The 55,450-nt window shown below is 60.3% G+C and carries 45 protein-coding genes and 2 tRNA genes (1 of these 47 running past the window's edge); 18 read left to right on the top strand and 29 right to left on the bottom strand.

Annotated elements, in window-relative coordinates; translation table 11 throughout:
• Window positions 1-275 precede the first annotated feature (275 nt).
• The 3 genes from QO231_RS12225 to QO231_RS12215 all read right to left on the bottom strand — a co-directional run bounded on the left by QO231_RS12225 (window position 276) and on the right by QO231_RS12215 (window position 7,245).
• Complete coding sequence (locus tag QO231_RS12225; protein WP_316776513.1) at window positions 276-5,420, bottom strand: RecQ family ATP-dependent DNA helicase; 5,145 nt, start codon at window positions 5,418-5,420, stop codon at window positions 276-278.
• 121 nt (window positions 5,421-5,541) lie between these two features.
• Complete coding sequence (locus tag QO231_RS12220) at window positions 5,542-6,465, bottom strand: HNH endonuclease (protein ID WP_316776510.1); 924 nt, start codon at window positions 6,463-6,465, stop codon at window positions 5,542-5,544.
• A 690-nt stretch (window positions 6,466-7,155) separates the two neighbouring features.
• Window positions 7,156-7,245 (bottom strand) — tRNA-Ser (locus QO231_RS12215).
• Window positions 7,246-7,682: 437 nt separating this feature from the next.
• Between QO231_RS12215 and QO231_RS12210 the strand changes: the two genes are divergently transcribed.
• Complete coding sequence (locus QO231_RS12210; RefSeq protein WP_316776507.1) at window positions 7,683-8,192, top strand: flavin reductase family protein; 510 nt, start codon at window positions 7,683-7,685, stop codon at window positions 8,190-8,192.
• Here the strand turns inward: QO231_RS12210 and QO231_RS12205 are convergent.
• The 4 genes from QO231_RS12205 to QO231_RS12190 are packed head-to-tail and all read right to left on the bottom strand — an operon-like array spanning window position 8,189 to window position 10,631.
• The gene (locus tag QO231_RS12205; RefSeq protein ID WP_316776505.1) at window positions 8,189-8,668 is read right to left on the bottom strand and encodes a DUF6505 family protein; all 480 of its coding nucleotides are present in this window, start codon (window positions 8,666-8,668) and stop codon (window positions 8,189-8,191) included. The two genes, QO231_RS12210 and QO231_RS12205, sit on opposite strands and share 4 nt — an antisense overlap.
• On the bottom strand, window positions 8,665-9,375 hold the full coding sequence (locus QO231_RS12200) for a biotin/lipoate--protein ligase family protein (protein ID WP_316776502.1): 711 nt from the start codon (window positions 9,373-9,375) through the stop codon (window positions 8,665-8,667). Before QO231_RS12200 ends, QO231_RS12205 begins: the two co-directional genes overlap by 4 nt.
• Window positions 9,372-10,433, bottom strand: a complete 1,062-nt coding sequence (gene apbC, locus QO231_RS12195) for an iron-sulfur cluster carrier protein ApbC (RefSeq protein ID WP_316776498.1) — start codon at window positions 10,431-10,433, stop codon at window positions 9,372-9,374. Before apbC ends, QO231_RS12200 begins: the two co-directional genes overlap by 4 nt.
• A gap of 3 nt (window positions 10,434-10,436) precedes the next feature.
• Window positions 10,437-10,631 carry a DUF6494 family protein gene (locus tag QO231_RS12190; RefSeq protein ID WP_316776495.1) on the bottom strand — a complete coding sequence of 65 codons (195 nt, stop codon included), beginning with the start codon at window positions 10,629-10,631 and terminating at the stop codon, window positions 10,437-10,439.
• Between the two features lie 65 nt (window positions 10,632-10,696).
• Here QO231_RS12190 and QO231_RS12185 point away from each other — a divergent pair, with 65 nt between their 5' ends.
• Window positions 10,697-11,425 (top strand): cytochrome c, encoded by a 729-nt coding sequence (locus QO231_RS12185; RefSeq protein ID WP_316776493.1) that lies wholly within the window; start codon window positions 10,697-10,699, stop codon window positions 11,423-11,425.
• Here the strand turns inward: QO231_RS12185 and QO231_RS12180 are convergent.
• Window positions 11,419-13,374, bottom strand: coding sequence for a 4Fe-4S binding protein (locus QO231_RS12180; RefSeq protein WP_316776489.1), 1,956 nt, complete (start codon window positions 13,372-13,374; stop codon window positions 11,419-11,421). The genes QO231_RS12185 and QO231_RS12180 overlap by 7 nt on opposite strands.
• A 272-nt stretch (window positions 13,375-13,646) precedes the next feature.
• Here QO231_RS12180 and QO231_RS12175 point away from each other — a divergent pair, with 272 nt between their 5' ends.
• The 10 genes from QO231_RS12175 (at window position 13,647) to QO231_RS12130 (ending at window position 23,102) form a co-directional block, all read left to right on the top strand.
• Window positions 13,647-14,204: a DUF3305 domain-containing protein gene (locus tag QO231_RS12175; RefSeq protein ID WP_316776486.1), complete on the top strand. Its 558-nt coding sequence runs from the start codon at window positions 13,647-13,649 to the stop codon at window positions 14,202-14,204.
• Window positions 14,201-14,782 (top strand): DUF3306 domain-containing protein, encoded by a 582-nt coding sequence (locus QO231_RS12170; protein WP_316776483.1) that lies wholly within the window; start codon window positions 14,201-14,203, stop codon window positions 14,780-14,782. The genes QO231_RS12175 and QO231_RS12170 overlap by 4 nt, the downstream gene beginning before the upstream one ends.
• Entirely contained in the window at window positions 14,783-15,394 is a 612-nt protein-coding gene (locus QO231_RS12165) for a TorD/DmsD family molecular chaperone (RefSeq protein ID WP_316776481.1), read from the top strand.
• A 59-nt stretch (window positions 15,395-15,453) separates the two neighbouring features.
• Window positions 15,454-15,645, top strand: a complete 192-nt coding sequence (locus QO231_RS12160) for a ubiquinol-cytochrome c reductase iron-sulfur subunit N-terminal domain-containing protein (protein ID WP_316776479.1) — start codon at window positions 15,454-15,456, stop codon at window positions 15,643-15,645.
• 137 nt (window positions 15,646-15,782) lie between these two features.
• Entirely contained in the window at window positions 15,783-18,827 is a 3,045-nt protein-coding gene (locus QO231_RS12155) for a formate dehydrogenase subunit alpha (protein WP_316776476.1), read from the top strand.
• Window positions 18,828-18,839: 12 nt separating this feature from the next.
• The gene (fdh3B, locus tag QO231_RS12150) at window positions 18,840-19,433 is read left to right on the top strand and encodes a formate dehydrogenase FDH3 subunit beta (RefSeq protein WP_316776474.1); all 594 of its coding nucleotides are present in this window, start codon (window positions 18,840-18,842) and stop codon (window positions 19,431-19,433) included.
• 84 nt (window positions 19,434-19,517) lie between these two features.
• The gene (locus tag QO231_RS12145; RefSeq protein WP_316776472.1) at window positions 19,518-20,771 is read left to right on the top strand and encodes a formate dehydrogenase subunit gamma; all 1,254 of its coding nucleotides are present in this window, start codon (window positions 19,518-19,520) and stop codon (window positions 20,769-20,771) included.
• Window positions 20,772-20,773: 2 nt separating this feature from the next.
• The gene (locus QO231_RS12140) at window positions 20,774-22,105 is read left to right on the top strand and encodes a c-type cytochrome (RefSeq protein ID WP_316776469.1); all 1,332 of its coding nucleotides are present in this window, start codon (window positions 20,774-20,776) and stop codon (window positions 22,103-22,105) included.
• Window positions 22,102-22,233 (top strand): hypothetical protein, encoded by a 132-nt coding sequence (locus QO231_RS12135; RefSeq protein WP_316776466.1) that lies wholly within the window; start codon window positions 22,102-22,104, stop codon window positions 22,231-22,233. The genes QO231_RS12140 and QO231_RS12135 overlap by 4 nt, the downstream gene beginning before the upstream one ends.
• On the top strand, window positions 22,230-23,102 hold the full coding sequence (locus QO231_RS12130; protein WP_316776464.1) for a helix-turn-helix transcriptional regulator: 873 nt from the start codon (window positions 22,230-22,232) through the stop codon (window positions 23,100-23,102). Before QO231_RS12135 ends, QO231_RS12130 begins: the two co-directional genes overlap by 4 nt.
• A gap of 111 nt (window positions 23,103-23,213) precedes the next feature.
• Here QO231_RS12130 and QO231_RS12125 read toward each other — a convergent pair whose 3' ends face one another.
• Entirely contained in the window at window positions 23,214-23,804 is a 591-nt protein-coding gene (locus tag QO231_RS12125) for a VOC family protein (protein WP_316776461.1), read from the bottom strand.
• Between the two features lie 146 nt (window positions 23,805-23,950).
• On the opposite strand from QO231_RS12125, the gene QO231_RS12120 reads away from it, so the two are divergent.
• Window positions 23,951-24,298, top strand: a complete 348-nt coding sequence (locus tag QO231_RS12120) for an excinuclease ABC subunit A (RefSeq protein WP_316776459.1) — start codon at window positions 23,951-23,953, stop codon at window positions 24,296-24,298.
• A gap of 12 nt (window positions 24,299-24,310) precedes the next feature.
• On the opposite strand, the gene uvrA is transcribed toward QO231_RS12120, so the two are convergent.
• Window positions 24,311-27,193, bottom strand: coding sequence for an excinuclease ABC subunit UvrA (gene uvrA / locus QO231_RS12115; protein ID WP_316776458.1), 2,883 nt, complete (start codon window positions 27,191-27,193; stop codon window positions 24,311-24,313).
• Between the two features lie 173 nt (window positions 27,194-27,366).
• On the opposite strand from uvrA, the gene QO231_RS12110 reads away from it, so the two are divergent.
• The 4 genes from QO231_RS12110 (at window position 27,367) to QO231_RS12095 (ending at window position 33,880) form a co-directional block, all read left to right on the top strand.
• Window positions 27,367-28,017, top strand: coding sequence for a TIGR02453 family protein (locus QO231_RS12110; protein WP_316776455.1), 651 nt, complete (start codon window positions 27,367-27,369; stop codon window positions 28,015-28,017).
• A gap of 96 nt (window positions 28,018-28,113) precedes the next feature.
• The gene (locus QO231_RS12105; protein ID WP_316776453.1) at window positions 28,114-29,289 is read left to right on the top strand and encodes a calcium-binding protein; all 1,176 of its coding nucleotides are present in this window, start codon (window positions 28,114-28,116) and stop codon (window positions 29,287-29,289) included.
• Between the two features lie 218 nt (window positions 29,290-29,507).
• Window positions 29,508-31,931, top strand: coding sequence for a hypothetical protein (locus QO231_RS12100; protein ID WP_316776452.1), 2,424 nt, complete (start codon window positions 29,508-29,510; stop codon window positions 31,929-31,931).
• A complete protein-coding gene (locus QO231_RS12095; protein ID WP_316776450.1) occupies window positions 31,928-33,880 on the top strand; it encodes an alkaline phosphatase D family protein in 1,953 nt (650 codons plus the stop codon). The genes QO231_RS12100 and QO231_RS12095 overlap by 4 nt, the downstream gene beginning before the upstream one ends.
• Window positions 33,881-33,959: 79 nt before the next feature.
• Here QO231_RS12095 and QO231_RS12090 read toward each other — a convergent pair whose 3' ends face one another.
• The 13 genes from QO231_RS12090 to pobA form a co-directional block, all read right to left on the bottom strand.
• Window positions 33,960-35,759 (bottom strand): NAD(P)/FAD-dependent oxidoreductase, encoded by a 1,800-nt coding sequence (locus tag QO231_RS12090; RefSeq protein ID WP_316776447.1) that lies wholly within the window; start codon window positions 35,757-35,759, stop codon window positions 33,960-33,962.
• Between the two features lie 143 nt (window positions 35,760-35,902).
• Entirely contained in the window at window positions 35,903-37,663 is a 1,761-nt protein-coding gene (locus QO231_RS12085) for a sigma-54-dependent Fis family transcriptional regulator (protein ID WP_316776445.1), read from the bottom strand.
• A gap of 221 nt (window positions 37,664-37,884) precedes the next feature.
• Window positions 37,885-38,196 (bottom strand): cytochrome o ubiquinol oxidase subunit IV, encoded by a 312-nt coding sequence (cyoD, locus tag QO231_RS12080; protein WP_316776443.1) that lies wholly within the window; start codon window positions 38,194-38,196, stop codon window positions 37,885-37,887.
• On the bottom strand, window positions 38,193-38,822 hold the full coding sequence (locus QO231_RS12075; protein WP_316776440.1) for a cytochrome c oxidase subunit 3: 630 nt from the start codon (window positions 38,820-38,822) through the stop codon (window positions 38,193-38,195). Before QO231_RS12075 ends, cyoD begins: the two co-directional genes overlap by 4 nt.
• Window positions 38,819-40,918, bottom strand: a complete 2,100-nt coding sequence (locus QO231_RS12070) for a cbb3-type cytochrome c oxidase subunit I (RefSeq protein WP_316776438.1) — start codon at window positions 40,916-40,918, stop codon at window positions 38,819-38,821. The genes QO231_RS12075 and QO231_RS12070 overlap by 4 nt, the downstream gene beginning before the upstream one ends.
• On the bottom strand, window positions 40,915-41,898 hold the full coding sequence (locus QO231_RS12065; protein WP_316776435.1) for a cytochrome ubiquinol oxidase subunit II: 984 nt from the start codon (window positions 41,896-41,898) through the stop codon (window positions 40,915-40,917). Before QO231_RS12065 ends, QO231_RS12070 begins: the two co-directional genes overlap by 4 nt.
• Window positions 41,895-42,512 (bottom strand): hypothetical protein, encoded by a 618-nt coding sequence (locus QO231_RS12060; protein WP_316776434.1) that lies wholly within the window; start codon window positions 42,510-42,512, stop codon window positions 41,895-41,897. The genes QO231_RS12065 and QO231_RS12060 overlap by 4 nt, the downstream gene beginning before the upstream one ends.
• Entirely contained in the window at window positions 42,509-42,835 is a 327-nt protein-coding gene (locus tag QO231_RS12055; protein ID WP_316776431.1) for a YidH family protein, read from the bottom strand. Before QO231_RS12055 ends, QO231_RS12060 begins: the two co-directional genes overlap by 4 nt.
• 7 nt (window positions 42,836-42,842) lie before the next feature.
• Window positions 42,843-45,446: a bifunctional lysylphosphatidylglycerol flippase/synthetase MprF gene (gene mprF / locus QO231_RS12050; RefSeq protein ID WP_316776428.1), complete on the bottom strand. Its 2,604-nt coding sequence runs from the start codon at window positions 45,444-45,446 to the stop codon at window positions 42,843-42,845.
• A 327-nt stretch (window positions 45,447-45,773) separates the two neighbouring features.
• Window positions 45,774-46,388: a protocatechuate 3,4-dioxygenase subunit alpha gene (gene pcaG, locus QO231_RS12045; protein WP_316776426.1), complete on the bottom strand. Its 615-nt coding sequence runs from the start codon at window positions 46,386-46,388 to the stop codon at window positions 45,774-45,776.
• Window positions 46,389-46,390: 2 nt separating this feature from the next.
• On the bottom strand, window positions 46,391-47,128 hold the full coding sequence (gene pcaH / locus QO231_RS12040; RefSeq protein WP_316776423.1) for a protocatechuate 3,4-dioxygenase subunit beta: 738 nt from the start codon (window positions 47,126-47,128) through the stop codon (window positions 46,391-46,393).
• Window positions 47,125-47,505: a 4-carboxymuconolactone decarboxylase gene (pcaC, locus tag QO231_RS12035; RefSeq protein ID WP_316776421.1), complete on the bottom strand. Its 381-nt coding sequence runs from the start codon at window positions 47,503-47,505 to the stop codon at window positions 47,125-47,127. The genes pcaH and pcaC overlap by 4 nt, the downstream gene beginning before the upstream one ends.
• A 117-nt stretch (window positions 47,506-47,622) precedes the next feature.
• Window positions 47,623-48,792 (bottom strand): 4-hydroxybenzoate 3-monooxygenase, encoded by a 1,170-nt coding sequence (pobA, locus tag QO231_RS12030; RefSeq protein ID WP_316776419.1) that lies wholly within the window; start codon window positions 48,790-48,792, stop codon window positions 47,623-47,625.
• Between the two features lie 83 nt (window positions 48,793-48,875).
• Here pobA and pcaQ point away from each other — a divergent pair, with 83 nt between their 5' ends.
• Entirely contained in the window at window positions 48,876-49,856 is a 981-nt protein-coding gene (gene pcaQ, locus QO231_RS12025; protein WP_316776416.1) for a pca operon transcription factor PcaQ, read from the top strand.
• Here pcaQ and QO231_RS12020 read toward each other — a convergent pair.
• The 6 genes from QO231_RS12020 to QO231_RS11995 all read right to left on the bottom strand — a co-directional run.
• Complete coding sequence (locus tag QO231_RS12020) at window positions 49,795-50,862, bottom strand: 3-carboxy-cis,cis-muconate cycloisomerase (RefSeq protein ID WP_316776413.1); 1,068 nt, start codon at window positions 50,860-50,862, stop codon at window positions 49,795-49,797. The genes pcaQ and QO231_RS12020 overlap by 62 nt on opposite strands.
• A gap of 272 nt (window positions 50,863-51,134) precedes the next feature.
• On the bottom strand, window positions 51,135-52,163 hold the full coding sequence (locus QO231_RS12015; protein WP_316776412.1) for an ACP S-malonyltransferase: 1,029 nt from the start codon (window positions 52,161-52,163) through the stop codon (window positions 51,135-51,137).
• Window positions 52,160-54,349: a dehydrogenase E1 component subunit alpha/beta gene (locus tag QO231_RS12010; protein WP_316776409.1), complete on the bottom strand. Its 2,190-nt coding sequence runs from the start codon at window positions 54,347-54,349 to the stop codon at window positions 52,160-52,162. Before QO231_RS12010 ends, QO231_RS12015 begins: the two co-directional genes overlap by 4 nt.
• A gap of 3 nt (window positions 54,350-54,352) precedes the next feature.
• A complete protein-coding gene (locus QO231_RS12005; RefSeq protein ID WP_316776408.1) occupies window positions 54,353-54,724 on the bottom strand; it encodes a hypothetical protein in 372 nt (123 codons plus the stop codon).
• 99 nt (window positions 54,725-54,823) lie between these two features.
• A tRNA-Pro gene (locus QO231_RS12000) sits at window positions 54,824-54,900 on the bottom strand.
• A gap of 371 nt (window positions 54,901-55,271) precedes the next feature.
• On the bottom strand, window positions 55,272-55,450 hold the 3' end of the coding sequence (locus tag QO231_RS11995) for an FCD domain-containing protein (RefSeq protein ID WP_316776404.1). The gene runs 547 nt beyond the window's last position; 179 of the gene's 726 nt are visible here — the last part of the coding sequence; the start codon falls outside the window, past its right edge; the stop codon is at window positions 55,272-55,274.

Genomic DNA, 55,450 nt, shown 5'->3' with positions numbered 1-55,450 from the left:
CCGCCAGATCAGCCCCATGCCAAGCCCACAGCCCAAATCCCCATAGCAACAAACGGCCCACCAAGACCAACCCCGCGATTTCCCGCCTGAGCGCTTCTCCGACGCCAGGCAACGCCACGCGCTACCCAAACGTCGCTCATGGCGTCCGAGAAACCTGCATCTGAGCCGCCATGCGGTGCTGCGGCATGACTGTAAGCCTCGGATGCCAACCCGGCGACGCGCCCGGCCCTAAGCTGTCCTGTATGGCGAGTGTAGCGAACGACCGCTTGACCGCTCTACTTGCCGCTTTCTTCCTTTCTGAACAGTCTTTCAGTCTCCCTGACCTCTTCGAAGACCAGTTCGGGCACAACGACTTCCCAATTGGCGCGTTTCAGCAAGTGATGAAAACGCTCATCGGCATCCTCTTTACGCCATTGTATGAAGGCTGCGATCTCGCCGGAGACAAATTTCGTTCCAATCGGTGGCGCGAATGCGTGTGACATCCTCCCGAGGGCCCGCCCTCGAACATCCTCGATTTGCCAGAGATCCCTGACCCTAGAGAGCCTGACTGGCGCGCCGACCTTTGCTTCGGCGATCGCGTTATGAACAGCGTGCCGATCACCTTGGCGTCCAGCGAATGACAGATCGACCATCTTCATCTCGGGCGATTGAAAGAACCGGCGTGGGCCGGGGACTGTCGCCAAGTCGGGCACCACGTGCCGCGTGACCACGGAAGGCGACAGGTTGGGAAGGTATTCGTGATTGTCGTTGCTCATGACGATCAAGTTGCGCCGCGCACGTGTCATGGCGACATAGAACAATCGCCTCGGCGCGTCCTGATCTTCCTTGCGTGAGGGCCGTTCCCAGCCGCCATCCATGATCACGACATCGTCAAATTCGAGGCCCTTGGCCCGATGCGCTGTCAACAATTTGAGTCCGCGCTGCTCTCCCCAAGAATCCTTAGACCATTCGGCAAACCATTCGATCACGTCAGGGATCGGAAGCGCTTTGCGGTCAGTGTCACGCGCAAGTTGCCCAAGTCCTTCGCCAATTCGGTCGGTCCAACGGCTTGAAGGTATCGCGTTAAGGGTTTCGATCATCTCGCCTAAGCCGACCATGGTCCCGTCTTTCTCGCGCAGGCCACCGATGAACCTTTGCATTTCGCGGGTGCGCCAGACACTCGGCAGGTTCTCGTTCGCCATTTCGACGGGAATTCCCTGCGCCTCGGCAAAGTCGCGGACCGGCAAAAGCTTGCGCCAATCCCGAGAAATGATGGCAGCCCCTTTCCAACTCCAGTCAGGGACCAGCTTTGACAGGCGGATCATCTCGTTGACCGCCGCAAGGGCCTGCGCGTCATTTCCAGCGGGACAGCCAAGGATTTGGACCCGTCCCCGCGCTACCGGGTCAAGTTCTTCCATGACACCCCCGGCCGGGTCTCTTTGCCGCGATTGGTCGACGTTGATCCCATGCCCCGTTTTCATGCGTTCACGGGAGCCTTCGATTACGGCGTTCGCGGCGCTGACAATGTGCTTCGACGAGCGATAATTGTCGGTTAGAAAGACCGGCTTGGCTGAATAATCCTCTTCGAATTGCCGAATGTGACGCACCGATGCGCCCGCAAACGCATAGATATTTTGGTCGTCATCGCCGACAGCGAACAGGCTGATTCGTTGATCGGGATCGTCAATGCTGCGACCGGCCACCGCAGCGATCAGGGCGTATTCCTCTGGCCCTACGTCCTGATATTCGTCCACGAGTATCCAGCGAAACCCCTGGATCAATGTCTCTCGCAAGGCTTCGGCCTCGACTTTGTCCAGCCCGTCGCCGCGCAAGAGACGTGCCGCATCCGTCAGAAGCGTCTTGAAGTCGGGCTCATCGGCCTTTGACCATCCTACGAAACTCGCGCCAACCAACCGCATGGCCAAGGCATGGATTGTCAAAACTGTCACGAAGCGCGCATCTTCGCCGATCAGACGACGCAAGCGTTCCCTGATCTCGGCGGCGGCGTGACGATTGTAGGCGAGCACAAGAATACCGTTTGGATCTTCGCGCTTGATCCGAACCAGATAGGCCACACGATGGACCAAAACGCGTGTCTTGCCCGAGCCCGGCCCCGCAAGAACAAGCACATTGGTTCGTTCGCGATCATCACGCACAATCTGCGCCTGTATCGCATTGCCCAGATTGTCGACGATTTCGGCATAGGATTGCGGCGTCGCCTGCCGTCTGAACTCCGACATACGCCCGGGCATCCAAGCTTTCATAAAGTCGGATTGCTCCATCTTGAAATAGTCATAGGAAAGCCGCTGGGACTGGCCGATATCGTCAATGCCCTTGGTCGCATAGGCCGCCATCACATGGGTCTGGACGGTCTGTTCGCTGTAATGATCTTCGAGCGGGGCGAAATGCTGGGTGGTGAAGCCGCCACCCTTGGGATTGATGTGCAGCGTCATGGCCGAGCGGAACACCGACAATCCCTTGCCCAAAGTCACCACCTGCTGTTCGTGCAACCACAAAAGCGCCCGGTCCATCAGTTTTGAAGGATCATTGACTGACGCCTTAAGCAGCGCGTCGCTGTTGATCGCACCAAGAAGGTCGCCAAGCGTGGTCTCGACGGGGATATCTTTCCCCTTTAAGCCCGCCTGAACCTTGTCGACCAGATGCGACATCAACTGCTCTGCGGCCTGCCTGCGAAGCTGAGCGGTCTGCTCGATGACCGTCCACGATCGCTGCATCCGGACCACAAGACTGCCTTTGGACACTTTGCGCAGGCCGATATTGCCTTTGCCTCCGTCCATGTCGCGGCCATCTTGTGCAATCCCGCGGAGCAACCCCTCGACAATATCCGGCCGCACCGAGGCGTGCCCCAGTTCTCGCAGGGCCTGCGCCACCGAGGCCAGATGGCAGGGCCAAGCCTCGCCAATCCCCACATCGGGTGCCCATTCTCGCAGGGTCGAAATCAAGTCTGCTTCCAACCGGGACGCTGCTTCAAACCGTTTCGGCGAGGCATTCTCAATGCGCACATGCACGAAGATGGTGATGTTTGTATCATCCCTAGCAATCCCTAAGGCTTCGAGATCTGCCAAGGCCTTGCGCAGCACCGACACCGTCAGGCCACTGACCCCGCAAAGCTCGTCGGTCGTAATTCCCTCTTCTTGCGGCGCGTTGATAATATGCTGCACGATGGCGGCCAGGTCCTTGCGCCGGCGTTCGGTAATGTCAGCGGATGCAAGGGTCTCGCGGACCTCCCTCATGCTCTTTATCCGCAAGGACGCTGGAAAAACCTGCACCCGGTTTTCCTCGCGGTTCAGAAGGTGCGACTCCTCCAGCCAGGCAACGGCCGTCTTGACTCGCGTGTCGTCGGTATTGCTGTCGCGCTGGAAATCGCGGTCTTTCTCCTCATGCACGATCTCACCGGAGGTGACGACGATTTCGCCGTCCTTTCCGGTCCGGTCGTTGAGCCGCCGAAGCGCCTTTAAGATCGCGCAGATTTCATGCTGCGCAAGCCGAGACCGCGCGCTGAGGTTGAACTGGCGATCGACGTCTTCTGTATTGAACAGAAGAACGCAGTTTGCAGGGTCGCGATCCCGTCCGGCGCGCCCCGCCTCTTGCAGGTAGTTTTCCAGCGATCCCGGCACATCCCCGTGGATCACCAGACGGACGTCTGGCTTGTCGACACCCATTCCAAAGGCATTGGTCGCCGCGATGACGCGCAGATTTCCCACGCGAAAATCCTCCTGGATCTCACGTTTGTCATCGGCGCTAAGGCCAGCGTGATACCGCTCTGCGGCGATGCCCTGTTGTTTCAGGAACTCCGCCACACGTTCGGTTGCGCTTCGGGTCGCACAATAGACGACCGCCCCGGACACGCCCTCGCGTGGGAGGTGGGACTCGATCGTGTCAAGGATATCCGCCATCTTGGTTGCCCGCTGCGTTGGCAACACCTGAAAGCTCAGGTTCGACCGCGATGCACCGCCGTCTATCAGCGTTAGCTCAGCGCCCAACCGGTCTTTAAAATGACTGCGGATGTCCTGCACAACATCCGGCTTTGCCGTTGCGGTCAAGCAAAGTACCGGAGCCGGTTCGTCCCCCGAGCTTTCCTTGATAAACCGCGATACGTAGCGATAGTCTGGCCGAAAATCGTGGCCCCATTTGGACACGCAGTGCGCCTCGTCCAGAACCCATAACCCCACCTCGCGCTGCGCCAGAACGGACCGGACCGTCGTGCTGCGCAATTGTTCCGGTGAAATTAGCAGGATCGCTGCATCCCCAAGCCGCACCTTATCAAGCGCGTCCTGACGTTCGGGTAATGATAACAGTCCGTTGACTGTGACAGCCGACGAAATTCCGGACCGCACCAAGCCCTGAACCTGATCCGCCATCAGCGCGACAAGCGGCGAAATAACGACCGTCAAAGCCCCGGTCTTGTCATACCGCGACAGGGCGGGGATCTGGTAGCAGATGGACTTGCCGGTGCCCGTCGGCAGGATGCCCAGCAGGTGGTCGCCGTCCATAGCCGTCGCCACGATTTTCTCTTGCAGGGGACGACCGTCTTTGTCGACCGGTTCCGGGCGGAAACTTGGGAAGCCGAACCAACGTTCCAGCGCACGGGCAGGATTGTTGTGCTCTGCGCAATAGGCACACTGCGGATCCCGACAGTTCGTATCCCTCAGGTCTTTTACGAGCCGTGCTGCGTCACGAAACTGCAAGCGCACCCAGGGCGGCATGACAGAATCCCCACCAGCGACCGAAATCCAGGCAAGGGCGTATGCCATCGGCCAGCCCAGCCCAGCGTCCGGGAGCCGTTCGAGTACAGCGTCCACCTGCGCGCCGCAGGCCGCCTCCTTAAGCAGCGCCCGAATAGCTCCATGCGCTTCCGTTTCAGTCGGGATGGACGCCCCGCGCACATCGCTGAACAGCCGATCAAACCCGTCACTACCCGGTCCTCGGCAGCACAGCCAGTGATAGGCCATCATCGTCTCCGGAGACGACGTATTCAGCGATACGAAGGCGTCGATCTGGTTGCGAAGGACCTCAAACACAAGACGCGCGTCGAGCTCAGGATCGTTGACGTGACCACTTTGAAGCCGCCCATCGTGGTAGTGTTTTACCAGATGGTGATACGGATTTCGCGGAAAAGCCAAAGGGTTGAGCCACAGTGTGTCGATCGGTCCGTCCGCAAGCTTTGCAAAGCGCGGCGACACCGCCTTCAGATGTGGCAAGTCGTGGCGCAAGATATTGTGCCCAATGACATGTGCGAAGCCAGCGCAGAACAGGTCCAGTTTTTCAAGCGCGGCCCTCGTGTCACCTTTCCGATGAGTAATCCCTTCTCCCCCACCTTCCGGCACGGCTGCAAAGGCGAATATCCGGGCTTCCTTGGGATCGACCTCCAGATCAATCGACAGGCAGCGCGACAGGATTTTGGATTGGTCCCGCGGCATTTGAATACCGCTTTTTTCCGGCGGATCAGCCTTTGGCTTTTCAGGCTGCTGTGGTCGTCTACGGCCAAAGGCTTTCGATATGCCGCGGGAAATTATGTTTTTCATACTGGCATTTTAGTCCTTATTCCCAAGGAGCGGGACCTTCGGCAACCAATTGACCAAAAATGTTCTCCCGATGCCATGCCAGATTTGCAGGGTGCGGCCAGTTTCTCTTGTCTTCGGGCATCCAAATCTTCCCATCCGGACGTAACAGCCGATCGGTTACATCTGCCGGAACCTTGTTGCGCGACACGAGGATCGTCTTATTGTCATCCGCGACCGAGATTAGCCCACGATCGAACATCCAATGCAGTGTTCCTGACAGCGCCAGCCCGTTCCTCACGGAGTCGCTGCCGTTATGTTCGACAGGGCGGATATGGGCAGCTTGCACCTCTGGGCGCCCGCCGCCATTTCTGAGCTTCAGCCCGGACATGGCGCAGCGGTAGTCGTAAGCCTCACGCACCTTCCGGCGGAACGCAACATCTCGGTATGGCCGCCGCGTAAGGCGTTCCAGAACCGGACGTTCGAAGATCGTCGCCTCCTCGGCAATCTCCGAACCCTTCGGATCATATCGAGTGGCCTCTTGCCTCTCGAGGTCTTCAGGAAGCCCCAGCCGGACGATCCGAACGAAATCCTCATCTGGGAGACGCCGTACCGCGAGCTGCACGGCCCCACCCTTCTTCGGGGTTCCATCTGGCTCTGTGAGCGCCTTTTCCAATGGGCTGCCGTTGATTAACCGCGGAACCTCAGTATCGAGCGGCAGGAAGCTGCCCGGTTCGATCATGGCGAGATAGCGCCCCTCGACTCCGGGCTTTGGAATCACCCTCTCGATCTTCGCAACCGCGAAATACCCACGCGGGCCAGCCTTCACCGGCTCATAGTAAACAACCCAGTCCCCAACGGCCTCTTTGACAGCCTTGAGGTAGGCACGCGGAAAGTCATAAACGACGTCAGGTTCGTCGTCGTAAATAGAGTCCGCCTTGTGGAGCAGCACCAGCTTTGTCATGCTCTCAGAGAATACGGCCCTGAGCAGAACGCAAGCGATCAATCGAAGTAAACCCCACAAACCGATCTACAGAGCATCCGCTAAACCATTGAAATAGCGTGACGTAGAATGCAATGGGCATGCAAAAAATCCAATGAAATCAGGAGCCGAATGCGGATTGGATACCCGTCCACGCATTTTTTGGCATCAGCCGCGAAAATGGGAAACTGTTGGCGAAATTTGCTAACTGCCGCACGCTACCGGTCTCCCGCTCGCACGGGCCGCAGGCCCACCGCATGCAACCATGCCGTTGGCGCTGTGACGGCGTCGCTAAATGACCCAGAGCGGCCGTTTAGCTGATGCGCAGCGATCGGCAGCATTCCGCCGTTCGTGTCGAATACTGCATCGCAGAAAGTCTGTTGGACCAAGCTCCTTTGGACGCCTGATCTAGTTCGATCCCAGGTCCATCTGACCGGACGAGACTGGCATCGAAGTGAATTCTCAACTTCGTAAAAATATATTAAATATCAATCTGTTACAATCTAATCACCAAATCGTTGCAGTCAACAGGTCCAGAGAATATCGGCCCGAGAGAACGTTTTTGGGCCTCTTGGTAAATAGGCCAGTGTTCAGCCCACCTCGCATAACCCTCTAAAACAACGAGAAAATCTGGCTCGGTCAGGATATGGAGAACAGTTGCGTAGGGGCAAGTGGCGGAGAGACAGGGATTCGAACCCTGGAGACGGTCTCCCGCCTACACACTTTCCAGGCGTGCGCCTTCGACCACTCGGCCACCTCTCCGTGGGGGCGATATGTGCCGGATCGCGCGATGCAATGCAAGCTGGAAAACACCAGTTGAACCAACCCGGAAAATCCGGAAGCACTTTCCTACAATTCCGGGATATTGGCCTGGTGTCGCCGCCCCGTTCGGGCGGGACTCGTCAAGTGGGTTGCACGATTGTTCCCATGAAGACGGCGCGGCTCTGTCAGCCGACGTTCAGTTTTTATTGCGCCGTGCAGAACAGAGGTGCTCCGGTCAATGTTTCGCCAGGATTGCCGTGCACCGGGGATCGCGAAGGGTTGTCGGGAGACTCCTCGTTTGACAGATCGATTTCACCAGCGCCTCCTGTCCAGTGCCGATGCGGGCGTTAACCGCGACGACAGAAGCAGGCGCGAGGCATGGACAAAACCCGGCGGGCATGGCACCCCACTTGTCAAATCAACAGGAGCACGCGTTCATGTCCGACATCACCATCATTCCCGGCCCTGACACCAGCCGCGCCTATCGAATGGCGCTTGGGTGTTTCGGCACAGGTGTGACGGTGGTCACCACCGCGACCGACGAAGGGCCCCTTGCGATGACCGCAAATTCGTTTGCCTCGGTTTCGCTTGATCCCGCGATGGTGCTTTGGTGTGCCGCGAAACATTCAAAGCGTTATCAGGCCTTTGTTTCGGCGCAGGACTACTCAATCCACATTCTTGCCGAGGATCAGATGGACCTGGCTCTGCATTTCTCGCGCATCGGAACCGATTTTTCCCCGACCAGCTGGCAACCGGATAGCGCCGGCGTTCCGATTCTGCGCGGCTGCATCGCTCGGTTTGATTGCCGTCAAACAGCGCTTCATGACGCTGGCGATCACACGATCATTGTCGGGCTGGTCCAGCGCGTCATGCGTCGCCCCGGTACCGGGCTCTTGCACAAGTCCGGCCAGTATGGCGGGTTCTCCGGCTTTGACCAACAGGGTTAGTCGTCGAGCGAGCCGTGAATGGCGAACTGATCAATCCCCGCCGCTTGCGCCTCGATCGTGCGATAGGCTTCGCGCACGCCTGCCTCGGTCAGTTCTCGCGCGACCGTGATCAGCGTGTTGGCATCGTGGTCTTCGCACAGGTCGGCCATATGGGCGATTTCGTTTTGCGCCACGCCACTCGCCTCAGCAATCGAAGGTGCGCCGTAGAGATCCACGAAATGCTGCGCCAGCGCCGCTGTCAGCGCTGCGACTTCGTTCGGTTCGACCTGCGTGACTGCAACGAAAGTGACCCGGCCAAAGGTCTCCAGCCCCAGCCAGCCATTGGCAAAGGCCTGCCGCGCCTTGCCGATCAGATCGGCCTCTGTCCAGTTGGAGAATTCGAACCCGCCTGAAATGCACCATTCCCCGGTCCGCGCCGGGTTGTGAAACACGTTGCGGTCGCTTTCGTCGAAATGAATCGCCCGCGCCAGCTTCATTCGCTCTCTCCCAACAGGTTGCTCATTGGCACCAGGTGTGTCGTTTCGCCGTTCCGGATCAGCATCCCGAACCGCTCGTCCGCGCCCAGGAACGTGCCGCAAATACCGGCACGCGTCACCGTCTCGCCGATGCCTTGCAACAGCCCCGACCAAGCAGCATGCACCGGCGCATTGCCCTCGTCGCTCCAGCGGTTGATCCAGACCAGACAATGCCGCGCCCAACTCTCCAGAAGGTGCGCGGGATCGACCTCGGCACAGCCTTCCTCATAGAGCGCCGTCACATCCGGATTGGTCCCCGGATCGCATTCCGTTTGCAGGATCGGCACCTCCAACCCCACGACCAGCCAGTCGGGCACCTGATCCGTGACTGCGTCAGCCGCGGCCACACGCAGACGACCACAATGTGCGCCATTGACACGAATACCACCGCTCCAATCCAGATGCACCGCCACTTCGGGTGGCGCAAGCGCCCCGACGGCGTTCTGGAACCCGACGCCACACAGAGGCAGCATCGCTATCGCCTTCTCTGTCGCGACCTCGGGCGCAAAAATGATCGCTGCGCGCAACCGGTCGGCCTGCACCTTGTGCACGACCGTGCCGCCTTCACATCCACGTACGGCCATGGCGCAGGCCGTTTCAAACGGATCGTTCTCGCCAATTGCCGCCACGCCAGCCATCAAAGGTGGAAAACGCGGGGTATCGCTCATGCAAGCCCCTTGGCGATCAGATTACGGGCCACATGACGAAACGCGTCGGCCTGCGGACTATCAGGTTTGCTCACGACAATCGGCGCGCCGCCATCGGCCGCAAGCCGGATATCCAGATGCAACGGAATCTCTGACAGCAACGGCACTCCCAGCTTTTCGGCCTCGGCGACGACGCCACCATGCCCGAACACATGCTCTTCATGCCCGCAGTTTGAGCAGATATGCGTGCTCATGTTTTCGATCATGCCAAGGATCGGCGTCTTCAACTGATTGAACATATCGATGCCCTTGCGTGCATCGAGCAGCGCCACATCCTGTGGTGTGCTGACGATGATTGCGCCATCAACGGCGAATTTCTGGCTCAAGGTCAGTTGCACATCCCCCGTCCCCGGCGGCAGATCCACGATCAGCACATCCAGAGCGCCCCATTGCACCTGCATCATCATCTGCTGCAACGCCCCCATCAGCATCGGGCCGCGCCACACCACAGCCTGATCGTCGTTGGTCATCAGTCCCAGCGACATCATCGTGACGCCGTGGTTGCGCAATGGCAGGATCGTCTTGCCATCCGGACTCGCCGGCCGCCCGGACACACCCAACATGCGCGGCTGGCTTGGTCCGTAGACGTCCGCATCAAGCAAGCCAACACGCCGGCCCTCGGCTGCGAGCGCGCAGGCGAGATTGGCAGCGACCGTCGATTTCCCAACGCCACCCTTGCCTGATGCAATCGCGATGATCCGATCTACACCCGGCACTTTCTGCGGCCCCTTCGGTTCCGCCGGCTTGGAGGTCTTCAGGTCCGGCGGCGCTTTCTGGCTGTGCGCGGTCATCATGGCCGAGACGTTCCCCACGCCCTCCAGCGCCTTGACCCGCGCCTCTGCCTCGGCACGAACCGGCTCCATTGCCTTGGCATGCGTCGGGTCGACTTCCAGCACGAACCGCACTGCGCCGTCCTCGACGTTCAGTGCCCTCACGATCCCGGCGGCCACGATGTCCTGCCCGCTTGCGGGATCGGTGATCTGTTTCAGTTCGGCCAGAACCGACTCGCGCGTTGCCATCTCTTACTCGGCCCCTTTGATGGTGCCGCTCACCACGTGTTCCACGTCTAGTCCGTCAATGGTCAGAACCACCTTGGCCTCATAGCTCTTGCCCTTGGTGTCCCCTGCTTCGCGCAGACCGTCCTCGATCGCCTGCTGGCTGGTTACGCCAACCTGTTTCAGGAATTTGCGCATCGACATGTTGAAATCGTCGCTCATGGTCTGTGTCTCCCATCGTTTGCCGCAATTGACGCCACGCCTTGTGCCCCCGTAAGGTCGACAAGATGCGTGCGCTGCTTCTTTGCCTCACTCTGCTGCTGAGTTCCAGCCCGGCTGTCGCTCAGGATGGCCTTGGCCTCGCGGCGCCGGAGCCGGTGGTCGACAGCGGCTTGCTGAAACATATCCTTCCACGCTTTTCGCTCAAGACGTCCATTCGTGTCACCCCCGATACTTCCGGTCCGATGACGCTCGCCGCCGCTCCGCCCGGCGTGCCGGTGTTTCATGATGACAGTGTCACCTATCATCTGCGCATTGCAGACGACCCGCGCCAGCAGCGGTTTCGTGACTGGCTGCTGTCCGAGGTCGGCAAGGCCACGATCGACAGCTTTCAGCGTGACGGGGTGCATCCTTTCTCGGCACGATTTTCGGTTGTGGAAACGGCCGATGCCCCGGTTGTGTCTGGCAACGCGAAACGCGGTGCGGAATTGTCGCTTGTGCATTGCGGTCGCTGCCATGTGGTTGGCCCCGAAAACCGGATGAATGGCCTTGGCTCCACACCGTCCTTCGCGGCCCTGCGCAGCCTGCCCGACTGGATCGAGCGATTCGAGCAGTTCTTCGTGCGCAACCCTCACGGCGCCTTTACCCAGATCATCGGCGTAACGCCTCCTTTTGAACCGGAACGCCCGCCACCCATCGTGCCGGTGGAACTGACGGTCGACGATATCGATGCAATCATTTCCCATGTTGCCCAGACCCGTGCCGCAGACCTCGGCGCGCCGCTGGCGCTTCAGTGATCCCGCCGCTTTGACAGGTAATCGTCGGTGGTGCGCACTCTTGGCTTGGCGTCACCCGCAAACGGATTGTCCTTGCTCTGAAACTGCGCATTCACCCGGCAATCGTCGCACATCTGTATCACCCGCGCCTGCTCGAAACTGGCGAACATCGGGTGATTGCCGGCCAGTTTCTCCATGATCCGCTCGACGGTGGATTTCACTCCGTAAAGCGCACCGCATTCGATGCAGGCGAAGGGTTCTTCCTCGTTCAGCACCCGCTGCGAAAGCGCACCCTCGCTGGTATCCATTTGCGGGGTCAGGGTGATCGCGTTTTCCGGACAGATCGTGCGGCAAATCCCGCATTGCAGGCACGCATCCTCCTGAAAGCGCAACTGCGGCATATCCGGGTTGTCGATCAAGGCACCCGAGGGGCACAGGGACACGCAGGACAGGCACAAGGTACAGGCATCCGTATCAACGAGAACCGCGCCATATGGTGCCCCGTCCGGCAACGGCAACGGCGCATCGACGTCCGGATTCAACGCCTGCACCGACAGCCGCGCGATCTGGCGGCGATTGCCAAGTGGCAAGATTGGCGATGCAGGGCTCGGCTTCGGTTCGGCCGCGTAAAGCGCGTCGCTCAACAGGTCAGGGTCCGCCTCGTCCAGCAATGCCACCCGCCCTGCGCCGGTCATGGCCTCGGCCAACGCCTGCTCTCGCACCAAGGCGGCCCGCTCGGTAGCGGGGCCAGTCAGCACGCTGACCGTGGCAAACCCCTGCGCCAGTGTCGCCAGCATTTCTGCATGGCCAAAACCGGATACAAGGCCGAGTTCCATCGGGATCACATCGGCGGGCAACCCACGGCCAAACCGCGCGGCCAGCCGGATCATCTCGGCCCCATGCGCATCATGCACCAACAGGCGCGGCGCGTCTCCTCCCGCCGCGCGATAGCTATCGGCCAGCGTGCGGATTCGCGACAGGATATGCCCGACAGGAGGATCCTCGTAGGTGATCGCCGTCGATGGGCACAACGCCGCACAGGCGCCGCAGCCCGCGCAGATCATGGGGTCAACTGCCACCTGATCGCCATCCGGCGTGATTGCCCCTGTCGGACAGATATCCAGACAGTTGGAGCAGCCAACCTGCCCCGCGCGGGAATGCGCGCAGAGGGACTCATCCAGACTGATATACAGCGGTTTTTCAAAGGTCCCGATCAATTGAACCGCTTCGAATGCCACGCTTCGCACGGCAAGTGGATCACGGGGATCCGCGCGCAGATACCCTTCGCGTTTTTCTGGCGCAGGCACCATCGGCGCAGCCCCGGTTGCATCGATCACCAGATCGCAGGTTGACCGCGCGCCATCCTGCGGAGCACCCCACCCGAACGCCCCACGACCTCCCGGCGCGATCTGCTGCAGCGCATCGATCAAGATCGCAAACCCGCCAAGCGCACCGCTCACGCGTTTCAGCCTGCCGCGCACCGCATCAAACCTGCGGGCGACAGGCGGGTCGGTCTCATCGGTAATCAGCACCGTGATTGCCAACACACCGGCCAGTTGTTCCGCCAGCGGCAGCGCAACATCACCCGGCCCCGTGATGAAACAAATGCCTTCCGAGACAACGTCGACACTGCGAACTGCTGCGGCAGGCAACAGCGCCTCGGCCACCAGCGCCGCCATTTTCGGCGCGGCATCCGCACCCTGCTCTGACCAGCCCGCCCTGTCGCGCAAATCGACGAATCCAGGCGAGTCGACTCCAATTTCCTCGGCGAGTTCCTGGAAGCGAACATGTTCCTGTTGGCAGGCGACGATCGCGTCCCCCTCTTCCATCAACCTGGCCGCGGACATGATCTGGGTCGTGCAAAGCGCCGTGTGGACCCGTGAACACGTCACATCACAAGTATCCGATATTGCATCCGGATCAACGGGCTGCGTGCCCATGCAATCACACAGGATCAGCGACTTGGCCATGGCAACCCTCCCCGGTTCTGCACCGCTGCGCATTGGCAACCGCGCATCAAGAACCTAGGCCGAGCAGATCACCAAGGTAAAGCAATTACATCTGGCCCAACAGAAATCGCGCGGACCGTCATGCATTGGAACGTCAGGGTTTTCGCCCGCTTCTTTGCACCCGGCACCGCCCACCTACGACTTTGGTCTTAATTCCGCACAGGATCCCACCCAAAAAACTTGGCGAAAACTCAATTCTACCCCATAGTCGCAAGATGCGCGTGGGAGGAAACGTGGCAAAAACTGCCGGACAAAAGATCGAGATGCCCCTTGGGGTCGTGGTTCGCAAGACGCCGGGCGTGACCCGTTGGGCGAAATGGAACTGGTCGGCGGTTGCCGTTCTTCCCGGCGCTGCGCCCGCACACTGGGTTGAGTTGCGCCGCGAAGGGGATGCGGTGGAGTACCATGCGGCCACCCTGCCGCTGACGCTCTGGGCCACCGATACCGAAGCGTACCTCGCCAACCTCTCCGACAGTTCGCCGTCCGTATACGCGGTGATGCGCGACGAAGGCCCGGTGGATGCGCCGCTCTCCATGCTCCTGCTGACCGCATCGCCCTACGAAGGTCAGGACTATGCGGACAACGGCGACGATATCGTCGAAAAGGTGCCCATGCCCCAAGGGCTTGTCGCCTGGGTGCGGGATTTCGCACTGGCCCATCATGAACACGAAGCTTTCGTGAAACGCCGCCGCAACCGCGAGAGGATCGATCTGCAGGAAGATGGCAAGGGTGATGCACGCATTCGGCAGGCCTCCGACGTCTACAGGACGCCCAATCGGGGGGTGCTATGACCGGTGATCGCGATTTCTGGTCCCGGCGCCGGGCAGCGGTCGAAGCCGAAGCAGGTGCCGACACAGAGGCCGAATTCGAATCGAAGCGCGCCGCTCTGGAGGCGCGTGAGGACGTCGAGATACTGCAAGAGTTGAACCTTCCCGATCCCGACACGCTCAGCGCCGACGACAACATCAGCGCGTTCATGGACCATCTCGTGCCGGACCGTCTGCGGCGTCGGGCACTGCGCCGGTTCTGGCGGCTCAACCCGGTTTTGGCAAATGTGGACGGGCTGGTCGACTACGGTGAAGACTTCACCGACAGTGCGACGGTGATAGAGAACCTGCAATCCGCCTACCAGGTCGGCAAAGGCATGCTGAGTCACATCGAGACGATGGCTGCCGAAGCCGCTCGCGAAGAGCCCGAAGCCATCCCTGAACCCATTGAAGAAATCGACATCGCGGCAGAGGCTGCACACGCAGCCGACACAGGCGAAGAGGCGGTCCCCACCGGGGACCCCGAAGAGACTGTCGCCCAGCCCGCACCGCACCGCATGCGTTTTGACTTTCCCCAAGAGACCGCGAGCGAGAGAGCCTGAATGAACATTGCATCCGAAACCGCAACCAACGTTACTGCCGAAGACCGGTTGCGCGCGGATTTCTACAATTTCCTCGGTCTCCTGCTGGCAGGGCCGCCCGATCAGATCGTGCTCGATCAGGTGGCCGCTCTCAGCGGGGATAGCACCGATCTGGGTCAGGCAATCGGTGGCATGGCGCGCGTTGCCAGGGTCACCAGGCCTGCGGCTGCGGAACGCGAGTTCAACGCCCTCTTCATCGGTCTCGGGCGCGGTGAACTGCTGCCCTATGCCAGCTACTATCTCACCGGTTTCCTCAACGAAAAGCCACTGGCGCAATTGCGCGGTGACATGGCGGCGCGTGGCATCACTCGCGCTCCCAACGTCTATGAACCCGAAGACAACATCGCCAGCCTGATGGAAATGATGGCGGGGATGATCGTCGGTCGTTTCGGCGCGCCGGCAACGCTGGAGGACCAGAAGACCTTCTGGATGCGCCATATTGGCCCCTGGGCCGGGCATTTCTTTTCGGATCTGGAGGCCGCCGAGCATTCGGTTCTCTATGCCTCGGTCGGCACCGCCGGTCGGGTATTCATGGAGATCGAGCGCGATGGCTTCAGAATGACTGCGGGATAGCCCCGCCCTTCACCGTCCCGGCACCGGGGCAAACCGCACAACGCAAAGGAGACACTCAGATGAGCAATCCCAAGGAAGACGGCACCAGTCGCCGCGATTTCCTGAAACTGGCCGGAACCGCAGCGCCCGCTGCCGTTGCCGCCGCCGCCCTGGGCGGGTCCGAGGCCGAGGCAGCCGCGCTGCCGGTCGACGAGACCCGCATTCAGGACACCGCGCACACCCGCGCCTATCTCGACTCGGCCCGTTTCTGAGGCCGGCTAGTTACCACGACTGCGCCCGGCAACCTCAACCGGACGGCATCCCCAAGGCAGACGGTGGCATGACGCCCTGACGCCGGATCAAGGACACCCAGCCAGCCACCGCTTGGCCAGCACGGAAGGAAATGAACATGCTTAGGAAAAAGACCAACGGGGTTGCGCGACGCCCTCAGCGGACAAGTATCCTGTCCGACGTGACAGAGAAATCTGTCGATCGCCGTGCGTTCCTGCGCGGTTCGGGCCTTGCCATCGGCGGCCTCGCTGCCATCAGCGCCACAGGCGGCACCGTGACCCCGGCCACCGCCCAGACCGCTGCGGGCAACGCGGTCGAGACGATAAAATCAGTCTGCACCCATTGCTCTGTCGGCTGCTCCGTGATTGCCGAAGTGCAGGACGGTGTCTGGATCGGGCAGGAACCCGGCTGGGACAGCCCGTTCAATCTGGGCGGACATTGTGCCAAGGGCGCCGCGGTCCGCGAGCACGCCCATGGCGAGCGCCGCCTCAAGTATCCGATGAAAAAAGAAGGCGGTGAGTGGAAGCGCATCAGCTGGGAACAGGCGATCGACGAGATCGGCGATGGCATGATGCAGATCCGCGAGGAAAGCGGCCCCGACAGTGTCTATTGGCTCGGCTCGGCCAAGTACAACAACGAACAGGCCTACCTGTTCCGCAAGTTCGCCGCCTATTGGGGCACCAACAACGTCGATCACCAGGCCCGAATATGCCATTCGACCACGGTTGCGGGGGTTGCGAACACATGGGGCTACGGCGCCATGACCAACTCTTACAACGACATCCACAATTCCAAGGCGATTTTCATCATCGGCGGCAACCCGGCCGAGGCGCATCCCGTGTCGCTGGTGCACCTTCTCAAGGCCAAGGAACAGAACAACGCGCCCCTGATCGTGTGCGATCCGCGCTTCACCCGCACGGCCTCGCATGCGGATGAATATGTACGTTTCCGGCCGGGCACAGACGTTGCGCTGGTCTGGGGCATTCTCTGGCACATCTTCGAGAACGGCTGGGAGGACAAGGAATTCATCCGCACCCGTGTCTGGGGGATGGACCAGATCCGTGAGGAGGTCGCCAACTGGACCCCCGAAGAAGTCGAACGTGTGACCGGCACACCGGGCAGCCAGCTGCGCCGGGTGGCACGCACGATGGCCAACAACCGGCCCGGCACCGTGATCTGGTGCATGGGTGGCACCCAGCACACCAACGGCAACAACAACACGCGCGCCTATTGCATCCTGCAACTGGCGCTTGGCAACATGGGCACATCGGGCGGCGGCACCAACATCTTCCGCGGCCACGACAATGTTCAGGGTGCGACCGATCTGGGCGTGCTGTCTCATACGCTGCCGGGTTACTATGGTCTGTCCGCAGGCGCCTGGGCGCACTGGGCGCGTGTCTGGCAGGAAGACCCGGAGTGGCTCAAGGCGCAGTTCGCCAGCGGCACCGATGCGGACGGCAAGGAAACGTCACTGCAGAACCTGACCGGTATTCCGGTCAGCCGCTGGATCGACGGTGTGCTGGAAGACGTCGACAACATGGACCAGCCGAACAAGGTTCGGGCCATGGTGCTGTGGGGCCACGCGCCCAACAGCCAGACGCGTGGCAAGGAAATGAAGACGGCGATGGAAAAGCTCGATATGCTGGTCGTGGTCGATCCCTATCCGACGGTATCCGCCGTGATGCATGACCGCACCGACGGCGTCTACCTGCTGCCGGCCTGCACGCAGTTTGAAACACGAGGCTCGGTGACCGCATCCAACCGGTCGTTCCAGTGGCGTGATCGTGTGGTGTCTCCGCTGTTTGAAAGCCTGCCGGACGAGGTCATCATGGCCAAACTCGCCACCAAGTTCGGCTGGGCCGACCGGCTCTTCCGAAATATCGAGATGGAAGACCCCGAAACGCCCAACGTTGAAAGCATCACACGCGAGTTCAACAAGGGTCTCTGGACGATCGGCTATACGGGCCAATCCCCCGAGCGGATCAAGCTGCACATGGCCAATCAGCACACGTTTGACCGTACGACGCTTCAGGCGATTGGCGGCCCTGCCGACGGGGACTATTACGGGTTGCCCTGGCCCTGCTGGGGCACTGCCGAAATGGGCCATCCCGGCACGCCCAACCTCTATGACATGTCCAAACCGGTGGCGGAGGGCGGTCTGACGTTCCGCGCCCGGTTTGGTGTTGAGCGCGAGGGGCAAAACCTGCTGGCCGATGGGGTTTACTCCGCCGGTTCCGAGATTCAGGACGGCTATCCCGAATTCACCTATCAGATGCTCGTGGACCTTGGCTGGGATGGCGATCTGACCAACGAGGAGAAACGGATCATCGGTGAAGTTGCCGGTGTCGCCGACCTCGGCAATGTTGGCGAAAGCGACGATGGCGACGATACGGCGACGGCAGACCTGACCCAGCCCAGCGGTGAACAGGGCGCGAACGAAGAGGTCGGCGAGCAGTCGATGTCGCCGTTCCCGTCCGACTTCAATGAAAGAGCCTCGAAAATCAACTGGAAAACCGACCTCTCAGGCGGCATCCAGCGGGTTGCGATCGCCCATGGCTGCGCGCCCTTCGGCAATGCCAAGGCGCGGGCCGTGGTCTGGACCTTCCCCGATCCGGTGCCTGTGCACCGCGAGCCGCTCTACACCCCGCGGCGCGATCTGGTGGCGGATTATCCGACGTATGAGGACCGCAAGTTCTATCGTCTGCCGACGATGTATGCCTCGATCCAGAAGAACGACTTTGCCAAGGATTACCCGATGATCCTGACATCCGGTCGACTGGTCGAATACGAAGGCGGCGGCGATGAATCCCGCTCGAACCCCTGGCTGGCCGAGCTTCAGCAGGACATGTTCGTCGAGATCAACCCCCGAGACGCCAATGATCTGGGCGTGCGTGACGGCGCTCAGGTCTGGGTCGAAGGGGCCGAAGGGGCCAGGGTCAAGGTCATGGCGATGGTGACCGAACGGGTCGGTGCGGGCGTGGCGTTCATGCCGTTCCACTTTGGCGGCCACTTTGAAGGCAAGGATCTGCGCGACAAATACCCAAGCGGAGCCGACCCCTACGTCCTGGGCGAAAGCACCAATACGGCACAAACCTATGGCTATGACAGCGTGACCCAGATGCAGGAGACCAAAGCGACTCTCTGCAAGATCTCGGCAGCATAAGGAGTAAGAGACATGGCAAGAGCAAAGTTTCTCTGCGACGCCGAACGCTGCATCGAATGCAACGCCTGCGTCACCGCCTGCAAGAACGAACACGAGGTGCCCTGGGGCATCAACCGGCGGCGGGTTGTCACCATCAATGACGGCAAACCCGGCGAAAGGTCGATCTCGGTCGCCTGCATGCATTGTTCGGATGCACCATGCATGGCGGTCTGTCCGGTCGACTGTTTCTATCAGTCCGAGGAAGGCGTGGTGTTGCATTCCAAGGACTTGTGCATCGGCTGCGGTTATTGCTTTTATGCGTGCCCGTTTGGCGCGCCGCAGTATCCGCAAGCGGGCAATTTCGGATCGCGCGGCAAGATGGACAAATGCACATTCTGCGCCGGCGGCCCAGAGGAAAACCACTCTACCGCCGAGTTCGCCAAATACGGCCGCAACCGGATCGCGGAAGGCAAGTTGCCGATCTGCGCCGAGATGTGTTCGACCAAGGCATTGCTGGCCGGAGACGGTGACGTTGTGTCGGCAATCTATCGCGAGCGCGTCGTGGCGCGCGGCTTTGGATCAGGCGCCTGGGGTTGGGGCACAGCCTATGATCAGAAGGGCGGCTAGACCCTTCGCTGTTGCAGGCGGCCCCTTGTCGAGCCGCCTGCGCCTTTTTTTTGTAGGTATTGGACAGACGATGGGACACGCAATATGCGCTTTCGCCTACTGACGCTGCTTGTCGGCCTCTTAATGCCGCTTTCGCTCGCCGCACAGGATGCGTCGATCCGTCAACTGACAGAGCCGTTGGCCGTTGACCTCGGCGCTGCTCCAGTCGATGACGCCGATGCACGCGCCGCCACCGGCGGGGCACAGACGCTTGACGATATCATGGCCCGCCAGCGTGGTGAAAAGATCGACGACGAATTTCGCCGCAGTGCTACCGGCGATCCCGACAGCGCCAGTGCCATCGCGGCCCAGCTTGGCACGCTGGGCGGCAGCTCGGATTCCGAACTGCTCCGCGCTATGCGCTATGGCAGCGCCGATATCACGGTAACGTCGCGCAACCCGGCCGCCGATGTGATCATGCAGGATCGCGGCATGTGGTGGCTGCAGGTGCGGCAAGGCCCGCTGGCCACCTACGGCGCATATCTTCTGGGCGGCACGCTGATCTTGCTGGCGCTGTTCTTTCTGATCCGTGGCCGCATCCGTATTGACGGAGAAATAACCGGGCGCACCATCACCCGGTTCAGCAGCTTTGAGCGGTTTGGCCATTGGCTGTTTGCAGGCAGTTTTCTGGTGCTGAGTGCGACCGGGCTGATCACGCTTTTTGGTCGTACAATCCTGATCCCCCTCTTTGGCAAGGACATGTTTGCAACGCTCGCACTGGCCAGCAAATGGGTCCACAACAATGTCGCCTGGGCGTTCATGCTCGGGTTGATCATCGTAATCCTGAACTGGACGCTGCACAACATTCCCAACAGGCACGACCTGAAATGGCTGGCCGTGGGCGGCGGGCTGTTTTCCAAGGGTGTGCATCCGCCGGCACGTAAATTCAACGCCGGGCAAAAGATGATCTTCTGGGGGTGCGTCATCCTGGGCCTGTCGATCAGCGCCTCGGGCCTGTCGCTGCTGTTCCCATTCGAACTGCCAATGTTTGCCAAGACATTCGCGCTGATCAACGATATTGGCGCGCCCGGATGGTTTGGCCTGGCACCGCTGCCCGAACAACTGGCCGCGCAGGAAGAAATGCAGTTTGCCCAACTCTGGCACGCGGTTGTCGCCTTTGTCTTCATGGCGATGATCTTCGCCCATATCTATCTGGGCAGCATCGGCATGGAGGGCGCGTTCGACGCCATGGGCACCGGCGAAGTCGATGAACAATGGGCGCGCGAACATCACGGTCTGTGGGTTCAGGAAGTCAAGGCCAAGGAGGCGGCTGCCGGATCCGCCGCCCCTGCCGAGTAGACATGCGGCGCGCGGCGGTCCTGGCACTGGTCCTGCTGCCATCACTGGCAGCGGCGCAGGACTTTTTTACCCTCAAAGGCCACGGCGGGCCGATCATGGGCATCGCGGTTTCCCCATCCGGCCAGATCGCAACGGCCAGTTTCGACAATGCCATCGGCGTGTGGACCGGGCAAACGCCACATTGGCTGGAAGGTCACCGCGCCGCCATCAACGCGGTCACATTCTGGGACGACGCAACCCTTGTGTCAGCCGGTGATGATTTCGAGATCCGTGTCTGGGATACCCTCAGCGATGTTGGCACGCGGATCGGGCGGCACGAGGGCAAGATCGTCGATCTGGCGCTGTCGCCTGCAACGGGGCTTGTCGCGTCGGCCAGCTGGGAAGGAACCATCGGTCTGTGGCCGCTGCCGTCCCCCTGGGCCAAGGCTGCGCATTCGCCGCCCGAGCACCCGTCAATCCTGCTGGAAGGTCACGATCAAGGCGTCAATTCCGTTGCATTCTCGGAGGATGGCACCAGGCTCTACTCGGCATCGGTGGATGGCACGATAAGGGTCTGGAACGTGGATCAGGCCGAACAATGGCAAGTCCTCGTCAGTCATGGTTTCGGCATTAACGAAATGGTCCTCAACGAAGAGGGCAACTGGCTCGCCTATGGTGCGGTCGATGGTGTCACCCGGGTGATTGATCTGACCACCGGCGCGGAACTCCAGGATTTCACACTCGACCGGCGGCCAATCCTCGCATTGGCCCAGTCCGGTGACGGGCGCCTTCTCGCGGTCGGCGATGGCGAAGGCTACATCATGGTGATCGACACGCGGAACTGGCGCATCGCCCATGACTTTCGCGCAACCCTGCACGGCCCGATCTGGGCGCTGGCCTTTTCTCCCGATGGCGCCAATATTCACGCCGGAGGACTCGACGAGGCGATGTACAGCTGGCCGGTGGCGCACCTGGGAGAACATGGGCCGATGGCGGGAACCGAACAGAACTATCTGAAAGACCCTGCCGAAATGAGCAACGGAGAACGTCAATTCGCCCGAAAATGTTCCATCTGCCACAGCCTCAGCCCCGGCAGCGCCCGGCGCGCGGGGCCATCACTTTACAGGCTGTTTGGACGCGCGTCCGGGACCGTTTCGGATTATTCCTATTCCGACCGCCTGAGCACATCCGACATCATCTGGAACGCCGACAGCATAAATGCGCTTTTCGATCTTGGCCCTGACCATTACATTCCAGGAAGCAAGATGCCGATGCAGCGGATCACCGACCCGGATGACCGGGCCGACCTGATTGCCTACATGCGCGATGCAACAGCCGGAGAGCCGACCAAATGAAAGCCATGCTGAGCGCCTTTGCCGCCATCGTGCTGATCGCAATTCTGGCCTGGTACGGCCTGGACAATACTGGCTTCTCCGAAGCCCGACGCACCAGCGGACCAGATGTCCGATTGGATGGGGAATGAGCGATTACCTGACCACGCGCGAACTGGCCGATCTGTTGCGCATCGGCGAGCGCAAGGTCTATGACCTCGCGGGCAGCGGCGAGGTGCCCTGTGTGCGGGCCGTCGGAAAACTGCTGTTTCCCCGCGCCGAAATCACCGCGTGGTTGAATGCTTCGCGCAGCGGCCCGCAAATGGCGGAACCGCCCCTGCCCCCGATTATCGCCGGCAGCCATGACCCGTTGCTCGACTGGGCCCTGCGCGAAAGCCGCTCGGAACTCGCCAGCTTCTATGATGGGTCCTACGATGGGCTGACCCGCCTCGCGTCGCGGTCGGCCCAGGCGGCCGGGCTGCATATCCGTGAAGACGACGACTGGAACCGCACGGCGCTGCGCGCGGCGGTCGGCGAAGCCCCTGTGGTCCTTGTGGAAATCGCCGAGCGGCAGCGCGGCCTGCTGCTGGCCCCGGCGATCAAGGGGGTTTCCGGATTTGCCGATCTGGCAGGCCGCCGCGTTGCCCTGCGCCAGAGCAGCGCCGCCAGCCAGCACGAGTTCGAGACAAGGCTCACGGCTGCGGGGTTGACCCTGCAGGACATCACCCCATTGCCCACCCGCGCCCGCACCGAAGAAGAACTCGCGATCGCACTCCATGACGGCAAGGCCGATGTGGGCTTTGGGCTGGGCGCATTGGCAGGTCTCTATGGCCTCGACTTCGTGCCGCTTGCGGTCGAGCGGTTCGACCTCGCGGTCTGGCGCCGCGCATGGTTCGAGCCCCCCCTGCAAAGGCTGATGCACTTCCTCGCATCTCCGGCCTGCGCGGCCCGCGCAGCCGAACTGCCCGGCTATGATCTCACTGGCCTCGGAACCGTTCACCACAACGGTGCCAGCGGATAACCCCCGACACACCTCGCCCAAACCTGCAAGAGGCAAGCCTCTTCATCTTTGGAAAAATACTCCGGGGAGTCTGAGGGGCAGCGCCCCTCAGCCCTGCTCAGGCCGAACCGCTCAATCCGCCCGGTACGGGTTCTTGGCTGACCGATCCGATGACAGGCTGTCCTGTCTGGCGACAACAAGGTCTTCGAGAGCGTCCGCGAGATGGATACGGTCGATATGATGATCGCCGCGCGCCACGCGATGCCGATGTGCCCGGATCATCACATCCGCGTGGCTGCAACCCAAAGGCGGCTCGAAGCGGTAACTCGCCAGTTCGATCAGTAACCCGAGTGGATCCTTGAAATAGATCGAATCCATGAACCCGCGATCCTTGGGTCCCGAATGCTTGATCCCGCGCTCGTCCAGCCGCTCGACCGCCTGCCAGAATGTCGCCTGGCTGACCGAAAACGCCAGATGATGCACACAGCCCGGCTCGGTGGGGGTGTGGTCTGCGGTCCCGCTGCGGTTCTCGTTGGTGAACACCGTGATCAGACGCCCGTCGCCCGGATCAAAATACACATGCCCCTCGTCCGGATTGTCGAGATTGGGCTGATCGAACACGAAGGGCATTCCCAGAACGCCTTCCCAGAAATCGATGGTCGTCTGCCGATCAACGCCAGTCAGCGTGATGTGATGCACCCCTTGGGTCTGTAACTTGCGCATGTCTGTTCCTCCCCTGCTGACGCCAGACTGTCACGCGACTTTCCGCCTGTCACTTACCCTTGACTTGGCAAGGACCTGCCGATCGGATCAACCGGACGCGACGTGCGGCATGGTCATCCCTATGTCAGTGGAAAGGAGACTGTTTCATGCGAATGACCTATGTGATCCCTGTACTGGGCTTCTGCGTGGCCCTGCTGGCCTCGGCATTTTCCGTCGACGCGAAAGACAAGATGAACCATGCAGGAAACTGTCCTCCGGGGCTGGCCAAGAAATCACCCGCCTGCATTCCACCGGGACAGGCCAAGAAACTCTATCCACAGTATCAGGTGGGAGACCGGGTCACGGGTGACTACGTGCTTGTCGACAGGCCGGGACGCTACGGGCTGGACCCCAGGCAGACCTATTACCGGATCGGCGACAATGTCTTTCGCGTGAACCAGCAGACTCGCGAAGTGCTCGACTTCATCGGGGCCGCCTCTGCATTGCTGAACTGAACCGGCGCGGACCTACTCCGCCGCCAGCCGTTTGCCCGACAGCATCTGTTTCAGGTAGCGTCCGGTGTGGCTGCGCGTTTCCTCGGCAACCTTCTCGGGCGTGCCGGTGGCAACGATTTCGCCGCCACCGTCACCGCCTTCAGGACCTATGTCGATGATCCAGTCGGCGGTCTTGATCACATCCAGATTGTGCTCGATCACCACCACCGAATTGCCTTGTTCCACCAATTCGTGCAGCACTTCCAGCAGTTTGCGCACGTCTTCAAAATGCAGACCCGTGGTCGGTTCATCAAGAATATAGAGCGTCCGTCCGGTCGACCGTTTGGCCAGTTCCTTTGACAGCTTCACCCGCTGCGCCTCGCCGCCCGACAGCGTGGTCGCCTGCTGCCCGACCTTGATATAGCCCAGCCCGACCCGCATCAGCGCATCCATCTTTTCGCGGATCGAGGGCACGGCCTTGAAAAATTCCTGCGCATCCTCGACCGTCATATCGAGGACATCCGCAATGCTCTTGCCCTTGAAGCGGATTTCCAGCGTTTCCCGGTTGTATCGTGCACCATTGCAGGTTTCGCAGGTGACATAGACGTCCGGCAGGAAATGCATCTCGATCTTGATCAGCCCGTCGCCCTGACAGGCCTCGCAGCGCCCGCCCTTGACGTTGAAGGAAAACCGCCCCGGCTTGTAGCCGCGCGCCTTGGCTTCGGGCAGACCGGCAAACCAATCGCGGATCGGGGTAAAGGCCCCGGTATAGGTCGCCGGGTTCGATCGTGGCGTGCGCCCGATCGGGCGCTGGTCGATGTCGATCACCTTGTCCAGATGTTCCAGCCCCTTGATGGTTTCACAGGGCGCGGGAGTCTGGCGGGCACCGTTCAGGCGCATGGATGCGGTCTTGAACAGGGTTTCGATAGTCAGGGTGGATTTTCCTCCACCCGACACGCCGGTCACGCAAACGAACTTGCCCAGCGGGAACTCGGCGGTCACGGATTTCAGGTTGTTGCCCGTGGCCTTGACCACCTTCACCGACTTGCTCTTGCCCTTGCGACGCTTTGCCGGGATCGGGATAGAGCGGGTGCCGGACAGGTATTGCCCGGTAATGCTCGCCGGGTCAGCGGCGATCTCGGCCGGCACGCCTCTGGCGACGACCTGCCCACCGTGCACACCCGCGCCCGGGCCGATGTCAAAGACATAATCCGCCTCGCGGATGGCCTCTTCGTCATGCTCGACCACGATCACGGTGTTGCCCTGATCGCGCAGGTCCTTGAGCGTACCAAGCAGCCGGTCATTGTCGCGTTGATGCAGTCCGATGCTGGGTTCGTCCAGCACGTAAAGCACACCGGTAAGACCCGAGCCGATCTGGCTGGCCAGCCGGATGCGCTGGCTTTCTCCGCCGCTCAGCGTGCCACTGGCGCGCGACAGGGTCAGGTATTCCAGCCCGACATTGTTCAGGAACCCCAGCCGTTCCCGGATTTCCTTGAGGATCGCGCGGGCGATCTCGTTCTTCTGGTTGCTCAGGTGTTCGGGCACGCTTTGGCACCAAGCATAGGCCTCGCGAATGCTCATCTGCACCACCTGTCCCACGTGCAGCAAAGTGTCCTTCTTTCCGTTGGCAGGGCCGATCTTGACCGCCAACGCCTCTTCGCGCAGTCGATAGCCTTCGCAAACGCCGCAGGGGCGGTTGTTCTGATACCGCTCAAACTCTTCGCGGATCCAGTTACTGTCGGTCTCGCGATAGCGCCGCTCCATGTTCGGGATCACGCCTTCGAACACGCGCGTCACCTGATAAACACGCCCGCCCTCGTCATACCGAAACGGGATTTCATCGTCGCCCGAGCCGTGGAGGAACACCTGCTGCACATGCGCGGGCAGATCTTTCCACTTGGTGTTGCGATCAAATTCATAGTGCTTGGCGATCGCTTCGATGGTTTGCAGGAAATAGGGGCTCTTGCCCTTGCGCCAGGGGGCCAGCGCGCCGTCATAGATTTTCAGGTTCTGATCCGGCACCACCAGACGTTCATCGAAAAACAGTTCCTTGCCCAACCCATCGCATTCCGGGCAGGCCCCGAACGGCGCGTTGAAGGAAAACAGCCGGGGTTCGATCTCAGGAATGGTAAAGCCACTGACCGGACAGGCGAATTTCTCGCTGAAAGTGATACGTTCCCCTTCGCCTTCGCGCGGCGCGGTTTCCAGGATGGCAATACCATCGGCCAGGTCAAGCGCGGTGCGCAGGCTGTCGGCGAGGCGGGTTTCCAAACCCTCGCGCACAACCAGCCGGTCCACCACGACGTCGATATCGTGGCGATACTTCTTGTCCAGCGTCGGCGGCTCGTCCATCTCGTAAAATTCGCCGTCCACCTTGACCCGCTGAAACCCCTGCTTGCGCAACTCTATGAATTCCTTTCGGTATTCGCCCTTGCGGTCGCGCACAATGGGCGCGAGGAGATAGCCCCGCGCGCCGTCTTCCATCGCCATGATGCGGTCAACCATATCCTGCACCTGCTGCGCCTCGATCGGCTGGCCGGTGGCGGGCGAATACGGCGTGCCCGCACGGGCAAAAAGCAGGCGCATATAGTCATAGATCTCGGTGACCGTACCAACCGTCGAGCGCGGGTTCTTGGACGTGGTCTTCTGTTCGATGGAGATCGCCGGGGACAGGCCGCTGATATGATCCACATCCGGCTTTTCCATCATGTCCAGGAACTGCCGGGCATAGGCCGACAGGCTTTCGACATAGCGGCGCTGGCCCTCGGCATAGATCGTATCAAAGGCGAGGCTGGATTTCCCCGAGCCGGAGAGGCCGGTAATGACCACGAACTGATCACGCGGAATATCCACGTCGATGTTCTTGAGATTGTGCTCGCGCGCTCCACGCACTTCGATATTCTTCAGTTCAGCCATCATGCCCTCGATTCACGGTTAACACATAGTGACCTCGGGCTGAGTCTCCAACAGAAAAAGAAGAACATTGCAAGAACAAACATGGCGCGAACAAGAAATACAACCTGCACACGATGCCGAGCCGGGATGCCGGTGCAGGTGATCCCATGCCGGCGATGTGCTAGGGTAGGGTCATGGATCCGTTCGCCCGCCTCATTCCCGATGCCCGCGCCTTTCTTGGCGAACTTGCTGCGAACAACAATCGCGATTGGTTCACCGCGCATAAAGCCCGCTATGAAACCGATCTGAAAGCGCCTGCCACCCTGCTGCTGGACCAGATCGCCCATGATATCGGGCGGGAAACCGGGTTGGCCCTGACACCCAAGCTGTTTCGCGCGCATCGTGATGTGAGGTTTTCCAAGGACAAGACACCATACCACACGCATCTTCACATGCTCTGGAGCATTGATTTGCATTGCCGGCAGAGACCCGGACTGTTCTTCGGGATTTCTCCGGATTACGTCACCGTCGGCGGCGGGATCATGGGCTTTGACAAGCCGGTTCTGCTCGACTGGCGGCAGTTGGTCGATGGACCGTTCGGCGACAAGGTCCAGAACCTGCTGGAACAGGCGGCGGAGTCCGGTCTGGCGCTGCGCGAGCCAGAAATGAAACGGGTGCCGACACCCTATGCAAAGGATCATCGCCACGCTGACCTGTTGCGCCGCAAAGGTCTGGTTCTCTGGCGCGATGTAGCAGCGACCGAGCATGCAGCGCCGCTCACGGCGCTTAAGGCCGCATACCACGATCTGTCGCCGGTGCTGCAAGGTTTGCGCCCAGTTCTCTGACGTGACGGGTTTTGACAGGGCAATGGCGGCCCGGTAGGATTCATCGGCGCGAATACACGACCCACCCCCGCCCCCCGTTAGCGAAAGGGTTTTCGGATGCCTGCAATCTACCTGGTCGCGAACGAAGTGCTGTTCACCTCCTATGGCCATATCCAGTTCGTCTATGACGCGGATGACAGTTTTGACAATGGCGACGAGAAAGAGATCGAGGTCCAGCCGACATCGCTGGGATTTGGCGATTGGGATGTCAGCCCGGTACAGGATCTGGATATCCCGTTTGGCGTGGACAGTCTCGCGGTCAGGCTCGACCTGCCCTCGGGACGCGATGCCGCCGATCTGTGGAACCTGCTGGGCAATGTGCGCGATTTTTTTGCCGGAACCACAATCGACTACCGTCTTGGCATCACCGGGTCGCTGGAAGGGCAAAACAGCAATAGCTACGTCACCACGCTCGCGCATATTGTCGGATTGGACATCGCTCCGGCCATCGCGACCTTCCTCGCTTCGCCCGATTTCAGCGCGTTCCCCGGACTCGCCCGAAACGTTCTGTTTGACCATGTCGCTTCCGATGACACGCCGCTGTCCCCTGTTGCACTGACCGTGGCGGGATCAGACGGGTTTGATCTTATCGCGGGCGGCAACGGGGCGGATACGCTGGACGGGGGGCACGGCAAGGACACGTTGTATGGCTATGGCGATAGCGATCTTCTGAGCGGCGGAAATGGACGCGACACCATTTTTGGGGGCGCCGGCAACGATACCGTGAACGGCAATGGTGGCCGGGACAGGATCAAGGGCGAAGATGGTGACGATTTCCTCAACGGTCAGAGACATGACGACCGGCTGATCGGCGGTGACGGCAACGACACGATCCGGGGCGGTAGCGGATCGGACTGGCTGATCGGCAACGGCGGACAAGACACGCTGTGGGGCGGCATCGACGCCGATGTGCTTCGGGGTGGCGGTGGACAGGACGAATTGTCAGGTCAGGCTGGTGACGATCTGCTGGAAGGCATGAGGGGAAACGATGTGATGAGCGGCGGTGGTGGTGCCGACGTGTTCCTGTTTGACGGCCTGCTAAACGAAGGCCGCGACGAGATCACCGATTTCCTGCCCGGAACCGATACCCTGCGCATCGAAGGATTGGTCTTTGCGGATATCACCATCGGCGGTGGCGGCAATGCGGTAATTTCTCTGGATGGCAGGACCGAGATATCGCTCAGCGGTCTGGCCGAGACGGCCATCGGCGAAAGTGATTTCGATTTCATCTGAACACCGCAGCAGCGCGGCGCGGCATTGATCCCGCACCCGATCCGTTGTCACATTGCAAACCGAAGCCGGTCATCGCAATTCAGACCCCTGCAAGTGGCAACGCGGCCTTGGAGTTCAACCGAGGATGTACCCGCAGCCCTTTATTTGCTATCATGCTCCATAGTTTCAGACCGTTCGGCCACGATTTTGGCCCAATCTAATTTTCGATGGAGGCGCTTATGACGACCATCCACAGTACCATTTCCAACGACGTATTTCCGACCGAGCTAACGGATCCCAACAAGATCGTCACAGAGTATCAATCCTATACACTGATCCCGCGTCTGGGGCCCCTGTCCTACGCGTACATCAAGAAGGCCGCCCGCCGACGCCTCTGGTACATGAACCGCACACTCGTCCTGCTCAACATGGTGGCGACATACAAGGCGACGTGGAAGGTCAAACCGGATCTTCAGAGCCTCGCACTGGGTGCGATGGTAACCACCGGCCACACGGCCCCCGGTGTCAACACCGATCCTGCCATTGTGCGCCGCGTTCCTACATCTGACGAACGACGCATGATCGGTCCCCGCGTTCTGATGAACAACGTTCGGCGGTTGCCGGATAGACCCACCGCTGCCCCTGCGGGTGGCGTGGTGGCCGCCTCTCCGATGGCCGACCTGAGGATCGGGCTTCAATCCGAGAGCGACCGCGATATTCTGGGGATCTTCCGTGAATCCAACCCGGTCATTGACCGGCTGGTCGCGACTGGCAGGCTGCTGGATGACAAGGGCGATATCAACGATGAACTTGTCGATATGGATCCAATGGGGCGGCTTAGCGCAATCATCGAAGCCGCACCGGCACCCGAAAGCGAAGCCAGTGCCTTTATCAGTTCGGTCTCGAAATCCGTAACCGTGGACGCGCTGGCGCATGATCGGTCGCTGTCTCCGGTCGCGAAAGTCGCCAAGGCTAACAGTGCCTTGCAGGATCGGGTCGCCGCCTCGGTTGCTGACTCAGTCGCCCAACTCGATATGCTCATGGGGGTGGCGACCTATGACGATGCGCCGATCGTGGATAGCCGCGAATGGGCATTCCTGCGCCGCGAGAGGGTCGAAATCCTGCTCTCGCCACCCAAATTTCGCGGGCCGCTGTCCGTCAACTCGGTTGCACCCAACAGCGAGCTGACACTGACGGACAGCCAGAGCACAACATCGCAAACATTCGATATCAGCGCATCTCAATCCGCCCGGACAAGCGGCCAGAACATGCTGATCTCCAACCAAATTCGCGAAAAGCTCGGCACCCTTCATGACTTTGGCTCAAACCTCGGCCAGACCATGAGCGAACAGGGATATGAAAAGGACAACTCAAAGGGTGAAAAACGCACCATCATCGAACAGACCCTGAGCGAGATATCCGAAACCAATGCCGCAACGACCATATCGTCTTCGACAGTTGGTGCATCCAGCGTGCGTGAATACAAGACGCGCGGAAACGACACCAACTTTGCGACAACCGAAGTTTCGTTCGAGGTCTTTTCATCAGTCCAGGTCACGCATTTCCTGGATGGGATCGGCGCTGTCTGGTGCCCACGGATCAAGAACCCCTACGGCATGCTTCGCCAGACCATCAACGACTATGAGGCGCAGGTTCGATCAGACTATGTCGTCGAAAACCATGTGACCGATCCGGCCGAACCGCTGCCGACCTATGAGGGGTTTGCGCCCGTCCCGGGAGATGCCAAGAAAATCTCGGGAGATGACATCGAGGACGACACCGAATTCACCTATCTGGTAACAATCGCGTTGCGCGATCAGGACAAGGCTCAAGGCTACTTTCTGGACGACAACGTGACGTACGAACTGATTCAGGAATCCGAATGGGACGAAAACGAACTCGACGCCGATCAGTACGACATCTTGCCTCCAGTCGTTAAGGAATATGTGCCGAACTCTCATATCACGATCGAGACCACGCTTAAGGTACACGAGGAACCCTGGGGCTGGAACCCGAGCTGGGTCTGGGTCCGTGTCACGGTGAACAAGTTCAAATACACGGCTTCGTATCTTCAGCAACTTGAGGATTACATGAACACCGTCGGCCAGCTGAACCCCGCACGGCGGTCGGCGGTCGAGGCGCAGGCCAAGCGATATGCCCGGCTGAAAAAGGAAGAACTGATCCGTCGGTATGCAGACAATCCGGCCGAACTGCGCGAGTACACCTTTATCGCGCTGATGCGGCAGATGTTCGGGAATGGCAAGAACTGGTCCTATTATCACGGCATTATCAAAACCTGCATCAACTGGGATCGCGCGCAGATACAACCCGAACCGGCCAAGCCCGAACACCTCGCGGCGGACGGGCTGTCTCCTTTCCACTTTCTCAACGTGGTTGCGGTCCGGTTTTTTCTCCCGATTCATGAAGGCTCCGAAGACGCGTTTTTCGAAGCGGTCAGCAATACGCTCGACACCAACTGGAAGCAGCTGTTTGCCAAGGTCAAAACCTATGTCGACCTTCAGCGCGACAAGGTCGATACCATGACGGAGCGCATGAACGAGGCTGACATTCAGGAGCTGACGCTGGATGCCTATGACTCCGAACTTGTTCTGGGTCGCCACCTGGAAGCTGTCCTGAGCAAGACAACGTTTCTTGAATCGTGAGCGGTTCAGCCAGCAGCGCGGACGCCGGCCACCCGACAATTGCCCCGACGCCGGAAGACGGTGTGGTTGAAAGCGCGACCGCAACGCTTGCTCCGGTGAAGTATCCCAACCGGCTGCAGGATATCGCCGTTGTCGGGCGAACCGGTGCATGGCGTCGCACCTTCATGCTGCGCCCCAAATACGGCGGGCGGTTTCTGTTTCTCTTGTACCCAAGCAAGGGGATGTCGCCCGAGAACGTACTCACTGAAGCCGTGCATTTCCCCAACTTCAACAGCGCCCCCAAGGTTCTGGAGTTCCGCATACCGCCCGAACAGCGTGTACATCACGAATGGGACTGGCGGTTGGTCAAGACGACATTTGCCGATACCGAGGACGCGGATTACGAGATTCGGGATCTCTTGCAGCAACCCGGAGACGGAATGCTGGAGGGCTGGCCCGCTGCATCACTGGCCCTGTCCGCCGCAAATGACGGCGCGCTGTCGCATCTCATTTTCGAGACCCGCGCCGCCGCCGAAGGGCACATCCGGTTTTCAGAGGAACTGGATACTGAAGTGTCGCGCACAATCGCCTGGTCCTGCCATCAGCCCTATGAAGCGCGCAACGGCAATCCGGCGGTCAAAGGTGATGTCCGCGAGATCCTGCAGTGGATCCAGTCGCTGACCGAGGGGTTCGATCCGCATCGGGTCTGGGCCCTGGGCGACACCATCTATTCCGATGGCACCGGATCTCTGAACTTTGTGAAGCAGGTCTATGACAAGGTTGGCTGGCACAACAACTGGGATTTGCGCAAGGATCTGCTGTCACTCTTCCGGCTATGCTATCGCCATCACTGGAGCTTTCCGGAGATGCAGGCGCTCATGCGCAACTATCCCCATATCGCGATGTGGGACGACCACGAAATCCGCGACGGCTATGGCAGTGCCACAGCCGATTTCAAGGAAGAGAACAAGGCCATGAAGGGCATCGCCAGCCAGGCCGCCGAAGAGTATCTGTTTTCATGGAACACACGGGTTCGCAGTGAATCCGGCCGCAACATCGCCATCGACAACCACTATGCCTATGTCGACGCGCCGGTCGCGGCCTTTGTCTTTGACGGACGCAACAATCGCAGATACGGCGACGATGTTCCCCTGCCGCCCGACATCCCGCTTTTTGCATCGATCCTCATCGGAGTGACCGGCATTCTGGCCACCGGCGGCGCGCCTTCGGCAATCGCCGCCGCCGCAGGTGGCACCGCAGCCACGGTCGCCATCGAAAAGGAACTGCTGGAGCTCTACCGCTGGCACAATCCGGGCGAAGTGATCTCGGATCAGCAGCTCGACGATTTCCGACGCTATTGCAGGCACATCCGGGCGCTCCCCGGCGTGCGATACCTGTTGCTCGGAAACAGCGTGCCGTTCATCTACGTGAATGACGTGATCGAAGCGCTGGCCTCCGAGCTTGAATTGACAGCCACCGATACCGGCAAGAATGTGCGCGACGATATCCGCGACAGCTGGCATTCACCCGGCAACCGTCGCCAGTTGCTGCGGCTGATCGACATTCTACGCGAATTGCACACCGCCCGCCCGGATATCGAAATCATCAACCTCTCGGGCGATATCCATATCTCGAACGCCTTTGCCGCCCAACCCGAGGGTTTTTCGAAACCGATCTTTCAGGTCACCTCCTCCGCGCTCACCAATCGCCCGTCGATGTCGGGCAGCGTCGCTGATTTGTTGAGTGTCGACGGCAAGTTGGGTTTTCTGGACACGGGTGGTGACTTCGGCGCGGTTCAGCGTCTGTGGCACGAAGGCAGTTTTCGCAATTTCCTGTCCATCGAGGCGCGCGAGACACAAATCACGCTGCACCTGCATGTGTACAACACGGGCGATTCCGAACCCTTGGGCAAACGTGACCGCAAGCTGATCATCAGGCCACAGGGTGGGTTTGAGATCATCGACGGGTGACATGACACCTCATCTGCCATGTGTTTCCGATCTTTCCCTGTCGCACCCCGAGCAATAGCCCGGGGCGCGCGGCGCCATGTCACCGCAGATGGTGGACCTCCTGCAGCCCGTAAACCGGCGTATCCAACCCTTCGAGCCGCGCCTTGAGTTGCAGTGCGAGGTAGAGCGAATAGTGTCGCGACTGGTGCAGGTTGCCGCCGTGCAGCCAGAGGTTCTGCTGCTGCGTCGGCTTCCACATATTGCGCTGTTCGCCCTCCCAGGGGCCGGGGTCCTTGGTGGTGTCAGAGCCAAGCCCCCAGACCTTGCCGATCTTGTCCGCGACCTCCTGGCTGATCAGATCCGCGGCCCAGCCGTTCATCGAGCCATAACCGGTGGCCATCACCACCAGATCCGCCTCGAGCCGGGTGCCGTCCGCAAGCACGACCGCATCCGCCTCGAAGTGATCGACCTGTCCCTTCACCAGCTTGACCTCGCCGTCGATGATCAGCTGGCTGGCCCCCACGTCGATGTAGTATCCGGAGCCTCGGCGCAGGTATTTCATGAACAGGCCCGAACCATCATCGCCCCAATCCAGTTCGAACCCGGCCTTTTCCAGACCCGCGTAAAAGTCGGCGTCGCGTTCGCGCATCTGTTCATAGAGCGGGATCTGAAATTCGTGCAGGATCTTGTACGGCAGCGACGCAAAGATCATGTCGGCCTTATCGGTGGTCATGCCATTTGCTACTGCCTGTTCGGAATAGAGCCCACCAAGCCCGATATCCATCAGCGTTTCGGACCGAACGATATGTGTCGAAGAGCGCTGCACCATGGTTACATCGACATCGTGTTCCCAAAGCGCCGCGCAAATGTCGTGCGCCGAGTTGTTGGAGCCAACGACGACAACTTTCTTGCCCACCCAGTCATCGGGGCCGGCATGTTGCGAGGAATGCTGGATGGTGCCCTTGAAATCATCCATTCCGGGGAATTCCGGAAAATTGGCCTTGCCCGACATGCCGGTGGCAAGCACCAGTTGCGTTGGTTTCAGGACAACCGTCTCGCCGTCCCGGTTGACCTCGACCGTCCATTCATTGGCCGCCTCGTCAAAGCTGGCCTTTGTCACCTCCGAGCGGGTCCAGTAGTTCAACTCCATCACCTTGGTGTACATTTCCAGCCAGTCGCCCACTTTGTCCTTGGGCGAAAAGACCGGCCAGTTGTCCGGAAACTTGATGTAAGGGAGATGATCGTACCAGACTGGATCGTGCAGGCAGAGCGACTTGTAGCGGTTGCGCCACTGATCGCCGGGGCGGTCATGCTTGTCCAGAACGATGGTCGGGACGCCCAGCTGACGCAACCGCGCACCCAGGGCGATACCGCCCTGCCCGCCGCCGACAATCACGGTATATGGCTGGGTGTCATAGCCAAGCGTCTCGGCTTCGGACTTGCGCTCTTCTTTCCAGGTGGCGCGATTCTTGTCCGCGCCATGTTCGGCGCCCATCGGTCGCCGCGTGCCGCGCGGTTCCTCAAAACCCTTCAGTTCCTGCAACGCGGTCAACAACGTCCAGATGCCGTCTTCCTTCAGACGGATCAGACCCCAACCGCGCCCCACGCCGGTTTCAAACGTGATCCACGCGGTGATGATCCCATCCTCTTCGGTGGGTACTTCGCCATCCTGCAGTTTAAAGTCCGAAGGTTTCACCGCCTCCAGCTGGCTGCCCAGCATGTCGCCGATCTGATCCGGTCCCTCTGCCGTCTTCAGGTTCCAGGTGACCGCCACCAGGTCTCGCCAATAGCTGTCGGTGGCAAACAGTGCCTTGATCCGGTCAACGTCTCCGGCGGCAAACCCTTCGTTCAAGCTGTCCAGCACTTCCTGCGTGCGGGTTGTCACGGTCGTATCGAGCATCGCGTATCCTCCTCATGCGCGTCTTCGTTCACAGTTATCCTTCAGGCAAGGCGGCTTGCGCCAGCGTCATCACAGGAGTCCGCGACAGGATCGCGGAAATGCTGAACCGGCGTTGCATGCGCAACAGCGCGCAACACGGCTGTTCAACCGGGTGGGATCACCCCGGCCCGGCGCATTCGGCGCATCACAGTCGACCGATTGACACCCAGCCGCCGCGCGGCCCGGGCCATGTTCCAACCACAAGCCTCCAATACCTCTTCCAGCGAGTCCTCACCTGACGGTTCGGCCCCCGTCTCTGCAGGTGGCGGCAGATCGGGCAGGTCGATCACCCGCCCGTCGCAAAGCGCAGCAGCCACGTCCAGAACACGCTCCAGTTCATGCAGATTGCCGGGCCATGCGCGGCCGGTCAGGTCGGCGCGCGCTGCGGGAGACAGGCGCAGATCATCCGGTGCCCGACGGCGCAGCAATCGATCTACCAACCAGCCCAGATCTTGCCGCTTGCGCAGGGGCGGCAGAACCAGTGTCGCGCCGGAAAGCCTGTAGAACAACGGCTTGTGGAACCCGCCGTCGCGGACCGCCTGCCCGAGATCGACACAGCTCGTCGTCAGAACGCGCAGTCCGGGGCGCTCGTCCAACAGCGCCGTCAACACTGCCTGTGCGTCGCGCGGCAATTCCTCGACCCGGCGCAGGACCAGCGTCGCGCCCGCGGTGCCCGGCGGACTCAAGGCGTCAATCAGCCGGTCCGGGGTTTGCGCCGCGCATTCCAAGGTGATCAGGCTGTGGTCCTTGCCGCTGCTCACGTGCAGCGCGCGTGCCAATCGCAGTTTCCCGACGCCCGTTTCTCCGGACAAGACCAACGGCACGGCCGTGGTGGCCAGGCGTTCGGCCTGCAACAACAGGCGCTGCATTACCGGGTCGCTTCCGGCCAGGGCGTCCAGTGGCCCGCCCCGCATACGCAAACGACCAGTCACCTCTCGGGGTGATTTCGGGGCCTGCGGAGCAATCGCATGACCGAAGAGCGCGCCACCATCCGGCATATTGATGACACGATCCTCCGTGGGTCTGTCGCGCATCAGGTCTGGCAAATCCTCCACCGACAGGTCGAGAAGGGAATCGATCCGCTGCCCCAAAAGCGCGCCATCCGCGCCACCGAACAGCTTTCCGGCGGCACGGGTAAATCCGATCACCCGGCCCGAGCCATCCAGCGTGACGGCCGCCTCGGGATCGACGTCAAGAAATTCGGGGCTTGCGGACAGGCGCAACACCCATTCGCGCCGGCTCTGCGCCATCAGGTTGGCCATTTCGACCCGCCGGGCCGAAGCCGTGACAAGGCTCATCGCCAGGTTCTGACTGGATTTCGGAGACGGTGATTGCAGCAGCGAGATGTCCAGCACCGCCGCCAGCTGGCCCATACTGTCGTAGATCGGTGCCGCCGTGCAGGACAGCGCCGTGTGGGCATTGCCAAAATGATCGTCCTGATGAATCGTCACCGGTTCTCCGGTCACGATGCACGCGCCCGCCGCACAGGTTCCGGCAAGTTGCTCCGACCAGTCCGCCCCCATGAAGAGCCCCGAGCCGCGCAAATCGTCCTCGAAATCTCGATCTCCGAAAAAATCGACGCAGACCCCTTTGGCGTCGGTGAGCAGAACCGTATAGTTCTGACGGGCGACTTGCCGAAAGAGATTTTGTAGACCTGATCGCGCCGATGCAATCATCCGCTCGGCCTGCATCCGGTGGTCACGCAGTTCGGCCTCCGTGACAATGTGCGCCGGGTCCGCCCGTGTCGGATCCATTCCGTAAAGCTCGACACAGCGCTTCCATGACGCGGACACCTGACAGTCACGTCCGGTCGCGCGTCCATCCAGAACGCGTTCGATTTCTTCGACGTGTTGGCGTGCGATCATATCGTCCGTTCAAAGCCTCTGCACACGAGGATTACCACAGAGACGCCGAAAACACGACGCGCCAAAAGGTCGAACAATCCGCGCAGCATTTTCCTGCTGCTGCACCCGGCGCGCGCGCCGCCCAGGTTTCTACTGGCGGCTTGTCACCGCGCCCCGACAACGGATTCCTCCGGCCGTGGCCTGCAACAGGGTGGCCTCGTTTCTTCGGTTCGGTAGTCCGATCACATCCGGCCCGCCAGGTTGAACACGATCCAAAGCGTCCCGCATGCCATGATCGCAAGAACGAGCGCCGAGAACAGGATCAGGTGCAAATCCTCACTTTTTTGACGCGAAAAATCGATGTGCAAAAAGTAACGGAAGTGAACGACGATCTGAACCAGCGCACAAATCGCAACGATCGTCAGCACCTGCATCCTGGCCAACCCGCCCCATGCCACCAGAGCAAATGGCAGCAGGGTCAGCGTCAGGGCCAGGGCGAACCCAACCAGATAATGGCGGACTTCTGCCTTGTGGTCTTCGCTTTGCGGTGTCATGCGAGCCCCCCCAGATAGACGATCGAGAATATGCCGATCCAGATGATGTCGAGGAAGTGCCAGAAGAGGCCCAACCGGAGCAATCGCGTCTTGACAACATCCGTCAGGCCCATCGTGCGCATCTGGATCAGCATGATCAAGAGCCACAGACATCCGGCGGTTACGTGCAATCCGTGCAAAGGCACCAACCCGAAAAACGCAGACAGGAAACCACTGCGCGACGGGCCCGCCGACACCGCGAACATGCCGGCAAAGTCCCGCAATTCAAACGCGAGAAAGGCCAGACCAAGGATCAGGGTCACAATCAACCAAAGGCTCATCTCGCGCTGGCTGCGTTTGTGGCGCATCGCCAGCGATGCCATCCCGAATGTCAGGCTGCTGGTCAAGAGCAACATCGTCTGGATGAACGCGCTGGTCAGCTCAAAGAGGTCCTTTGGCCCCGGCCCGCCCGCTTGCGCCATTGGACCGAGCATCGTCACGTAGGTGGCGAACATCAGGCCGAAGATGATCAGGTCGCTCATCAGAAAGACCCAGAACCCGAACACCGATGCTTCTGCACCAGCGTGTGCGGCGCCGTGATGGTCGCCCAGATTCAGGCCGGGATGTCTGCGTTCATGAAAAATCATGCTGCCCCCTGTGGCAATTCGAGCGCCGCAAGGCCGCGGTTGGTGTCCTTGGTCTCTATGTCGCGCTTGACTGGTGAGGCATTGGCGACCTCTGCCAGCCAGGCCTGATGCGCGGCGGCGACCTCTGCGGCTGGAATGGTCTTGTGGGTGTCCGTCCTGAAAGAACGGGCCACGAAGGCCCCGATCATCACGACGAGCGAGAGGATTGCCAGCCACCAGACATACCAGACCAGAGCCAGCCCCAAAGCGGTGCCGCCGATCAAGACGATCGCACCGATCGAGGTATTCCGCGGCATCTCGATGTCTTCATAGGCAGTCGGTTGCGGATAGGCGTTGCCCTGCTCCTTCGCCTCGGCAAAGGCGTCGCGCGCGGTGACCTCTGGAACCACCGCGAAATTGTACTCGGGCGGCGGTGACGGAATCGACCATTCCAGCGTCATCCCGTTCCATGGATCGCCCAGCGGCACCCGTGTCTGCGCCCGGTCACGAACGCTGATCCGAAGCTGGATCAGCAACGAGGCCAATGCACAGAATATGAGACACGCGCCGCACATCGCAATCAGTGTCAGCGGCTCGAACGCCGGGTCGCTATAGCTGGCCGAGCGCCGGGGCATCCCCATGACCCCCAGCACATAGAGCGGGAAGAATGTGAACATGAAGCCGAAAATCCAGAACGTCGCCGCGACATAGCCCCAGCCCTCGTTCAGTCGGAACCCGAATGCCTTTGGAAACCAGTAGTGGTATCCGGCCAACAGGCCGAAAAGCACACCGGGGATGATCACGTTGTGAAAATGCGCCACCAGAAACAGCGTGTTATGCACCTGATAGCTGATGGTCGGGTTTGCCAGCATGACTCCTGTCAGCCCGCCGATGACAAACAGGATCAGAAAGCCGGTCGCATAGACGATCGGGACGGAAAACCGAATGCGGCCTCGAAACATCGTCGCCATCCAGTCATAGACCTTTACCCCGGTTGGCACTGCTATGAACATCGAGGCGACGCCAAATGCCGCGTTCACCTGCGCGCTTTGCCCCATGGTGAAAAAGTGGTGCAGCCAGACCGTGAAGCTCAAGACCGAAATCGCCATGGTCGCGAAGACAAGCGAATTGTAGCCATAGAGCCGCTTGCCGGAAAAGGTCGATATGATCTCGGAAAAGATGCCATAGCAGGGCAAGACCAGCAGATAGACCTCCGGATGGCCAAAGAGCCAGAACAGGTTGACATAGTTCATCATGTTCCCGCCCAGATCGTTGGTGTAGAAATGGAAATCCAGATACCGGTCCAGCGCCAGCGTCAGGGTTGCCACGGTCAGCGGCGGCATGGCAAAGATCATGATGATCGCGGTGCACAGCACCGTCCAGGAAAACAGCGGCATGTAAAACAGCTTCATGCCCGGTGCGCGTTCCTTGTAGATCGTCACGGCAAAGTTGATGCCCGACAGGGTCGAACCAAGCCCGGCAATCGCCACCGACCAGATCCAGTAGTCCGGCCCCGGTCCGGGATTGAAGGCAATGCCGGTGTAAGGCGGGTAGGCAGGCCAGCCACCAGTCGAGAATTTCCCCAGAACAAGGCTGATCATCACAAGCGCGGCCCCGATGGCGGTCAGCGCAAGACTGATCTGGTTGAGCACGGGAAACGACACGTCCCGCGCCCCGATCTGCAGCGGCATCACATAGTTGATCACGCCCGCAATGAACGGCATGGCCACGAAAAAGATCATGATCGTGCCGTGCGTACTGAACAATTCGGCAAAATGGCTGTCCGCAAGGAACCCGCCGTCGAGTCCTGCCGCCTGCTGCGCACGCATCACCACGCCTTCGAGCACGCCGCGCGTCATCATCACCAGTGCCAGCACGATGTACATGATCCCGATCCGCTTGTGATCGGTGCTGGTCAGCCAGTCACGCCACAGCGGCGTCCACCAGTTGAACCATGTCAGCATCGCCACGACCGCGATACCGCCCAGGATCACCATCATTGCCGCCGATGCCCCGACAATCTCGGACGCCGTCGGATTGGCAATTGCCGGCAGGATCGCCAGGCTCGAGATGTCCAGCCGTCCCAGAAGCCAGGCGTATGTGGTCGCATCGCTCATCGTGTGATCTCCGGCAGGGATTGGGACAGGGCACCCGGCCCGCAGATATAGCTGCCGGGTTGACCGCTTGGATCAAGGGCGCTGCCCTGATGATACCGATGCAGAACACGGTCAAATAGATCAGGCAGAACGGTCCCGAACCAGACCGCGTCGGCCGGCATACCGGATGTCGCCAGCGTTTTATGAACCTCAGTCGGAGTCGACCGCACAGCAAGGTTGCCATAGGTGTCCAAGTCCAGCGGCACACCGTCCGATTTGACCCGCTCACTCCAGGCCGCGAAATCTGCATCGGTCTGGGCCACGGCGCGGAACTTTTGCTGGGTAAATCCATCGCCGTTGAACTGGGTGTTTTCGCCTTCGAACTCTCCGGGCGCATCTGCAAGCACCTGAAGCTGCGTTTCCATTCCGGGCATGACATAGATCTGGCCCGCCAGTGCAGAGATCAGAAAGGACTGCATCACCGTATCGCTGGTCAGGGTCAGTTTGACCGGTCGATCCGCAGGAAAGGCCATTTCACCGACTGTTGCGATCTCCTGTTCCGGGTAGACGAACAGCCATTTCCAATCCAGCCCGATCACCTGCACCTCAAGTGCTGGCTGGTCTGACTTCAAGGGGCGGTAGGGGTCCAGCGCCACCGTTTCCTGCCAGAGCTGAACCGACAAGACCGCGACGATGGCAAAGGGAACACCCCACATTGCGGTATCCAAAAGGGCCGAAAATTCCCATTTCGGAGTATAGCGCGCCTTTTGATTTCCATACCGATAGCGCCACAGGATCAGCGGCACGAACAGCAGGACCGGCAGCACCGCGATCATCGTGATCGCCGCTGTCTGAATGAAATGGTCCTTTTCCGCAGCCGCGATCGGGCCTTGCGGATCAAAGAAGGACGAGCTGTTGGCCCAGACGGCATCTGGCGCGATGGCCAGCCCTGCCGACGCGAGGGCGAACGCCGGTGCGCGCCGGATCAAACTGTGGCTCATCGCAACCCTTCCTTCCTGTCCCAAGAACGGGATCGCACCGACAGGGTTTGCTGAACGGCAAATCCGATCAACAGGCAGATCAAATGCGCGCTGTCTGCAATCACATCGAGATCGTACCAGACCTTGACCACAATCGCGGCAACCACCGCACCGAGCAAGAGCCACTTGTGTGGCCAGCTTGCAAGGATCGCACCGATCAGGCCAAACCCACCCGCCGACATGCCGACATCAAGGGTCGCCCGTGCATCAGCCTGCCCGATTTCGGGTATCGCAGCAACAAGCGGCACCACCGCGAAAAGCACGATTACCGAACCGACGATGTCGATGGAAAAATAGGTGATGGCCGTGCGCAGCGTCGATCCATGCCATTCGAAATAGCCAATGACGGCACCGGCAAAGATCAACTGGCGAAGGAACATGCCCAGATCATGGGACAGGAACGTCCCGGTGATAAGCCGGGCAAGGTCGCCAGTGACGACCGTCTGGTGGCTGATGCCCCAGTTTGAAAGAGTCTCTGCCGGCAAGGTTCCGGCCAGCGTTCCGGCAAACCAATTCGCAAGCACCATGATCGACAGGAACAGAATGGTGAACGGGATGCGCCGGATGTGCTTCATTGCGAACTCACGTGAATGCCGAACGCCGCGATCAACCCGAAGAGCGCGGCAATCAACACAAGCAGGAAAGCATTGGCCGACAAGGCGTTGTCATCAACGAGCTCAGATGCCGCGATGTTCCTGCGGATATGCTGCATACGCAAAAAGGCCAGCAGGATCACCAGCGCACCCGTTGCCAGCATTAGCATCTCCGACCAAAGCGCTGCCTTTTCCTGCCCAAGCCGCGCCGCGGCCAGCCCAAAGCCGACAATCGCGATGACGGTCCGGACCCAGGCGAGAAAGGTGCGTTCGTTTGAGGAATGATCTGCATAATTCTCAATCATCGCCGCTCTACCCTACCAAACCCTTGATTCCGCCCGAAATCAGGACGTTGACCTCGTAAAGAACACGTGGTGCCGCCAAACCGCCCGGGCTGGCCAGGTAGTTGGGCGTCCACACGGGATCGAATTTCTCCTTGAAGGAGCGCAGCCCTTCGAAGTGATAGACCTGTTCACCATGTTCATAGATGAACCCCCCGATGCGGTTCCAGAGTGACGACAGCTGGTGGTTTTCGATGCCCGAAAACGGAGCCGCCCCAAGCGAGAACCAGTGGAACCCCTCTGCGGCCCCCCAGAGCATGAGTTCGGCAAACAGGGCATCCATTGCGATTTTCGGCCCTTCAGGATCATACCGCATCAAATCAAGCGAGAGCTCGTGCTTGTTCGCACCCTGAAACAGGTTGGCAAAGGCAACGATACGGCCGGTTTCGACATGACGCAGGACAGCATGATCAAAGTTGGAAAGATAGGTGTCATCAAAATAGCCCAGAGAAAAACCTTTCTCCTCGCCTTGCTTTTCTTGCATCCAGCGATCCGAGATGCCGCGCAACTGGTCAAGGACGGTTGGCACCTCGGCCTTTGGGATGATCGCGAACTCATACCCGTCGCGCCCGGCACGGCTGCGTGCACCGCGAAATTTCTTCTTGCTGGACCCATCAAGCGTGAACCCCTGAAGGTTCACGCGCGCGACCTCGCCAATCTTGAGGATGGACAGCCCGAGATCGAGATATGTGGCCAGGTATTTCGGCGATACCGCGTAAAAGGCACAGCGCTTGCCGGCCTTGTCGGCCATTTCGCGCAATTGCCAGATCAGCTTGCGCCCCGCGGCCTCCTCGCCAACCGGCTCGCCCTTGGTGATCAGTGATCCACCCGTGTCGCAATAGGCGATAAAGGCGCGATTGTCCTCGGAGATCAGAAACGCCTTGTCGCCGAGCAGGTCCAGCTGTGCCTCGGTGTCCTCGCTTTGCGCGATGAGTTGGCGCACGACATCGGGTATTTCGTGAGAGTCCTTGATACCGCTGCGTCGGTAGAGAAGTGAGTTCAGGGTGATCCCGAATAGGATCAGCGCAACCACGACACTTGCACGAAGGAACCGCGAGGCATCGCCGTCGAACGCAAACTGCCACCACAGCGCATCGCGATATTCGACATGGCTGTAGGCAAAAAACCCGATCCAGAAGATCGCCGCCAACAACGCCAGAATGCTGACGAGCCACGTGGCGTTGAGGCGAAAGACCGATACCGCCTCGACCCGGTAGAACGCCGATCGGAACGCGCCGAGCACACCAAGCGAAATGAGCATGCCAAGGGCCTCTTCCCAATCGAGACCCTTCGCAATGGATGCGACAAATCCAACGATCATCAACCCCATGGCAATCAGCCACGCGCGATGGAGCTTGCGATACAGCCCGCGCGCGACCACGATCAGCAACAGGCCCGCCACGCTGCCCGCCAGATGCGACGCCTCGACAAACTGCAGCGGGATGATGTCCCGCAAGACGCCGAAACGCGCGGTCTCGCCGGGCAGGTTCCCCGAGATCAGCAGGATCGATCCGGCCAGCAATGCGATCCCCGCAGCCGCTATCGGAACAAGAGGGCGGATCAACCGGTACGCCCAGTTCGATGTCGTGGCGATTGCCCCGCGTCGCGTCACAGCCCATGTCACCGCCAAGGCCACCACGGCAACGGCAAAGGGCAGGACCGAATAGATCACGCGATAGAGCAGGAGCGCCGCCAGCATGTCAGGCCGCCCTGCCGCACCGAGACCCGCGATCAGCGTTGCCTCGAACACGCCCAACCCGCCGGGAGAGTGGCTCAGGATCCCGAGCGCGGTAGCGCCCATATAGATGACGAAGAAATAGACAAAATTGTCAGCCAGATCGGCTGGCAACAGAAAATAGAGCGTCATCGCCGCGCCCATCAAATCAATGACGGCGACTCCCATGAGCGAAAGCGCCAGCCGCCCCCCGGGCAAGGGCACCCGAAAGCCCTCTGCCCAAAAACTGCGCGGTGCCCGTGAGAGCCAGAGCACCAATAACGCGAGTCCGACCAAAAGCGCCGCGCCGATGGCAATCTCAAGCGTCCCGTCGAGCGGCAACACCTGGGACAGCCCGACCGGGTGGGCCAGAAACAACAGGCCCAGGATAAGTATGAGCCCCAGCCAAAATGCGATCCACGATATCGCGATGATCCCGGCGACACGTGCAAGATCGACCCCAAGCGACGCGTAGATCCGGTAGCGCACGGCCGTCCCTGTCAGGTAGGAAAACCCGAGAAGGTTGGAAATCGCCGTGCCGCTTCCACCTGCAAAGGCGGCAATCCTGTCCGGAACCTGCCCTGTCGCAATGCTGCGCACCGCAAGGACATCATAGAGGGACAGTGCGAGAAAGCTGATCGCCATTGCGGCAATCGCCAACGCGATCGAAGTCCAACTGCTGGCCGCGACATCGGCCTTTACCGCACTCCAACTGACCTTGGCGGAAAGCTCATGCAGGACATAGAACGTGATCGCCACGATCACCAAAGGCACAATTATTCGAACAGCAGGATTCGCAAGCAGGCGCGATATGCGCCCCGGTGCGACTGGCGCCTCGGCCGGATTTTCAACGGCGGTCATGCGGACGCCCCTGCAGAACCTCGGCCTGAATGTGCTGCATCTCTGCCAATTTGCCCATTTCTGCGCCAGCTGCAGGAACGTTCTGTCCAGCCCGAAAACCAGGCCCCGATCTGGCACATCTCCTCCATGCGATCAGGATTAGCACACTATTACATAATCGCAGATTGTCAGGTCTAATCTGCGCATTTCAAACCCGAAAATTGCAACGGGTCCAATCTCCTTGGGCGACGGCACCTTCGATCAAAAAAGGCGTTGCGGGTTCACGACGCGTTACTGCGGTGGCGGTGATGTCAACGCAGATGAGGCAGGGATGCACCATGATGCATTTCATATATCGAAAAAGATGGTCTCATCCGGACCCTGCAGATGAATGTCGAACCGATACGCGTCATCTGCGACTTTCTTGGCCAGCAGTGTCGGAATGCGATTCTGATGTTCGATCCGCGTCAGGATCGGATCAGTGGCGTTGGCTTCCGCTTCATCTTCAAAGTAGATGCGCGTGTGCAAGCCGATGTTGATGCCACGTGCGACGACCCAGGCGGTGATATGCGGGGCTTGCATGCGACCATCCGGGAAAGGAACTGCGCCAGGCTTGACCGTTTCAAAGGTAAACTCGCCGGTCGTCATGTCGCCGGGCGAGCGCCCCCAGCCGGCAAAATTCGGATCGGCCTGCCCCCGGGTTTCGTTTGCCGAGGGGAACAACCCCGCCGCATCCGGTTGCCAGATTTCGATCAGCGCATCGCGCAGTGGCGTTCCGGTCCCATCATATGCGATGCCCGTGATGGTGATTTCCTGCCCTTGTACCGGGCCGGTTTTCATCGACGATCCAAGATCGCCGCCATAGATGTCGATGCCCGTAAAATTGGGTGTACAGCCGATATGAACATAGGGGCCGGCGGTTTGGCTGGGAGACTCTTTGAGATACTCAAGCTTCTGGACCATGATCACAGACCCTCCCTGCGGTTCTCAAAGTATGTCTGGCGCTGCCCGCGCAGAACCATATCGAATTTGTAGGCGCGGCTGTCCATCGGGACGGTGCGGTGCATGTCCAGCAGCGCCGTCAAGGCGTCCACGGCCTCCTGGGATTTGAGCACCCCGACGATGGGACACAGCTTGATGTGCGGGTCGCCCTCGAAATACATCTGAGTGATCAGGCGCTGCGCAAAGCCGTGCCCGAATATCGAGAAATGGATATGGGCGGGTCGCCAGTCGTTCATGCCGTTGGGCCACGGATAGGGGCCAGGCTGGATAGTGCGCAATTCATATGATCCATCCTCTGCCGTGATGGTTCGCCCGCAGCCGCCAAAATTCGGATCAAGCGCCCCCTGATAGCTTTCTTTCTTGTGACGGTATCGGCCGCCGGCATTGGCTTGCCAGAATTCGACCAATGCGCCGGGCACCCCGCGCCCCATTTCGTCCAGGACCCGGCCGTGCACGATGATCCGCGGGCCGATCGCAGTTTCACCCGCTTTGGCATAGTTGAGGATCAGGTCGTTATCGAGTTCTCCGATCATGTGATGCCCAAAGACCGGCGATGTTTCCTCGCTCATCGTGGTTGGAAAGGACAACAACGCCGCCTGAGGGCTCCGTTTGACGCTTGTCTTGTAGGCAGGGGTCAGCGCGTCAGGTTGCCAATCACGATCCCGAGGAACGAAGCCTCCGTTTTGCTTGATCAGGCTCATAGGTCGACCTCCAGTTCGTCGAATGTCTGTTTGGCAAGTTTGATGGCGTGGTTGGCCTTTGGAACACCAGCATAAACCGCAACATGCAAAAAGGCCTGAACGATCTCTTCCGGGCTGGCCCCGGTGTTGCGGCTGGCGCGGATATGCATTGGGATTTCTTCAAAATTCCCGGTCGCAGCCAGCAATGCCAGCGTCAACAACGACCGGTCCCGCCGCGAAATCGTGTCGTCCGCCCAGAGTGTCCCCCAGGCTCCTTCGGTGATCATGGTTTGGAACGGTTCGTCAAACTTGGATTTACTGGCCTCCGCCCGGTCCACATGGGCATCGCCCAGAACCTCGCGACGGACGGTCATGCCGGTTTCAAAGCGGTCTTGCATGTGGGTTTTCCTTGGTCAGTGATGTCGGGATGGTGCCGTAACGTGCCGGGTTCTGTGCGCCATGCGCGTTTCTCGCGCATCTCTGCATCGCAACGGCGTTTGCATCTGTCCGCTGCATCAGTACGGAAGCCCGACGTAGTTTTCCGCCATCGCCTGTTGCGCGGCCTTGTTGGTGCGCAGGAATTCCAGCTCGGCCACTTGCATCTTGAGGTCGAATGCGGACTGGTCAGGATAGCGATGCAGCAGCGACGAGAACCACCAGGAAAACCGCTCGGCCTTCCAGACCCGCTTCAGGGCCTTTTCGGAATAGGTAGCGATCCCCGCCTCGGAGCCAGTTTCGTAGAAATCGCCCAGCGCGTGATAGAGATAATGCACGTCCGAGGCGGCGGTGTTCAGGCCCTTGGCCCCCGTGGGCGGCACGATATGCGCCGCATCTCCGCACAGAAACATCCGGCCCCATCGCATGGGTTCGGTCACGAAAGACCTCAGAGGCGCAATCGACTTTTCGATCGACGGCCCGGTGATCAGCCTGTCGGCCTGCTCTTTCGGAATGCGGCGCTTCAGCTCTTCCCAAAACGCCTCGTCCGTCCAATCGCTCGGGCTGTCGCTCAATGAGCACTGAATATAGTACCGGCTCAGATTGTCATTTCGCATCGAACACAGGGCAAATCCGCGGCTGGAATTTGCATAGATCAGTTCGCGATTGACCGGTGGCGTCTCGCTCAGGATACCAAGCCAGCCAAACGGATAGATTTTCTCATATTCGCGCCGCATCTCCAGTGGAATGGAATGTCGGCTGACGCCATGGAATCCGTCGCAACCGGCCACGAAATCGCAATCAAGACGCCGCGCAGCGCCATCAACCGTGTAATAGACATGCGGCGTGTCGGTGTTGGCGCCTTGAATGACAACATCTTCGACTTCGAACTCGATCTTACCACCGGCCTTTTCGCGGGCCTCATAGAGATCGCGGGTCACTTCCGTCTGGCCATAGACCATCACGGGCGTGCCCGTGTGCTCCAAAAAATCCACGCGGAAAATTTCGTCGCCATATGCAATCAACGTCCCGTCATGGGCAAAGCCTTCGGCATGCATCCGATCGGCACAACCTGCTTCTTCCATCAGGTTGACAAGGCCCTGTTCCAGAACCCCCGCACGAATGCGCCCCAGCACATATTCCTTGGTCTTGCGTTCCAGCACCACGCTGACAATTCCGCGCGTATGCAACAGTTGGGACAGCAGAAGGCCGGCCGGGCCGCCACCAATGATTGCCACCTGTGTTTTCATGGGATCCTCCGAACCTGTTGCACGCATGTTAATACATCGTATTCTGTAAGAAAAATGAGAACACTTGCCGGTTAGTTTCCAAAATGGAATTCAACAAACTTCGCCAGATCAAGATGCGGCACCTGTCTGCGTTCGTCGAAACAGTGCGTTGCGGCAGTCTGAAAGCCGCCTCCGAGCGGATTTTTCTGACCCAGCCCGCAATTTCCAAGACCTTGAAAGACCTCGAGAGCATCCTTGGTGTATCATTGATGCACAGGGATCGCGGCGGCATTGAATTGACCCGCGAAGGGGCGGTGTTCCGTCAGTTTGCGGAACAGTGTCTCGCGGCGCTCGGCCACGGTTTGGCCAGTCTCGATGCGTTGTCGTCCGGAGCGGCGTCCCCGCTGCATATCGGGGCCTTGCCCAGCGTCGCCGCCGATCTGCTGCCGGACGTGATCCTGCGTTTCGCAGAGTTGTCGCCGCCGACACCTGTGACCGTGGAAGATGGCCACATTGGCGGGTTGGTCGACCGACTGCGGTCCGGAAAACTTGATCTTCTTGTCGGACGCATGGGTCGGCCAGAGACGATGGAGGGGTTGTCGTTCACCCAGCTTTACTCGGAAAACGTCGTGTTCGCTGTTGCCACAGATCACCCGATGGCCCGCGCCACCAGCCTTGACGCCCTGAACGAGTGCCGCATTCTTTACCCACCCAAAGGTGCCGCAATCCGCCCGTTGGTAGATCGCTTTCTCATCGCTCACGGGATCGGCGACTGGTCCAATCGGATCGAGACCGTCTCCGGCGCATTCGGCCGCGCGATGACCCTGGGCCCGGCGCAGGCGATCTGGATTATCAGCCGCGGAGTCGTTGCGCGCGACATCGCAGCAGGTCGCATGACATCCCTGCCCATCAATACCAGCGCGATGGCCGGACCGGTAGGGATCTTGGCGCGCTCAGAAGAAGACCCGACGCCAACGATCCGCCTGTTCCGTCAGGCACTTCTGGAGGCCACACGCAGCGCGGTCAGTCGGCGGGCCTCTGACCGATATGGCGAATTTGTTTCAGAAGATGATCGGCGCTGTTGAGCGCCGCTCCGGTCGCCTCGAACATCGCGGGCAAAGTCATCCACTCGATGGCCCAGGAAGCGCCGGAGCGTTCCTGCTCGTGAACCATGGATTGGGCAAGTATCCCCTGTTGCCCGGCGACGACGCGCGCAAGTGCGATCAGCAACTCCGCCCGGACCGGGTTTTGCTTGTGCGGCATGGCGGACGACCCCCCGGCCCCGTCAAGCTGGACTTCGTCGATCCCTTGCTGCGCCATCAGTGCAATGTCCTGCCCCAACTTTCCCAATGTGCCGCTGACTTTGGTCAACCAATGCCCGATATCCAGCATCAGGGACCGATCCGTATGCCAAACGGGCGACACTCTCAGACCGAGCGACTTGGCAACGCCAGCGGCGATGGCGTCGGCGGCACCATTTGGCAAGTCACGCCGCCCCACAGCACCGCCGACCTGCACGACACTGATCGCATTGATGAGTTCCGGAAGTTGTCCGAGATGGGCCGCAAGCGGTGTTCGCCAGCTTTGTATGCGGTCCCCGGCGGCAATCGGAAGTGCCAATTGCATTCGCGTTCGCCCCGAGACGGGGTTGTCGGAAAATCGCGCATTCAAATCGTCCAGAAGCCGCAGCAACTCGGCACAGCGACCTTCAAACGTGGAAAGAATCGCAAGCGCCGTCAGGACCATGGCGGTGTCGATCACATCCTGGCTCGTCGCCCCGGAATGTACGGCCACCCGAGCATCCTCGGGCAGGCTCGACCTGAGCTGACGCACGAGCGCTGGCACCGGCAGGCCATCCACATCCGAGGCGTCGGCAAGCGCATCAGGATCAGGTTGAAATCCTGTGATCTCTGCAAGCGCCATTTCCGCGATGTCCGGCTCAATAGCTCCGCTCTCTCGCAACGCGCGCGTCCAGGCCATTTCGAATTGCACCATCCGGGCACAGAAGCTGTCCGCAGAAAATTCCCCAGCGGTGTACGGATCCTGAAAGAGTGTGCCCCACAGGGGCGTTCGTGTGAATGCGTTGGTCATTCCGCCAGACCTACGTCTTCTTCGATGCCATAACAAGCAGACCGACGCACCCGCGAAGCACTTATTGTGACCATCGGTGCGGCCTGCAAGAGGTGCAATTGCCAGGACGTCGACGGCATGCCTGCGCCAGCCAAATCTGTCGGGGTAGGTCACTGGTTGGCGAAACTCGATCCGGATATGATCGGACGGCGTGGGTCAGGTTTGTGTCGAGTTCGCAGGACATTTCGCGGGTCTGTCTGATGACTTGGGCAGAAAGATGAGAAGTCTCTCATCTAGGTGACCAGACCGCGCTGATCGTCCATTCCCATGGAAATGAGCATCGGCTGTTTGTCCTGATGTGATTTGAAAGATGATTTACCGGTCAATCCGTGCCAGCCCGCGAGGATCAGGGATTGCGCAACAGCGCCGCCCAACGTTGTTCCGGGACCAGTCAGGATGAACAGATCCGGGGCAAACTCGCGCGCGGCAATCGCGATGGCGTGGGTAAAATCGTAGGTCTCGGTCACCTGCTGCCCAAGGGTATAGCCATACAGGGCGTTCAGATCCGAGGCCTGTGGCCACCAGATCGCGCCCCGACCATCGATCAGCGGCAAGCCCGGTTGCGTGAACATGTCCGGCGACAGCACGGCCCGCCCCCGAGCGGCCACAGGAGCCTGAAGGTGGCTGTGAAAGGCGGCGTGGTTGCCCAACCGCATGGGAAAGCGCCCCTGGGTCGGTTCGATCTCGGCTTCGAACGCCGACAAACCGGTGTCATTCCCCGCTAGAACCAGCATCCCACCCAGGTCGATGGACAGCACCAGATCGTGATCCCTGCGCGCATCGATGTCGGCGACCAACGCTATCAGAGCCGCGCGGCGCGCCGGTTGCGGCCGCCAATCCTCATCGACCCACGGATAAATCAACTGGCCACCGATCAGCGCCCCCTGCATCAACGAGCCCATCGTATTGGCGACCCGAAATCCGTCTTCGTGAGACAGTGCACCGCCACAGGCCAAGGCCGAATACCAGCCCATGGAGTTTCCGGTGACGGCAACAATCTCGATTTCGTCGTGATCTATCGTACGGAAGTCGCCAACCGTCGCGGCATAGATAAGCGCGGATGCATTGTCGCCCCGGCTGTGTTTTGCCAGCGAAAAGCGCGATGCGCTGTCAAGTGCGGTCAGTGTCTCTTGCCCGGCCTGCTGGCGCATACCATCAAAGGTATCCAACAGCGTTGCATCCGGAAAATAGCGGCGCAGATAGCCCAGTTCCGCCGCATTATAGGTGCCGCGCCCGGGACAGATGACAACAGCGGTTTTCATGATTTACCTTCAACCAGGTTACGAACGGCTTCGACGATGCCGTCTGTCGAAGGCATCGTCACCGCATAGGCGGGGCCAGTGGGAATGAAGCTGTCCTTGGCGGTGAGCCGCGCGAGCTCTGCCGTGGACGTTTCGTGAAAATGCGCCATCAGTGCCTCTGCCACGCCACCGCAATGGCGGGTTTCATCGACAATTAGAATGGCTTTGCACCCGTCGACGGCTGCATCGAGCGCCTGATCGGGCAAAGGGGACAGCCAGCGCAAGTCGACGATGCGCGGATTGATACCCGCGGCCTTGATCTGCGGAAGTGCCTGATTGCTGAGATATGCCCCATTGCCAAATGTGACGATTGCAACATCGCGACCGTCGCCCGTGATGCCCACCTCGCCAAGCGCGATCCGCTCGGCCGGATCCGGATAGCGCCGCATCCATTCCCCGTCCTTTTCCGCGTGCAGGTCTCGCATCGGGTAGAGCGCGATCGGCTCCAGACACACCACAACCCGTTGCTCCTCGCGCGCGAGACGCACGCATTCGCGCAGCATCTTCGCGGCATCCGCACCATTTGAGGGAACGGCGAGGATCAGGCCGGGAATATCGCGCAGGACCGCCACCGAATTGTCATTGTGGAAATGCCCGCCAAAGCCCTTTTGATAGCCAAGCCCCGCAATCCGCAGCACCATCGGATTGGTGTATTGTCCATTGGAAAAGAACGGCAATGTCGCCGCCTCGCCGCGCAACTGGTCTTCGGCATTGTGCAGATAGGCCAGAAACTGGATCTCGGGCATCGGGACAAACCCATTCTGCGCCATGCCAATCGCCAGGCCGAGGATGGATTGTTCATCCAGCAGCGTGTCGATCATCCGGTCCGAACCAAACCGGTCGCGGAGTTTCTGCGTGACGCCATAGACACCGCCCTTGCGCCCGACGTCTTCGCCCATCATCACGATCTCGCCGTGTTCCAGCATCAGGTCGGTCAGCGCCCAGTTGATCAGGCGCGACATGGGCTGAGGCTCGTCCATCGCCCGCATGTCCGAACCAAACACCGCGGTCCGTGCATCGGCACCGGGACCATTGCTCGGCCTGCAGTCGCGGGTCGGCGGGATCAAGCTTGCCATCACCTGTTGTGCCGTTTGCAGATGCGGGCGCGTCACGACCTCATCGGCGACGCGCTCGACGCGTGCATGGGTGGCCTTGTAAGCCTCCAGGGCCTGGGCGGGCTGCATCGCACCGGATTGCGACAAGAGGCGCACGGAATGCAGCAATGGGTCGTTGGCTTCCTCCGCTTCGACCTCAGCCTTGGGCAGGTACGCGGTCGCCACATCAGCGCCCGCATGGCCATAGAGACGGACAGTGCGGATATGCAGAAATGCCGGCTTCCTGCTCCGCCGCACGTAATCCGCCGCCGCCTGCGCAGTCGCGTAGGTGTCGAAAATGTCGAGCCCGTCGCAGGTGAAATACTTCAATCCGGGCCGCTGCGTGAATGTCGCTCCGATCCAGCCGCGCGGCGTCTTGGTGGATATTCCGATGCCGTTGTCTTCGCAGCAGAACAACAGCGGCAGGGGCACGGATTGGTAAGATGTCCATTGCGCAGTGTTGAACGCGCCCTGCGCTGTTGAGTGGTTGGCCGAGGCATCGCCAAAGCTGCAAAAGATGATCGCATCATCCGGCAGGCACGCATGATCGGGACGATGCCGCCGCGCCGCGCCAATGGAATAGGCTGCGCCAACCGCTTTTGGCAGGTGACTGGCAATCGTCGAAGTCTGCGGCGGTATGTTCAGCGCCCTTGACCCCAGAACCTTGTGTCGTCCTCCCGAGATCGGATCCTCAGACGAACAGGCAAAGCTGAGGAGCATGTCCCAAGTCGTCGATTGCCCCGACACCTGCTCGCCACGTTGGATTTGGAACGCTGCATCACGGTAGTGCAGGAACGCCATGTCCGTGGGCCGAAGGGCGGCGGCGATGGCGGCCATGCCCTCGTGCCCCGACGAGCCAATGGTGTAAAAACCCTGCCGTTTCGCCTGCATCGCGCGACTTTTGAGGTCGAGAGCCCGGCTCAGGCACCCGGACCGATAAATCGACGCCGCCAGCGCCGCATCCAGCGGCCCGGCGGGCTCTGCTCCCGCGGGCAGGTCATTTGCGGCAACCCGGCGCAGGAAATTGTCGTGGACGATAGCGGAACGATCCATGAGTCAGCTTGCTTTCGCTAAAGACGGGAGGCGTCCGAGGACGGGACCAGAGCAGGCCATCTCCGGCCTGTTCGGTGCAGCAACCCGACGCCCCCATAGAAATGCCTGTCTGACCTTCATTGCATCACTCGCCCGCTGTTCATTGTCCGAATGGATATCAGAATACGTTTTGGAGAAATACCAGTAGATCCTGACATTCATTGGAAAAAAGCGCATGTGATTGCGCCGCGCCAAGACCGCCCGGAACAACGCAGCGGAACGGGCAGACCTGGGATGGTCGCCGACGCCACACACGCTGAAAAATTCCGCGATCACGTGGACATTTCTGCGCAGCGCAACGATCGAGGACGCTGCGGGTTGTTTCTTGACCAGCATTGAGACAGATCTTCGCGCCCGCTTGCGCCTGTTGCCCGACGTCTCACAAAGCGCACGCGACACGCTTGAAACAACGAACCGCCAGATCTGTGATTTTTCTGGTCGGAGTGGCGAGATTCGAACTCACGACCCCTGCCTCCCGAAGACAGTGCTCTACCAGGCTGAGCTACACTCCGACCGTGGGGAGCGATTACAGACATGGCCAAGACTTGGCAAGACCTTTCATCAGCGCCGTTTCAGAACCCTGGACAAGGCGATCAGGCGATCTCTTCGAACACTGATGCAGCGGCGGGAGTGCTGCGGGCGGTCAAGGCCAGCAGGACGCGAAACTATGACGCCACGGTCCGGAGGTTGCCGGCATCTGCATATCGGGTGCGCGGGTTGTGGGCCGGCATTTCCGATCCTGGTTTGTGGATCTTTCGTCTCTTTGGAACATTTCGCCGACGTCGCGCGATCTGAGCTTCGGTCAGCCGACAAAGATCGCTCGTCAATCCCCTTGGGTTCGGGAACTTGAGACAGGCGAACGAAACAGAAACGGGGTGATCGCCTAGAGATCCTTGAATGTGTCCTTCACCTGCAGCCAGGCGTCGTTCAAATGTGAACGGAGCAGCCTTTCCGCTTGGTCGGGGTCTCTTTCCAGTATGGCGTTCAGTATGCTCTCGTGAGCCTCAAAATTGCGTCGGTTGCGTTCCGGCAGGCGCGGCATCATTCTCCAATGCCCGTCAA

The organism is Sedimentitalea todarodis (assembly GCF_032595355.1).
Taxonomy (GTDB): Bacteria; Pseudomonadota; Alphaproteobacteria; order Rhodobacterales; family Rhodobacteraceae; genus Sedimentitalea; species Sedimentitalea todarodis.
This window is presented reverse-complemented; position numbering and strand designations above follow the sequence as displayed.

What these genes read in the sequence shown, in the direction of transcription:
- QO231_RS12105 (WP_316776453.1), top strand. Translation starts at nt 28,114, where the DNA reads ATGCCTGCAATCTACCTGGTCGCGAACGAAGTGCTGTTCACCTCCTAT.
- QO231_RS12210 (WP_316776507.1), top strand. Translation starts at nt 7,683, where the DNA reads ATGTCCGACATCACCATCATTCCCGGCCCTGACACCAGCCGCGCCTAT.
- QO231_RS12185 (WP_316776493.1), top strand. Translation starts at nt 10,697, where the DNA reads ATGCGTGCGCTGCTTCTTTGCCTCACTCTGCTGCTGAGTTCCAGCCCG.
- QO231_RS12070 (WP_316776438.1), bottom strand. Translation starts at nt 40,918, where the DNA reads ATGAGCGATGCGACCACATACGCCTGGCTTCTGGGACGGCTGGACATC.
- QO231_RS12220 (WP_316776510.1), bottom strand. Translation starts at nt 6,465, where the DNA reads ATGACAAAGCTGGTGCTGCTCCACAAGGCGGACTCTATTTACGACGAC.
- QO231_RS12075 (WP_316776440.1), bottom strand. Translation starts at nt 38,822, where the DNA reads ATGATTTTTCATGAACGCAGACATCCCGGCCTGAATCTGGGCGACCAT.
- QO231_RS12100 (WP_316776452.1), top strand. Translation starts at nt 29,508, where the DNA reads ATGACGACCATCCACAGTACCATTTCCAACGACGTATTTCCGACCGAG.
- pobA (WP_316776419.1), bottom strand. Translation starts at nt 48,792, where the DNA reads ATGAAAACACAGGTGGCAATCATTGGTGGCGGCCCGGCCGGCCTTCTG.
- QO231_RS12155 (WP_316776476.1), top strand. Translation starts at nt 15,783, where the DNA reads ATGCTTAGGAAAAAGACCAACGGGGTTGCGCGACGCCCTCAGCGGACA.
- uvrA (WP_316776458.1), bottom strand. Translation starts at nt 27,193, where the DNA reads ATGGCTGAACTGAAGAATATCGAAGTGCGTGGAGCGCGCGAGCACAAT.
- QO231_RS12130 (WP_316776464.1), top strand. Translation starts at nt 22,230, where the DNA reads ATGAGCGATTACCTGACCACGCGCGAACTGGCCGATCTGTTGCGCATC.
- QO231_RS12110 (WP_316776455.1), top strand. Translation starts at nt 27,367, where the DNA reads ATGGATCCGTTCGCCCGCCTCATTCCCGATGCCCGCGCCTTTCTTGGC.
- pcaG (WP_316776426.1), bottom strand. Translation starts at nt 46,388, where the DNA reads ATGGTCCAGAAGCTTGAGTATCTCAAAGAGTCTCCCAGCCAAACCGCC.
- fdh3B (WP_316776474.1), top strand. Translation starts at nt 18,840, where the DNA reads ATGGCAAGAGCAAAGTTTCTCTGCGACGCCGAACGCTGCATCGAATGC.
- QO231_RS12145 (WP_316776472.1), top strand. Translation starts at nt 19,518, where the DNA reads ATGCGCTTTCGCCTACTGACGCTGCTTGTCGGCCTCTTAATGCCGCTT.
- apbC (WP_316776498.1), bottom strand. Translation starts at nt 10,433, where the DNA reads ATGGCAACGCGCGAGTCGGTTCTGGCCGAACTGAAACAGATCACCGAT.
- QO231_RS12120 (WP_316776459.1), top strand. Translation starts at nt 23,951, where the DNA reads ATGCGAATGACCTATGTGATCCCTGTACTGGGCTTCTGCGTGGCCCTG.
- pcaC (WP_316776421.1), bottom strand. Translation starts at nt 47,505, where the DNA reads ATGCAAGACCGCTTTGAAACCGGCATGACCGTCCGTCGCGAGGTTCTG.
- QO231_RS12140 (WP_316776469.1), top strand. Translation starts at nt 20,774, where the DNA reads ATGCGGCGCGCGGCGGTCCTGGCACTGGTCCTGCTGCCATCACTGGCA.
- mprF (WP_316776428.1), bottom strand. Translation starts at nt 45,446, where the DNA reads ATGACCGCCGTTGAAAATCCGGCCGAGGCGCCAGTCGCACCGGGGCGC.
- QO231_RS12205 (WP_316776505.1), bottom strand. Translation starts at nt 8,668, where the DNA reads ATGAAGCTGGCGCGGGCGATTCATTTCGACGAAAGCGACCGCAACGTG.
- QO231_RS12200 (WP_316776502.1), bottom strand. Translation starts at nt 9,375, where the DNA reads ATGAGCGATACCCCGCGTTTTCCACCTTTGATGGCTGGCGTGGCGGCA.
- QO231_RS12020 (WP_316776413.1), bottom strand. Translation starts at nt 50,862, where the DNA reads ATGACCAACGCATTCACACGAACGCCCCTGTGGGGCACACTCTTTCAG.
- QO231_RS12170 (WP_316776483.1), top strand. Translation starts at nt 14,201, where the DNA reads ATGACCGGTGATCGCGATTTCTGGTCCCGGCGCCGGGCAGCGGTCGAA.
- QO231_RS12165 (WP_316776481.1), top strand. Translation starts at nt 14,783, where the DNA reads ATGAACATTGCATCCGAAACCGCAACCAACGTTACTGCCGAAGACCGG.
- QO231_RS12125 (WP_316776461.1), bottom strand. Translation starts at nt 23,804, where the DNA reads ATGCGCAAGTTACAGACCCAAGGGGTGCATCACATCACGCTGACTGGC.
- QO231_RS12090 (WP_316776447.1), bottom strand. Translation starts at nt 35,759, where the DNA reads ATGCTCGATACGACCGTGACAACCCGCACGCAGGAAGTGCTGGACAGC.
- QO231_RS12225 (WP_316776513.1), bottom strand. Translation starts at nt 5,420, where the DNA reads ATGCCGCGGGACCAATCCAAAATCCTGTCGCGCTGCCTGTCGATTGAT.
- pcaH (WP_316776423.1), bottom strand. Translation starts at nt 47,128, where the DNA reads ATGAGCCTGATCAAGCAAAACGGAGGCTTCGTTCCTCGGGATCGTGAT.
- QO231_RS12135 (WP_316776466.1), top strand. Translation starts at nt 22,102, where the DNA reads ATGAAAGCCATGCTGAGCGCCTTTGCCGCCATCGTGCTGATCGCAATT.
- QO231_RS12015 (WP_316776412.1), bottom strand. Translation starts at nt 52,163, where the DNA reads ATGAAAACCGCTGTTGTCATCTGTCCCGGGCGCGGCACCTATAATGCG.
- QO231_RS12010 (WP_316776409.1), bottom strand. Translation starts at nt 54,349, where the DNA reads ATGGATCGTTCCGCTATCGTCCACGACAATTTCCTGCGCCGGGTTGCC.
- QO231_RS12160 (WP_316776479.1), top strand. Translation starts at nt 15,454, where the DNA reads ATGAGCAATCCCAAGGAAGACGGCACCAGTCGCCGCGATTTCCTGAAA.
- QO231_RS12055 (WP_316776431.1), bottom strand. Translation starts at nt 42,835, where the DNA reads ATGATTGAGAATTATGCAGATCATTCCTCAAACGAACGCACCTTTCTC.
- QO231_RS12065 (WP_316776435.1), bottom strand. Translation starts at nt 41,898, where the DNA reads ATGAGCCACAGTTTGATCCGGCGCGCACCGGCGTTCGCCCTCGCGTCG.
- QO231_RS12190 (WP_316776495.1), bottom strand. Translation starts at nt 10,631, where the DNA reads ATGAGCGACGATTTCAACATGTCGATGCGCAAATTCCTGAAACAGGTT.
- QO231_RS12085 (WP_316776445.1), bottom strand. Translation starts at nt 37,663, where the DNA reads ATGATCGCACGCCAACACGTCGAAGAAATCGAACGCGTTCTGGATGGA.
- QO231_RS12180 (WP_316776489.1), bottom strand. Translation starts at nt 13,374, where the DNA reads ATGGCCAAGTCGCTGATCCTGTGTGATTGCATGGGCACGCAGCCCGTT.
- pcaQ (WP_316776416.1), top strand. Translation starts at nt 48,876, where the DNA reads ATGGAATTCAACAAACTTCGCCAGATCAAGATGCGGCACCTGTCTGCG.
- cyoD (WP_316776443.1), bottom strand. Translation starts at nt 38,196, where the DNA reads ATGACACCGCAAAGCGAAGACCACAAGGCAGAAGTCCGCCATTATCTG.
- QO231_RS12005 (WP_316776408.1), bottom strand. Translation starts at nt 54,724, where the DNA reads ATGCTGGTCAAGAAACAACCCGCAGCGTCCTCGATCGTTGCGCTGCGC.
- QO231_RS12060 (WP_316776434.1), bottom strand. Translation starts at nt 42,512, where the DNA reads ATGAAGCACATCCGGCGCATCCCGTTCACCATTCTGTTCCTGTCGATC.